42 protein-coding genes (2 of these 42 only partly in view) are annotated in these 57,671 nt (G+C 73.1%); 27 read left to right on the top strand and 15 right to left on the bottom strand.

Annotation, left to right across the window (positions count from 1 at the left end; all coding sequences use genetic code 11):
- On the top strand, window positions 1-1,768 hold the 3' portion of the coding sequence (locus ACW62_RS19360; RefSeq protein WP_083459936.1) for a PQQ-dependent sugar dehydrogenase. It extends 1,562 nt beyond the left edge of the window; only the last 1,768 of its 3,330 coding nucleotides appear in the window; its start codon lies off the left edge, out of view; its stop codon occupies window positions 1,766-1,768.
- A 193-nt stretch (window positions 1,769-1,961) separates the two neighbouring features.
- Window positions 1,962-4,073 carry a PQQ-dependent sugar dehydrogenase gene (locus tag ACW62_RS19355; protein ID WP_053205739.1) on the top strand — a complete coding sequence of 704 codons (2,112 nt, stop codon included), beginning with the start codon at window positions 1,962-1,964 and terminating at the stop codon, window positions 4,071-4,073.
- A 73-nt stretch (window positions 4,074-4,146) separates the two neighbouring features.
- On the opposite strand, the gene ACW62_RS19350 is transcribed toward ACW62_RS19355, so the two are convergent.
- Complete coding sequence (locus ACW62_RS19350; protein WP_053205738.1) at window positions 4,147-4,530, bottom strand: VOC family protein; 384 nt, start codon at window positions 4,528-4,530, stop codon at window positions 4,147-4,149.
- Between the two features lie 301 nt (window positions 4,531-4,831).
- Between ACW62_RS19350 and ACW62_RS19345 the strand changes: the two genes are divergently transcribed.
- The 18 genes from ACW62_RS19345 (at window position 4,832) to ACW62_RS19260 (ending at window position 30,452) form a co-directional block, all read left to right on the top strand.
- Window positions 4,832-6,106 carry an MFS transporter gene (locus ACW62_RS19345; protein ID WP_053205737.1) on the top strand — a complete coding sequence of 425 codons (1,275 nt, stop codon included), beginning with the start codon at window positions 4,832-4,834 and terminating at the stop codon, window positions 6,104-6,106.
- Window positions 6,107-6,462: 356 nt separating this feature from the next.
- A complete protein-coding gene (locus ACW62_RS19340) occupies window positions 6,463-7,728 on the top strand; it encodes an ROK family transcriptional regulator (protein ID WP_169792095.1) in 1,266 nt (421 codons plus the stop codon).
- Window positions 7,729-7,745: 17 nt separating this feature from the next.
- Window positions 7,746-9,230 carry a sugar ABC transporter ATP-binding protein gene (locus ACW62_RS19335; RefSeq protein ID WP_053205915.1) on the top strand — a complete coding sequence of 495 codons (1,485 nt, stop codon included), beginning with the start codon at window positions 7,746-7,748 and terminating at the stop codon, window positions 9,228-9,230.
- Window positions 9,227-10,297 carry an ABC transporter permease gene (locus ACW62_RS19330; protein WP_053205736.1) on the top strand — a complete coding sequence of 357 codons (1,071 nt, stop codon included), beginning with the start codon at window positions 9,227-9,229 and terminating at the stop codon, window positions 10,295-10,297. The genes ACW62_RS19335 and ACW62_RS19330 overlap by 4 nt, the downstream gene beginning before the upstream one ends.
- Window positions 10,298-10,393: 96 nt before the next feature.
- Window positions 10,394-11,461 carry a substrate-binding domain-containing protein gene (locus tag ACW62_RS19325; RefSeq protein ID WP_053205735.1) on the top strand — a complete coding sequence of 356 codons (1,068 nt, stop codon included), beginning with the start codon at window positions 10,394-10,396 and terminating at the stop codon, window positions 11,459-11,461.
- Between the two features lie 83 nt (window positions 11,462-11,544).
- On the top strand, window positions 11,545-12,750 hold the full coding sequence (locus ACW62_RS19320) for a Gfo/Idh/MocA family protein (RefSeq protein WP_053205734.1): 1,206 nt from the start codon (window positions 11,545-11,547) through the stop codon (window positions 12,748-12,750).
- A 148-nt stretch (window positions 12,751-12,898) separates the two neighbouring features.
- Complete coding sequence (locus ACW62_RS19315) at window positions 12,899-19,216, top strand: ThuA domain-containing protein (protein WP_205629469.1); 6,318 nt, start codon at window positions 12,899-12,901, stop codon at window positions 19,214-19,216.
- Window positions 19,217-19,462: 246 nt separating this feature from the next.
- Window positions 19,463-20,620 carry an inositol-3-phosphate synthase gene (locus ACW62_RS19310; protein ID WP_053205732.1) on the top strand — a complete coding sequence of 386 codons (1,158 nt, stop codon included), beginning with the start codon at window positions 19,463-19,465 and terminating at the stop codon, window positions 20,618-20,620.
- Entirely contained in the window at window positions 20,617-21,648 is a 1,032-nt protein-coding gene (locus ACW62_RS19305) for an SCO3242 family prenyltransferase (RefSeq protein WP_053205914.1), read from the top strand. The genes ACW62_RS19310 and ACW62_RS19305 overlap by 4 nt, the downstream gene beginning before the upstream one ends.
- Window positions 21,645-22,562 carry a sugar phosphate isomerase/epimerase family protein gene (locus ACW62_RS19300; RefSeq protein WP_083459935.1) on the top strand — a complete coding sequence of 306 codons (918 nt, stop codon included), beginning with the start codon at window positions 21,645-21,647 and terminating at the stop codon, window positions 22,560-22,562. Before ACW62_RS19305 ends, ACW62_RS19300 begins: the two co-directional genes overlap by 4 nt.
- Window positions 22,559-23,224, top strand: coding sequence for an EboA domain-containing protein (locus tag ACW62_RS19295; RefSeq protein ID WP_053205731.1), 666 nt, complete (start codon window positions 22,559-22,561; stop codon window positions 23,222-23,224). The genes ACW62_RS19300 and ACW62_RS19295 overlap by 4 nt, the downstream gene beginning before the upstream one ends.
- Before the next feature lie 3 nt (window positions 23,225-23,227).
- A complete protein-coding gene (locus ACW62_RS19290; RefSeq protein ID WP_053205730.1) occupies window positions 23,228-24,166 on the top strand; it encodes a TatD family hydrolase in 939 nt (312 codons plus the stop codon).
- Window positions 24,166-25,341, top strand: a complete 1,176-nt coding sequence (gene eboE, locus ACW62_RS19285; RefSeq protein ID WP_053205729.1) for a metabolite traffic protein EboE — start codon at window positions 24,166-24,168, stop codon at window positions 25,339-25,341. The genes ACW62_RS19290 and eboE overlap by 1 nt, the downstream gene beginning before the upstream one ends.
- A complete protein-coding gene (locus tag ACW62_RS19280) occupies window positions 25,338-26,723 on the top strand; it encodes an alkaline phosphatase family protein (protein WP_053205728.1) in 1,386 nt (461 codons plus the stop codon). Before eboE ends, ACW62_RS19280 begins: the two co-directional genes overlap by 4 nt.
- 21 nt (window positions 26,724-26,744) lie before the next feature.
- Complete coding sequence (locus ACW62_RS19275) at window positions 26,745-27,752, top strand: sugar phosphate isomerase/epimerase family protein (RefSeq protein WP_053205727.1); 1,008 nt, start codon at window positions 26,745-26,747, stop codon at window positions 27,750-27,752.
- A gap of 35 nt (window positions 27,753-27,787) precedes the next feature.
- Window positions 27,788-28,744: a sugar phosphate isomerase/epimerase family protein gene (locus ACW62_RS19270; RefSeq protein WP_053205726.1), complete on the top strand. Its 957-nt coding sequence runs from the start codon at window positions 27,788-27,790 to the stop codon at window positions 28,742-28,744.
- Window positions 28,745-28,889: 145 nt separating this feature from the next.
- Window positions 28,890-29,960, top strand: coding sequence for a sigma-70 family RNA polymerase sigma factor (locus ACW62_RS19265; RefSeq protein WP_083459970.1), 1,071 nt, complete (start codon window positions 28,890-28,892; stop codon window positions 29,958-29,960).
- A 15-nt stretch (window positions 29,961-29,975) separates the two neighbouring features.
- Window positions 29,976-30,452: a hypothetical protein gene (locus ACW62_RS19260; RefSeq protein WP_157574850.1), complete on the top strand. Its 477-nt coding sequence runs from the start codon at window positions 29,976-29,978 to the stop codon at window positions 30,450-30,452.
- 1 nt (window position 30,453) lies between these two features.
- On the opposite strand, the gene ACW62_RS19255 is transcribed toward ACW62_RS19260, so the two are convergent.
- The 6 genes from ACW62_RS19255 to ACW62_RS19235 all read right to left on the bottom strand — a co-directional run bounded on the left by ACW62_RS19255 (window position 30,454) and on the right by ACW62_RS19235 (window position 39,991).
- Window positions 30,454-30,642, bottom strand: a complete 189-nt coding sequence (locus tag ACW62_RS19255) for a VapC50 family PIN domain-containing toxin (protein WP_053205723.1) — start codon at window positions 30,640-30,642, stop codon at window positions 30,454-30,456.
- Window positions 30,643-31,007: 365 nt separating this feature from the next.
- On the bottom strand, window positions 31,008-31,340 hold the full coding sequence (locus tag ACW62_RS19250; RefSeq protein WP_083459934.1) for a helix-turn-helix domain-containing protein: 333 nt from the start codon (window positions 31,338-31,340) through the stop codon (window positions 31,008-31,010).
- A 98-nt stretch (window positions 31,341-31,438) separates the two neighbouring features.
- Window positions 31,439-36,280, bottom strand: coding sequence for a S8 family serine peptidase (locus ACW62_RS19245; protein ID WP_053205721.1), 4,842 nt, complete (start codon window positions 36,278-36,280; stop codon window positions 31,439-31,441).
- A 36-nt stretch (window positions 36,281-36,316) separates the two neighbouring features.
- The gene (locus ACW62_RS36245) at window positions 36,317-36,445 is read right to left on the bottom strand and encodes a hypothetical protein (protein WP_276202959.1); all 129 of its coding nucleotides are present in this window, start codon (window positions 36,443-36,445) and stop codon (window positions 36,317-36,319) included.
- Between the two features lie 81 nt (window positions 36,446-36,526).
- Window positions 36,527-39,460 carry a helix-turn-helix transcriptional regulator gene (locus ACW62_RS19240; protein WP_053205720.1) on the bottom strand — a complete coding sequence of 978 codons (2,934 nt, stop codon included), beginning with the start codon at window positions 39,458-39,460 and terminating at the stop codon, window positions 36,527-36,529.
- Window positions 39,461-39,553: 93 nt separating this feature from the next.
- The gene (locus ACW62_RS19235) at window positions 39,554-39,991 is read right to left on the bottom strand and encodes an SRPBCC family protein (protein WP_053205719.1); all 438 of its coding nucleotides are present in this window, start codon (window positions 39,989-39,991) and stop codon (window positions 39,554-39,556) included.
- A gap of 30 nt (window positions 39,992-40,021) precedes the next feature.
- On the opposite strand from ACW62_RS19235, the gene ACW62_RS19230 reads away from it, so the two are divergent.
- Window positions 40,022-40,591: a TetR/AcrR family transcriptional regulator gene (locus tag ACW62_RS19230; RefSeq protein ID WP_053205718.1), complete on the top strand. Its 570-nt coding sequence runs from the start codon at window positions 40,022-40,024 to the stop codon at window positions 40,589-40,591.
- A gap of 164 nt (window positions 40,592-40,755) precedes the next feature.
- Here ACW62_RS19230 and ACW62_RS19225 read toward each other — a convergent pair whose 3' ends face one another.
- From ACW62_RS19225 to ACW62_RS19210, 4 genes are all read right to left on the bottom strand, one after another.
- Complete coding sequence (locus tag ACW62_RS19225; RefSeq protein ID WP_169792094.1) at window positions 40,756-41,397, bottom strand: class F sortase; 642 nt, start codon at window positions 41,395-41,397, stop codon at window positions 40,756-40,758.
- Between the two features lie 8 nt (window positions 41,398-41,405).
- The gene (locus tag ACW62_RS19220; protein ID WP_053205717.1) at window positions 41,406-41,807 is read right to left on the bottom strand and encodes a hypothetical protein; all 402 of its coding nucleotides are present in this window, start codon (window positions 41,805-41,807) and stop codon (window positions 41,406-41,408) included.
- A 436-nt stretch (window positions 41,808-42,243) separates the two neighbouring features.
- On the bottom strand, window positions 42,244-46,983 hold the full coding sequence (locus ACW62_RS19215) for an outer membrane protein assembly factor BamB family protein (RefSeq protein WP_053205716.1): 4,740 nt from the start codon (window positions 46,981-46,983) through the stop codon (window positions 42,244-42,246).
- 22 nt (window positions 46,984-47,005) lie between these two features.
- Window positions 47,006-48,136: a HupE/UreJ family protein gene (locus tag ACW62_RS19210; protein ID WP_157574849.1), complete on the bottom strand. Its 1,131-nt coding sequence runs from the start codon at window positions 48,134-48,136 to the stop codon at window positions 47,006-47,008.
- A 200-nt stretch (window positions 48,137-48,336) separates the two neighbouring features.
- Here ACW62_RS19210 and ACW62_RS19205 point away from each other — a divergent pair, with 200 nt between their 5' ends.
- The 6 genes from ACW62_RS19205 (at window position 48,337) to ACW62_RS36585 (ending at window position 53,386) form a co-directional block, all read left to right on the top strand.
- The gene (locus tag ACW62_RS19205) at window positions 48,337-49,014 is read left to right on the top strand and encodes a response regulator transcription factor (RefSeq protein WP_053205714.1); all 678 of its coding nucleotides are present in this window, start codon (window positions 48,337-48,339) and stop codon (window positions 49,012-49,014) included.
- Window positions 49,004-50,302: a sensor histidine kinase gene (locus ACW62_RS19200; RefSeq protein ID WP_053205713.1), complete on the top strand. Its 1,299-nt coding sequence runs from the start codon at window positions 49,004-49,006 to the stop codon at window positions 50,300-50,302. Before ACW62_RS19205 ends, ACW62_RS19200 begins: the two co-directional genes overlap by 11 nt.
- Window positions 50,303-50,372: 70 nt before the next feature.
- Window positions 50,373-50,699 (top strand): PepSY domain-containing protein, encoded by a 327-nt coding sequence (locus tag ACW62_RS19195; protein ID WP_053205712.1) that lies wholly within the window; start codon window positions 50,373-50,375, stop codon window positions 50,697-50,699.
- Window position 50,700: 1 nt separating this feature from the next.
- Window positions 50,701-51,843 (top strand): hypothetical protein, encoded by a 1,143-nt coding sequence (locus ACW62_RS19190; protein WP_053205711.1) that lies wholly within the window; start codon window positions 50,701-50,703, stop codon window positions 51,841-51,843.
- Between the two features lie 47 nt (window positions 51,844-51,890).
- Window positions 51,891-53,111, top strand: coding sequence for a low temperature requirement protein A (locus ACW62_RS19185; RefSeq protein WP_053205710.1), 1,221 nt, complete (start codon window positions 51,891-51,893; stop codon window positions 53,109-53,111).
- A 122-nt stretch (window positions 53,112-53,233) separates the two neighbouring features.
- Window positions 53,234-53,386: a glycerophosphodiester phosphodiesterase family protein gene (locus ACW62_RS36585; protein ID WP_420843606.1), complete on the top strand. Its 153-nt coding sequence runs from the start codon at window positions 53,234-53,236 to the stop codon at window positions 53,384-53,386.
- A gap of 77 nt (window positions 53,387-53,463) precedes the next feature.
- Here ACW62_RS36585 and ACW62_RS19180 read toward each other — a convergent pair whose 3' ends face one another.
- The 4 genes in view from ACW62_RS19180 to ACW62_RS19165 are tightly spaced (at most 30 nt apart) and all read right to left on the bottom strand, a layout consistent with a single transcriptional unit that may run on beyond the window.
- Window positions 53,464-54,441, bottom strand: coding sequence for a carbohydrate ABC transporter permease (locus ACW62_RS19180; RefSeq protein WP_053205709.1), 978 nt, complete (start codon window positions 54,439-54,441; stop codon window positions 53,464-53,466).
- Window positions 54,438-55,325, bottom strand: coding sequence for a carbohydrate ABC transporter permease (locus tag ACW62_RS19175; RefSeq protein WP_205629468.1), 888 nt, complete (start codon window positions 55,323-55,325; stop codon window positions 54,438-54,440). The genes ACW62_RS19180 and ACW62_RS19175 overlap by 4 nt, the downstream gene beginning before the upstream one ends.
- A gap of 30 nt (window positions 55,326-55,355) precedes the next feature.
- Window positions 55,356-56,753 carry an ABC transporter substrate-binding protein gene (locus ACW62_RS19170; RefSeq protein WP_053205911.1) on the bottom strand — a complete coding sequence of 466 codons (1,398 nt, stop codon included), beginning with the start codon at window positions 56,751-56,753 and terminating at the stop codon, window positions 55,356-55,358.
- On the bottom strand, window positions 56,750-57,671 hold the 3' portion of the coding sequence (locus ACW62_RS19165; protein WP_053205708.1) for a glycoside hydrolase family 13 protein. Its footprint extends 728 nt past the window's final position; the window shows 922 of its 1,650 coding nt (coding positions 729-1,650); its start codon lies beyond the right edge, outside the window; the stop codon is at window positions 56,750-56,752. The genes ACW62_RS19170 and ACW62_RS19165 overlap by 4 nt, the downstream gene beginning before the upstream one ends.

Here is a 57,671-nt window from a genome sequence, read left to right as displayed (position 1 = left end):
CTACGCCGAGGGCAACAAGTCGCCACAGGCCCGCTACACCGCCGACCCGGTGTCCAGCAGCAACGCGCCGCTGACGGTGACGTTCGACGCTTCGGCGTCGGCCGACCCGGAGGGTGCCGCGCTCACCTACGAGTGGGACTTCGACGGCGACGGCACGTTCGACGCCACCGGGGTCAACGTCACGCACACCTACACCGAGCTGGGCCAGTACAACGCGGCGCTGCGGGTGACCGACCCGTCCGGCAAGTTCGGCGTGCGGTCGTCGCAGATCACGGTCGGCAACGTGGCCCCGACGGTCACGCTGGACACCCCGACCGGCGGCTTCTTCGACTGGGGCCAGGCGGTGCCGGTGACGGTGTCCGTCAGCGACCCCGAGGACGGCAACACGCCGGTATGCGCGCGGGCGACGTGGGCGTTCGGCCTCGGGCACGACGAGCACGCGCACCCGCTCAGCTCGGGCACCGGCTGCACGTTCGGCGTCCCGACCCCGGCCGACGCGCCGGAGCACGGCGAGACGGAGAACATCTACGGCGCGCTGGTGGTCGGCTACACCGACGCCGGCCACCTGGGCGTCCCGCCGGCCCGCGGCGAGGCGTCGCTGCTGCTGAACCCGAAGACGCAGCAGGCGGAGTGGTTCGACGCGAGCAACGGCGTCGAGGTCACCGACGACGCGGACGCGCGCGGCCTGCGCAAGGTGACGTCGTTCGACGCCGGCGACTGGATCGCCTTCGACCCGGTCAACCTGGCCAACATCGACAGCGTCGTCGCCCGGGCCTGGGGACGGGGCACGCTGCACCTGCGCTGGAACGACCCGAAGGCGCCGCCGTTCGCGCAGCTCTCCTTCCGCAACCGGACCGGCTGGTTCGAGGTGGAGCAGGCGCTGACGAACGCGCCGGCGGGCTCCGGCCGGCTCTACCTGACGTCGACCAGCGGGTTCGAGCTCGACGAGGTCCGCTTCGTCGGTGACGGCGTCGCCGACGTGACCCCGCCGACGGTGAGCCACACGCTCAATCCGGCGGCGCCGACCGGCCAGAACGGCTGGTACACCGGCGACGTCACGCTGACCGTCAACGCCACCGACAACGGCACCGTCGCCAGCCGGCAACGGTCCACCGACGGCGGCACCACCTGGGTCAACGCGAACAACCCGCTGACAATCACGGCCGAGGGCAGCACGACGGTGCACTACCGGGCCACCGACAACGGCGGCAACGTGTCGTCCGCCGGCTCGGTCACGGTGAAGATCGACAAGTCCGCGCCGGTCGCGTCGATCGCCGGGGTCGACAACGGCGGCAGCTACGCGGCGAGCGGCACGCTCACGCCGTCGTTCGCCGGCACCGACGCGGTCTCCGGGATCGCCTCGGTGACGGGCACGCTGGACGGCGCGCCGCTGGAGTCCGGGTCGGTGGTGCAGCTGTGGACCCTGACCGTCGGCGAACACGCGCTGGCCGCGACGGCCACCGACAACGCCGGCCGGCAGGGCACCGCGTCGGCGGCGTTCACCGTCACGACGTCGCTGGCCGACCTCGCCGCCATCGTCGACCACTACGACGGTGTGGGCGTGCTGAGCGGCGCGGGTGAGAGCCGGCTGCGGCTGCATCTCGACACCGCGATCCGCAACTCCGCGGCCGGCCGGAACGACAGCGCCGTCCGCTCGCTCGCGCAGTTCGTCGCGACCGCCCGGAGCGCCACGTTCGTCACCGACGCCGCGGCCCGGACGGTGCTCGTCCACCACGGGGAGGTGCTGACCGCCCAGCTGAGCGCCTGACCGAATCCTCGGGTACGCCGGTGGGCCGGGCCGCAGACCGGCCCACCGGCGCCTCACCACGTCCGGACATCGAGCACTTTCGTCACTTCACCGCTCAGATTGCACGACCAGCGACGAAACCATTGCAAACGTCTTGACATAGTGGAAACAGGACGTTTATCTGAGGCCTTCCGAACCGTGATCGGAGGGCAGCATGCGCAAAGCCGTAGTGATGGCCGTGGGGGCGCTCGTCGCGTCCACGCTCGTCGCGGCACCGGGCCTCGCCGCATCCGGGGCACCGGACGCGGCACCGCCGGATTCGGCGTTCCAGAAGGTCACCCTCAATGACACACCCGGCGAACCGATGGACCTCGTGGTCCTGCCGGACGGCCGGGTGTTGCACACCACCCGCGCCGGCGAGGTGTGGCTGCACGACCCCGACACGCGGCTCAACACGCTGGCCGCGGAGCTGGACGTCTACGAGCACGACGAGGAGGGGCTGCAGAGCATCGCCGTCGACCCCGGCTTCGGCAAGACGAACAACTGGATCTACCTGTACTACTCGCCGCCGCTGGACACCCCGCTCGACGACCCCGACACCCCGACGGTGAACGAGGGCGACGCGCTGTTCGACGGCGTGCCCGCCGACTGGGAGCCGTTCAAGGGGCACATCACCCTGGCGCGGTTCCAGCTGACGGGCGACCAGATCGACCTGTCGACCGAGCAGCACATCATGGACGTCCCCGTCGACCGCGGCATCTGCTGCCATGTCGGCGGCGACATCGCCTTCGACGACGCCGGCAACCTGTACCTGGGCACCGGCGACGACACCAACCCGTTCGAGTCGGACGGGTTCGCGCCGATCGACGAGCGGGCCACCCGTAACCCGGCCTTCGACGCGCAGCGCACCTCGGCCAACACCAACGACCTGCGCGGCAAGATCCTGCGCATCACCGTGCAACGGGACGGCTCGTACACCATCCCGGACGGCAACCTGTTCGAGCCCGGCACCGAGGGCACCAAGCCCGAGATCTACGCCATGGGCCTGCGCAACCCGTTCCGCCTCGAGGTGCAGCCGGAGACCGGCGACGTCTACGTCGGCGACTACTCGCCCGACGCCGGCGCCGACGACCCCGCCCGCGGGCCGGCCGGCCAGGGCAAGTGGACGGTCGTGCGCGAGCCGGCGAACTACGGCTGGCCGTACTGCGCCACCGCCGACAAGCCCTACGTCGACTACGACTTCGGCACCGGGGCGTCCGGCGCGCCGTTCGACTGCGCGGCGCCGGTGAACGAGTCGCCGCACAACACCGGACTGACCGAGCTGCCGCCGGTGGCGCAGCCGGACATCTGGTACGGCTACGGCGCGTCGGCGGAGTTCCCGGAGCTCGGCACCGGCGGCATCGGCCCGATGGGCGGCCCGGCCTACGACTTCGACCCGAAGACGACCCGCGGACGGGCGCCGATCGCCTGGCCGGAGTACTACGACGGCATCCCGCTGGCGTACGAGTGGACCCGCGACTGGATCAAGGGCATCCACCTGGACGACGGCGAGGTCGAGGCGATCGAGGCCATCGTCCCGTCGATCGTCACCGACAACCCGATGGACATGGAGTTCGGCCCCGACGGCGCGCTCTACGTCCTCGAGTACGGCGACGGCTACTTCGCCGAGAACCCCGACGCCCAGTTGTCGCGCATCGACTACATCGGCGTGGGCGGCAACCACACCCCGACGCCCGTCGTCGCGGCGGACGTCACCGAAGGGCTCGCGCCGCTGGCGGTGCAGTTCTCCAGCGAGGGCACGGCCGACGCCGACGGCGACCGGCTGCGCTACGAGTGGGACTTCGACGGTGACGGCAAGGTCGACTCCCACGCGCGGAACCCGTCCTTCACGTACGAGGAGAACGGCCTGTACCACGCGACACTGAAGGTCACCGACCTCGGCGGCAAGCACCGCAACAAGTCGGCGTCGGCGGAGGTCGACGTCATCGTCGGCAACCTCACGCCGCAGGTCGAGTTCGTGACGCCGCAGTCGGGCGACACGTTCAGCTTCGGCGACCAGGTGGCGTACGAGGTGCAGGTCACCGACGACCAGCCGGTCGACTGCTCGCGGGTGCGCGTGACGTACATCCTCGGCCACGACACCCACGGTCACCCGCAGACGACGGCGCTCGGCTGCAGCGGCACGCTGCTGACGACGCTGCCGGGCGGGCACGACCCGGGCGACAACCTGACCGGCGTCTTCAACGTCACCTACACCGACGCCCCCGGCGAGGGCGTTCCGCCGCTGACCGACAGCGCGGAGGTGGTGCTGGTTCCGGCGGGCTGACGCCCTGATCGTCCGGACGCATACGCCGGCCGGGTTCTCGTCCACGGGGCGAGAACCCGGCCGGCCCTCGCCCCTAGTGCCAGACCCGGGCCGCGGCGGCGAACTCGGCCGGGTCGCTGTGCACCGGGATGACGCACAGCAGGTGTCCGCCGGGAGCCCGCAGCGTGTGGCAGCCCTGCCAGTCGCCCAGCTCGACCGCGCCGAGCCCGGTGAGCCGGGCCACCTCGGCCGCGACGTCGTCGGTCTCGATGTCGACGTGGTAGCGCGACGGCCCGCCCTCGAGGGCCTGGACGGCGGTCACGAGGCCGGGGACGGCGCCGGGCAGCCCGTGGAACTGCGGCTCGCCGGGCGGGCTCTGGCTGGTGGTGCCGAGCGCGGCGGTCCAGAACGCCACGCTCCGCCCGGCCTCGCCGGCCGGCGCGTCGATCAACAGGGTGGAGAGGCGGCTTCGGTGCATGGACCGTGATGCTAGGGGGACACACCTTAGGAGATCGCGCTCGCCTGGTACCGTTCGCGGCATGTCTGCTGCTTCGTGCGCGGCCTCTTGCGCCGCGGTCACCAGGACGTCCCGCTAGCGGCGGGACGTTCGACTCACACCCTCTTCCTGGACGTCCAGCCGCTTCGTGATCAGACCGGAGCGGCACGTTCGTGCTGCTCAGAACCCCTTCTGAGCAACGGAGCACCTGATGCTTCCAGGCATCCTCCCTTTCCGCGGGCACGGCCCATCCCCTGCACGCGCATGGCTGGTGTTGTGCGCGATGTCCATGCTGCAGTTCTTCATCGCGGTCGACGTGACCGTGGTCAACATCGCCCTGCCCTCGATCGGCGCCGACTTCGACGTCGACGGACACGCCCTGACCTGGGTCGTGGTCGGCACCGGCCTGTTCGGCGCCGCGTCCCTCCTGGCGGGCCTGGCCCCCACCTTCGAGTTGCTGGTGCTCGCGCGCCTGCTGCAGGGCGCCGGTGAGGCCATCGCGCTGCCCGCCGCGATGGCCACCATCGTCTTGACGTTCCCCGACGGCCCGCGTCGGTCGCGGGCGCTGAGCGTGTGGGCCGCGGTGGCCAGCTGCGGTCTCGTCCTCGGATTCGTCCTGTCCGGAATCATCACCGCCCACCTGGGGTGGCGGTGGATCTTCCTGGTCTCGGTCCCCTTCATCCTGATCGTGCTGCTGGCGGCCGCCTTCCTGGTCGACGGGGACCGGCCCGCGGCCGAGGGCGCCGCGCCGCTGGATGTTCCGGGCGCACTGCTGCTGACCGCCTGCCCGCTGCTGTTCACCTTCGCCGTGGTCGAGGCCGCCGAACCCGGAACGCCGCTCTGGGTGGTGCTGGGGGCGCTGGCCGGGGCGGTGGCGGCCGGAGTCGGGTTCGTGCGGGTCGAGGCGCGCTCGCGCAACCCGCTGCTGCCGCTGGGCTTCTTCGTCCATCGCACGCGGGTGGCGGCCAACCTGGTCACGATGCTGCTGAGCGGCGCGTTGTCGACCTCGTTTCTGCTGTTCACCTTCTATCTGCAGGACCGGCTGGGCGTCAGCCCGCTCGGCGCGGGCCTGACGATGCTGCCGCTGGCGGTCTCGCTGATCGTGTGCTCCGTGCTGGTGCCCCGGCTGCTGGACCGCTGGGGAGCACACGTGTGCGTGCTGGCCGGCATCGGCTGCACCGCCGCCGCGATGGCCGTGATCGCGCTCGTGTCGGCCCTGCAGACGGGCGCCGTGACGATGATCCCGGCGATGCTCCTGATCGCGGCCGGAATGGGGTTCGGTCTGGTGGGGCTCCAGTACCTCGCGGTCACCGGTGTCACCGACGACGACGCCGGGGTCGCCTCGGGCGTCCAGCGCGCGGCTGACCAGTTGGGGGGTGCGATCGGGGTGGCCGTCTGCGTCGGGATCGGATTCGCCCCGTCCCTGCACTCCCTCGATCCGTTCCTGGTCGCCACCCTGCTGGCCGCCGTGGGTCTCGTGACCGGTGCGGTCGTGGCCTGGCGCCGGCCGCGCTCACCGAGTGGCGACGTTGAATCGGTTCGCGACTTTGTCCAATGAAAGTGAGAAGTTCGTCGTTCGCGTGCGTGAAACCTGGCTTTGGTGCTGACGTTCTGTCGTTGCGGCGCCGGATGTTGCCGAACCGTGACCTCGTCCGCCGGTCCGTGCCGCGACCCGTCCCGCGCGCCGCCCCGGGGCGGCCAACGCGCAGCTCAGAGCGCATATTGCCTGGTATAGACCGGATCGTCCAGCGGATCCGGCGACCATGGCCGACTCGGCGGTTGTTCGAGCGTCATCGGCTGGTCACCGGAAGAAACTCGTTCGTAACCCTTGACCGCGAGTGGCCGCCCTTCCTAGTTTGTTGTCCCAACCGACGAACACTCGTGATGCAGGTCACGCCGGGGAGAGGGGGGACCATGACCGACGCGTCCGCGCCCGCCGACCAGGTGTTCCTGCGCCGGCACAATCTGGCGATGGTCCTGCGCGACCTGCGCGACCACGGGCCGCGGTCGCGGGCCCGCATCGCCGCCGACACCGGCCTCAACAAGGCCACCGTCTCCAGCCTGGTCGCCGAGCTGGGCGAGTTGGGCCTGGTCCGCGACGGCGATGTCGAGCGCGGCGGCGGGGTGGGCCGGCCCGGGCAGACGGTGGAGATCGACGGGCGCAGCTGCGGGCTGGGCGCCGAGGTGAACGTCGACTACGTCGCGGTGCTCGTGCTCGACCTGCGCGGCGAGCAGGTCAGCTACGTCCGCACCCCGCTCGACGTGCCGCGGCTGGGCGTGGAGAAGACGATGGACGAGCTGGCCGCGGCCATCGCGTCCGCCGTCGACGACGCCGCGGCCAAGGGGCACGACGTCGGCGGCATCACCGTCGGCATCCCGGGCATGGTCGAGACCGCGCCCGGCGTGCTGCGGCACGCCCCGAACATCGGCTGGCGCGAGGTGCGCATCGCCGACGAGCTGGCCACCCGGCTGTCCGGCCCGGCCGCGACCATCCGGGTCGACAACGACGCCAACCTCAGCGCGCTGGCCGAGTACGCCATGGGCTCCTCGGCCGGCACCGGCGACCTCGTCTACGTCACCGGCGAGACCGGCGTCGGCGGCGGCGTCATCTCCGACGGCGTGCTGCTGCGCGGCACCGAGGGCTACGGCGGCGAGATCGGGCACATGCCGATCGGCGACCCCGCGCACCGGTGCGGCTGCGGCAAGGCCGGCTGCTGGGAGACGTCGGTCGGGCTGGCGGCGCTGCTGCGCGAGGTGGCCGACAAGGACGACCCGGTCACCGACCCGTCGGTCGACCTCGAGGTCCGGCTGGCCGAGATCCGCCGCCGCGCGTCGCTCGGCGACGGGCGCACGCTGCGCGGCATCGAGGCGGTCGGCACCGGCCTCGGGCTCGGCGCGGCCATCCTGGTCAACCTGTTCAACCCGCGGGTGATCGTCCTCGGCGGCTACTTCGCGGAGCTGGGCGAGTTCTTCCTGCCGGTCATGGAGGCCGAGCTGGACAAGCGCGTCGTCGCCCCGGCGCGCGGCGGCTGCCGCATCGAGCTGTCCGCGCTGGGGTTCACCGCCGCCTGCCGCGGTGGCGCGCACGTCGCGCTGGAGGCCGTCTTCACCGACCCCGCATCCGTGGGAACGGCGGCCGCGTCCTCGATTCCGACCCCACTCCCCGGAGGTGTGGCGTGAGCGACCCGTTGCTGCAGATGACCGGCATCGTCAAGGTCTTCCCGGGCGTGCGGGCCCTCGACGGCGTCGACCTCGAGGTCCGCGCCGGCGAGGTGCACTGCCTGCTCGGCCAGAACGGCGCCGGCAAGTCGACGCTGATCAAGGTGCTGGCCGGCGCGCACCAGCCGGACGAGGGCGAGATCCGCTGGCAGGGCGAGCAGATCCGGCTCGGCACGCCGATGGCGGCGATGAAGAACGGCATCGCGACCATCTACCAGGAACTCGACCTCGTCGACGGCCTGTCCGTGGCGGAGAACATCTACCTCGGCCACGAACTGACCGCGGCCGGCTTCTCCCGCCGCGGCGACACCCAGAAGGAGGCCGCCGCACTGCTGGCCCGGCTCGGCCACCCGGAGATCTCGCCGCGCCGCGAGGTCGGCATGCTGTCGGCGGCCGGCAAGCAGATCGTCAGCATGGCGCGGGCGCTGTCCCACGACGTCAAGCTGATCGTCATGGACGAGCCGTCGGCGGTCCTCGACCAGGAGGAGGTCGCCCGGCTGTTCAAGGTCATCCGCGACCTGCAGGCCGAGGGCGTCGCCGTCGTGTACATCTCGCACCGGCTGGAGGAGATCCGCGAGATCGGCGACCGCGTCACCGTCCTCAAGGACGGCCGCACCGTCGCCACCGGCCTGGCCGCCCGCGACACCCCGACCCGCGAGCTGACCCGCCGCATGACCGGCCGCGACATCGAGTACGTGTTCCCGCCGCGCCGGACGCACGAGGGCAACGGCGCGGTCGTGCTGGCGGTCCGCGACCTGTCCTCCGGCCGGGCGTTCAGCGGGGTCGACTTCGAGGTGCGGGCCGGCGAGATCGTCGGGCTGGCCGGGCTGGTCGGGTCCGGGCGCTCGGAGATCCTCGAGACCGTCTACGGCGCGCGCAAGGCGTCGTCCGGGTCGGTCAGCGTCGACGGCAAGACCCTGCGCAACGGGCATGTCCGGGCCGCCGTCCGCGCCGGCGTCGGGCTCTGCCCCGAGGAACGCAAGAGCCAGGGCCTGCTGCTCGACGAGGCCATCTACCGCAACGTCAGCCTCGCCACCATGGGCCGGTTCGCCCGTGGCGGCTTCATCAACCGCGGTGACGAGAAGCGCGCCGCCACCGAGCATGTGAAGTCGCTCGACGTCCGCCCGCCGGACGTCGACCGCGCCGTCCGCACCCTGTCGGGCGGCAACCAGCAGAAGATCGTCCTCGCCAGGTGGCTGCTCCGGGAGTGCCGGGTGCTGCTGCTGGACGAGCCGACGCGAGGGGTCGACGTGGGCGCGCGCAGCGAGATCTACGCGCTCGTCCGCCGGCTCGCCGACGACGGTGTCGCCGTCGTCATGGTCAGCAGTGAGGTCCCCGAGGTGCTCGGCCTGGCCGACCGGGTGCTGGTCCTGCGGGACGGGGTCGTCGTGCACACCGGGCCGGCCGACGACATCGACGAGCACCGGGTCCTCGACCTGGTCATGGAAGGGAGCGCAGCGTGAGCGACCAGACTCCGTCCGCACCGCCGACCACCCCGCCGGCCGACGAGCATCGTCGCATCGAGGCGGCCGCGGCGGCCGGGGGCGAGACCCAGTCCGGCTTCGTCCGGTTCATGAGCAGCCCGTTCGGCCGGAACCTCGGCCTGGTCATCGCGCTGCTCGTGCTCTGCGCCGTGGGCGTGGCCACCGCCGGCGACCGGTTCGCCAGCACCGACAACATGGTGACGATCCTGCGGTTCGCCTCCGTCATCGGCGTGGTCAGCATCGGCATGACCTTCGTGATCATCGGCGGCGGCATCGACCTCTCGGTCGGCGCCATCGTCGCGCTCTCGTCGGTCTGGGCCACCACCCTGGCCACCCAGACCATGGCCGAGGACACCCACTGGCTGATCATGGTGTTCGTGGCCTGCGCTGTCGGAGTCGGCTGCGGGTTGGTCAACGGCGTGCTCGTGGCGTACGGGCGCATGGCGCCGTTCATCGCCACGCTGGCGATGTTCGCCGCCGCCCGCGGCCTGGCCGAGATCATCTCCGAGAAGCGCACGCAGATCGTCGACGTCCGCGGGCTGGTCGACACCATCAACGGCGAGTTCCTCGGCATCTCGGTGCTGATCTGGATCTTCGCCGTGGTCAGCGCCGTCGGCTGGGTGCTGCTCAACCGCACCACGTTCGGGCGGCGCACCATCGCCGTCGGCGGCAACGCGACGGCGGCGCGCCTCGCCGGCATCGCGGTCAAGCGCCACACCGTCCTGCTGTACGTGGTGCTGGGCCTGGCCTGCGGCATCGCCGGGATCATGCTGGCCGCCCGCACCGGCACCGGCAGCGGGACGCACGGCCAGCTGTACGAGCTGGACGCGATCGCCGCCGTCGTCATCGGCGGGACGCTGCTCACCGGTGGCCGCGGCACCATCGTCGGCACCGTCTTCGGCGTGCTGATCTTCCAGACGCTGACGAACGTGTTCACCCTCAACAACCTCGACAGCTCCACCCAGGCCGTCGCCAAGGGCGCGATCATCGTCGTCGCCGTACTCCTCCAGCAGCGGGTCGCGGTCCGCAGCAGCGACTCGACCTAGCCGCCCCACTTCCCCGCCGACACACCGACTCACCCCCAAGAAGAGCGCACCACCGGACGGGCAGTCCGGGACCGTACCAACGACGAGGAGAGACCCATGTCCGTACGTACGAACCGGCCGCGCCGCCGGTTACTGACGGCCACCGCCGCCGTGTTCGCGGCCGGAGCCCTCGTGGCCAGCTGCACCAGCAACGACCCGGAGGAGGAGAACGAGCCGGCCGCGCAGACCGGCGGTGACGCCGCGCCCTCCGGCAGCAACGACGAGGTCGGCGAGACCGTGACCATCGGCTTCTCCGGCCCCGAGGCCGACCACGGCTGGCTGGCCGCCGTCAACGACTCGGCCGTCGCCGAGGCGGGGAAGTACGAGGACGTCGAGCTGCGCACCGCGGAGGGCACGAACGACGCCAACCTGCAGATCAGCCAGATCGAGACGTTCATCAACGAGGGCGTCGACGCGATCGTGCTGCTGCCCACGGACGGCGCCCAGCTCACCGAGGTGGCCACCCGGGCGATGGAGGCCGGTATCCCGGTCGTCAACGTCGACCGCGAGTTCTCCACCTCGTTCGCCGCCCGCACCACCATCCTCGGTGACAACTACGGCATGGGTGTCTCGGCCGGCACCTACGCCTGCGGGCTGATCGAGGAGAACGGCATCGCCGACCCGGTGATCGCCGAGATCGCCGGCATCGACTCGCTGCCGCTGACCCAGGACCGCTCGCAGGGCTTCGAGGACGCGCTCGCCGCCTGCGACCAGACCGTCGACAACCGCGTCGCCGCCGAGTTCACCGTCGAGTCCGGCGAGGAGCAGGCCGCGAACCTGCTGCAGGCGGCGCCGCAGATCGACATCATCTGGAACCACGACGACGACCAGGGCGTCGGCGTCAAGCAGGCGTTCGACAACGCCGGCCGCGACGAGTTCTTCTTCATCGGCGGGGCGGGCTCGGCGAACGCGATGCGGTGGATCCAGGACGGCGAGATGGAGGCCACCATCCTCTACCCGCCGACGCAGGCTGCGGACGGCATCCGGCTGGCCCGGCTGCTGGCACAGAACAAGGGGATGTCGGACCTGGTCCAGGTCGAGGTACCGCGCCGGATCGTGCTGAACGCTCCGGTCGTCAACGCCGACAACGTCGAGCAGTACCTCCCCCTGGGGTTCGAATCCTGATCAGGACGCGGTGAGTGGCGGGGCCGGCGCCGGCCCCGCCAGCACTCGTCACGCACGGGGGCACATAACGGAAGGCACAGCACATGACGGTTGACGACACGCCGACCCAGGTCACGTCACTGGGCATTGGGATGGTGGGTTACGCGTTCATGGGGGCGGCACACTCCCAGGCCTGGCGCAACGCGCCGAGCTTCTTCGACGTTCCGGTGGTCCCGCGCCTGGTGGCGCTGGGCGGCCGGAACGCCGAGGCGGCCGGCGACGTGGCCAGACGCTTCGGGTGGGAGAGCGTCGAGACTGACTGGCGGCAGCTGATCGCCCGCGACGACGTGGGACTGGTCGACGTCTGCACGCCCGGCGACACCCACGCGGAGATCGCGATCGCGGCCCTCGAGGCCGGCAAGCACGTGCTCTGCGAGAAGCCGCTGGCCAACAACGTGGCCGAGGCCGAGGCCATGGTCGAGGCGGCGGAGAAGGCGGCGGAGTCGGGGGTCCGCAGCCTGGTCGGCTTCACCTACCGCCGGGTGCCGGCCATCGCGCTGGCCCGGCAGCTGGTGGCCGAGGGCCGGCTGGGGCAACTGCACCACGTCCGTGCCCAGTACCTGCAGGACTGGATCGCCGATCCTGCTGCGCCGTTGTCGTGGCGGCTGCAGAAGGATCGGGCCGGTTCCGGCGCGCTCGGCGACATCGGCGCGCACATCGTCGACCTGACGCAGTTCATCACCGGCGAGCGCATCACCGGTGTCAGCGCGATCCTGGAGACGTTCGTCAAGGAACGCCCGATCCCCGACTCCTTCACCGGGCTGGCCGGCTCCGCGGGGGCGGGCGCGGCCATGGGACCGGTCACGGTCGACGACACCGCGCTGTTCCTGGCCCGGTTCGCCGGGGGAGCGGTGGCCTCGTTCGAGGCGACCCGGTTCGCCAGCGGGCGCAAGAACGCGATCCGCATCGAGATCAACGGGTCGAAGGGCAGCCTCGCGTTCGACTTCGAGGACATGAACGTCCTCAACGTCTACGACCACACCGAGGACGCCCGGCTGGCCGGCTTCAAGCGGGTGCTGGTGACCGAGCCCAGCCACCCGTATGTCAGCGCCTGGTGGCCCGCGGGGCACGGGCTCGGCTACGAGCACGCCTTCACCCACCAGGCCGTCGACCTGCTGACGGCGATCGGCGAGGGCCGCGACCCGGAGCCGTCGTTCGCCGACGGCCTGGCCGTGCAGCGCGTCCTCGCGGCCGTCGAGGACAGCGCGGCCGCCGGCAGCGCATGGACGGAGGTCCCCGCACCCGCCTGAGACCACGCAGGGCCGAGTACCACCGGGGGCGACCCCGGGCACGGAGCGCACCATCCGTTCCCGACAGTCGAAGGAGACTGTGGTGAGTCATCCCACGCAACGCGCCCGCCGATGGGCGCGGCGATTATTGGCGGCAGGTGCCGCCGTCGTGACGACGGTGCCGCTGGCGGTCGCCGCGATGGCGCCGCCGGCGGCCGCCCACCCGGGCCACGGTGGCTACTCGATCCTGGTGTTCTCGAAGACGGCGGGGTTCCGCCACGACTCGATCCCCGCGGGCATCGCGGCGATCCAGCAGCTCGGCACCCAGCACGAGTTCGACGTCACCGCGACGGAGGACGCCGCGGCGTTCACCGACGAGAACCTCGCCCAGTACGACGCCGTCGTCTGGTTGTCGACCACCGGTGACGTGCTCAACACCGACCAGCAGGCGGCGTTCGAGCGGTACATCCAGGCCGGCGGCGGGTACGCGGGCGTCCACTCCGCGTCCGACACCGAGTACAGCTGGCCGTGGTACGGCGAGCTGGTCGGCGCGTACTTCGCCAGCCACCCGCAGAACCAGACCGCGACGGTGAAGGTGGAGGACCCGGCGCACCCGTCGACCCAGCACCTCGACCCGCTCTGGTCCCGGTTCGACGAGTGGTACAACTACCAGACCAACCCGCGCGGCAACGTGCACGTGCTGACGTCGCTGGACGAGAAGTCGTACTCGCCGGGTGGTGGCGCGATGGGCGCGGACCACCCGATCACCTGGTGTCAGGACTACGACGGCGGCCGGTCCTGGTACACCGGCCTCGGCCACACCCAGGAGTCGTACGCCGACCCGGACTTCCTGCAGCTGCTGCTCGGCGGCATCGAGACCGCGGCGGGCGTCACGCCGGCCGACTGCTCGGCCAGCATCCCGGACAGCTTCGAGAAGGTCACGCTCGACGACAGCACCAGCAACCCGATGGAGCTGGCGGTCGCCGACGACGGCCGCGTGCTCTACATCGACCGCAACGGCGCGGTCCGGTTGATCCGGCCGGACGGCTCGGCCACCACCACCGGCACCTTGAGCGTGTACACCGGCCAGGAGTTCGGCCTGATGGGCATCGCGCTCGACCCTGACTTCGTCACCAACGGCTGGGTCTACCTGACGTACGCGCCGGCCGGCGGCGAGGCGATCGACCGGGTGTCGAGGTTCACGCTGACCGGTGAGACGCTCGACCTCGCCAGCGAGACCGTCATCATCGAGTACCCGACCAACCGGGTCGAGTGCTGCCACGCCGGCGGCGCGCTGGAGTTCGACAACGACGGCAACCTGTACCTCACCACCGGCGACAACACGAACCCGTTCGCGTCCAGCGGCTACGCGCCGATCGACGAGCGGCCCGGCCGCGAGCTGTGGGACGCGCAGCGCACGTCGGCCAACAGCAACAGCCTCAGCGGCAAGGTGCTGCGCATCACCCCGTCCGACGGCGGCGGCTACACGATCCCCACGGGCAACCTGTTCCCGCCGGGCACCGCGCAGACCCGTCCGGAGATCTTCGCGATGGGATTCCGCAACCCGTTCCGCATCGGCCTGGACCCGGCGACGAACAAGCTCATGGTCGCCGACTACGGACCGGACGCCGGCAGCGCGAACCCCAGCCGCGGCCCGGACGGCCGGGTGGAGTGGAACATCGTCGACGAGCCCGGCTTCTACGGCTGGCCGTACTGCGTGGGCAACAACACGCCGTACATCGACTTCGACTTCGCCACCAACGCCTCCGGCGCGGCCTTCAACTGCGACGCGCCGGTGAACAACTCGCCGAACAACACCGGCATCACCCAGCTGCCGGCCGCCATCCAGGCCGAGGTCTGGTACGGCTACTCCACCAACCCGCTGTTCCCGGAGATCGGTGGCGGCGGCGCCCCGATGGCCGGCGGCGTCTACCGGTACGACCCGGACCTGGTGTCGGACCGCAAGTGGCCGGCGTACTGGGACGGCAAGGCGATCTTCGGCGAGTGGAACCAGGGCAACCTGTACTCGTTCCAGCTCGACGAGACCGGGTCGGCCGTCACGGACATCAACGCGGTCTTCCCGGACTGGCCGTTCGCCCGCCCGCACGCGCTGGAGTTCGGCCCGGACGGCGCGCTGTACCTGATCGAGTGGGGCGCCGGCTTCGGCGGCAACAACGCCGACTCCGGTGTGTACCGCATCGACTACGTGCAGGGCACCCGGGCGCCGGTGGCGCGCATCAGCGCCAGCGCGACGTCCGGCCCGGTGCCGCTGGAGGTGTCGTTCGACGGCTCCGCGTCGATCGACCCCGAGGGTGGGCCCATCACGTACGCGTGGGACTTCGACGGTGACGGCAGCACCGACTCCACCGAGGCGGAGGCGTCGTATACCTACACGACGGCCGGCGACTACACCGTCGCGCTCACCGTCACCGACGGCGACGGCCTGTCCGACATCGCCAACGTCGAGATCACGGCCGGCAACACCGCGCCGGACGTGAACGTGGCGTGGCCGCCGAACGGCGGGTTCTTCGAGTTCGGCGACACGATCCGGTACGAGGTGAGCGCCACCGACGCGGAGGACGGCCAGGCCGACTGCGCGCGCATCGTCACCCAGCCGGCGCTCGGGCACGACGAGCACTCGCACGGGTACGCCGAGAACCACGGCTGCTCGGGCGTGTTCCCGCTGCCCGGCGACGAGGGCCACATCGGCGCGAACATCTTCGGCACCGTCACGGTCACCTACACCGACGACGGCGCGCCGAACGTCAGCCCGCTGACCGGCCAGGAGGTCCTGGTCCTGCAGCCCAAGCGGCGCGAGGCCGAGCACTTCGGCACGACCGGCCGGCTGGCGGGCTCCACCTCGGGCGGCGACCCGGGCGTGCAGCGCGAGACCACCGGCGACGTCCTGGGCGGCGGCCAGAACATCGGGTTCATCGAGCCCGGCGACTGGTGGGCCTGGGACCCGATGAACCTCACCGGCATCGACAGCATCACGCTGCGGGCGGCCACGCCGACCGGCGCGTCGACGGTCGAGGTGCGCACCGGCTCGCCGGACGGCCCGACGGTGGCCACCATCACCGTGCAGCCGACCGGCGCCTGGCAGACCTACGACAACTTCACCGGCGAGGTCAGCGGCGACACGGCCGACGACAGCGGCCCGCTGTACTTCGTCAACGTCTCCGGCGGGCTGAACGTCAACTGGATCGACTTCGAGGGCCGCGGCGTCACCGACAACCAGCGGCCCGACGTCGAACTGACCGCGACGCCGACCAGCGGCACCGTCCCGCTGGACGTCGACTTCGAGGCCACCGCCACCGACCCCGAGGGCGACGACCCGCTCACCTACGCGTGGGTCTTCGGCGACGGCGGCACCGCCACCGGCCCGGCCGCGTCGCACACCTACACCGAGGCGGGCAGCTACGACGCCTCCGTGACGGTGACGGACGCGCGCGGCGCCGCGGCGACCGAGCACGTCACCATCGAGGTCGACCCCGTGATCACCGAACCGCCGGTCTGCCTGAACGGGCGGTCCGACGGGTTCGACGGCACGTCGCTGGACCGGGACCGCTGGACCACCGTGGTCCGGGAGAACCAGGACCTCGTGGTCGGGGACGGCGCGCTGGTGCTGCCGGCGACGAGCACCGACATCTACGGCACCAACAACACCGACACGCCGAACATCGTCCTGCAGGACCTGCCGGACGGGCCGTTCACCGCGACCGCGAAGCTGACCATGCAGGCCTACCGGGCCTACCAGCAGGCCGGTCTGATCATCTACGGCGACGACGACAACTACGCCAAGATGGTGCTCCAGGGCCGCGACACCGGCGTCAGCAACCCGGCCGCGCGCATCTTCCAGTTCATCCGCGAGGAGAACGGCGCGCCCAACGAGGTCGGCGACAGCAACACCGCCAACCTCGGCGCCGCCTACCCGGACACCGTCTGGGTGCGCTACATCAGCGACGGCTCGAACCTGCGGGCCGCGTACAGCTCCGACGGCGTGAACTTCACCGAGATGCCGCAGACGAAGAGCCTGGCCGGCATCGAGAACCCGAAGATCGGCCTGGTCGCGCTGGCCGGAACCGGCCAGCCGGTCACCGACGTGCGGTTCGACTCGTTCCACATCACGCCCGACGACACCGCCACGCCGCCGACGCCGGACGACGCGTTCGACGGCACGACGCTGGACGGCTGCCGCTGGACCGTGCTGCGGCCCGACGACGCGGGGTACCGGGTCGCCGGCGGCAAGCTGGAGATCGACACCCCGAACGGCGACATCTACACCGGCAACACCGACCCGCTGCCGGGGAACTTCATGCTCCAGCCGGCGCCCGAGGGCGACGAGTGGACCATCGAGACGCTGGTCGACGCGTCCACGCTGGTCGAGCAGTACCAGCAGGGCGGGCTGATCGTCCACGGCGACGACGACAACTACGTCAAGTTCGACATGGTGGTCGACAACCCGGCCGGTCAGCCGGTGGCCCGCCGGATCGAGCTGCGCAGCGAGGTCGGCGCCGTCATCCAGGACCCGCAGCCCCAGGCCACCGCGCTCACCCAGGGCGTGTGGCACCTGCGGCTGAGCCGCTCCGGCGACACCTACAGCGGCGCCTACAGCGCCGACGGCCAGACCTGGACCGAGCTGGGCGAGGCGGTCACCAACACCGCGCTGTCGTCCGGTGACGTGCGGGTGGGCCTGTTCGCCATCGGCACCTCGCAGTCGGCGCCGCAGACGGTGACGTACGACCACTTCCGCGTCACCGGCGGGCCGCAGGCGTGCGAGCCGACGGCGCCGGGGGAGGGCTACACCAGCCTCTTCGACGGCACCGAGGCGAGCCTGTCCGGCTGGCAGATGGCCGGCCCGGGCGGGTTCACGCTCACCGAGGACTGCACGCTGCTGTCCGAGGGCGGCATGGGCCTCTACTGGTACTCGGCGGACTCCTACGAGGACTACAGCCTCAAGCTGGACTGGATGATGCCGGGCGACGACAACTCCGGCATCTTCGTCGGGTTCCCGGACCCGGGCGACGACCCGTGGGTCGCCGTCAACCAGGGCCACGAGATCCAGATCGACGCCACCGACGCGCCCGACCGCACCACCGGTGCGATCTACGCGTTCCAGGGCGCCGACCAGGCCGCTCGCGACGCCGCCCTCAACCCGCCGGGTGAGTGGAACGAGTACGAGATCGTGGTGCAGGGCGACCGCATCCGGGTGCTGTTGAACGGTGTGTTGATCAACGACTACACCGACACGGACCCGAACCGGATGAACCAGCCCAGCTTCATCGGCATCCAGAACCACGGCGCGGCGGACCAGAACTACTTCCGCAACGTCCGCATCCAGGAGCTCGTCGACGAGACGCCCCCGACGGTCGCGGTCGCGCTCGACCCGGCCGCGCCGACCGGCCAGAACGGCTGGTGGACCGGCCCGGTGTCCGCTACCGCGGTGGGCACCGACGACCAGGGCGGCGAGGTCGCGCTGGAGTACCGCCTCGGCGGCGGCGACTGGACGCCGTACACCGGTGCGGTGGTCGTCGACGCCGACGGCGAGCACGCGCTGGAGTTCCGCGGCACCGACACCGCCGGCAACGTGTCCGAGCCGGTCGCGGCGGCCGTCCGCAAGGACGCCACCCCGCCGGTCACGACCGCCACGGTGGAAGGCAGCGCGCCGGTGGCGGTGACGCTGGCGGCCACCGACGCCACGTCCGGCGTCGCGGCCACCGAGTGGTCGCTCGACGGCGGCGACTGGACGGCGTACGACGGTCCGGTCGCGGTCAGCGGCGACGGCGAGCACGAGCTGCGATACCGCTCGGCGGACGCGGCCGGGAACGTCGAGGACGCCAAGGCGGTCACCGTGACCGTCGACGGCTCCGCGCCGGTCCTGGTGGTCAGCGGCGTCGCGCACGGCCAGCTCTACGGCGACAGCCAGAGCCTGACCGTCACCTGGACGGCCACCGACAACGGCCCGGTCACCGTGACCGGGACGCTGGACGGCACGGCCATCCAGTCCGGCGCCGTGGTCGCGCTGCACGCGATCCCGCTCGGCCTGCACGAGCTGGTCGTCACGGCGGAGGACGCGGCCGGCAACGAGACCGTCCAGGAGCTGGTGTTCTTCTCCACCACGTCGTTCGCCGACATGGAGAGCCTGATCACTCAGTTCCAGACGGCCGGCACGATCACGCCGCAGGTGGCCAAGGACCTGCAGAAGTCGCTGTCCACCGCCCGCCGGCAGGAGGGCATGGGCCGCGAGGACCGGGCCGTGATCGCACTGGAGTCGTTCAAGACCATGGTCAACGCGAAGGTCACCAACCCGGGGGCGAAGAGCACCCTGGTCCGGGACGCCGACGCGATGATCCTGCGGCTCGGCGGCACGCCTCGGCAGGCGTCCGCCGGTGTCCGCGCCAACGGTGGCGAAGCACTCACCGGAACGGGCCGTCTCGCCGGCGATCCGGACCGTACTGAGGGCAGGGAGTTGCCCGCCATCGAGTAACCGTCACGACCACCCCCACCCCCAAGGAGACGTCACCATGAGAGTTCTGCTGCCGCCCGGCGCACCGCGCCGGAACGGAACCCGCGACCAGGGCACCTCGGCCCTGCCCCGGATCGCCGGGCCGGGCTCTCATGGGCGACGGGGAGCCGGCGTCAGCCGGTTCCCGGCCCCGGTGCCGGAGCGACGCGCTCCGCGCCGGCACCGGGGCGCCACCTTCGCGGCGGGATCGTCCGAGGGAGGCCGGGCATGAGCGGGGTCGGCATCTGGTTCGTCGGCGCCCGCGGCTCCGTGGCGACGACGACGACCGTCGGGCTGCTGGCGATCCGGTCCCGGCTGGCCGGACACACGGGCATGGTGTCGGAGCTGCCGGAGGTCGCGGCGGCCGGACTGCCGGCGCTGGACGGCATCGTCGTCGGCGGCCACGAGGTCGCCGAGGGCACGCTGGGCAAGCGGGCCGAGGAGCTGAGCGCGGGCGGAGTGTTCCCGCCCGCGCTGGCCACCGTCCTGGCCGGTGACCTCGCCGCGGCCGACGAGCGGATCCGGCCCGGCGTCGTCGCCGGGCAGGGCACGCAGCGCGCGGCGGCGGAGCGGGTCGAGGCCGAGCTGCGCGCGTTCCGTGACGAGCACGGCCTGGACCGCGTGGTCGTCGTCGACGTCTCCAGCACCGAGCCGCCGGTCGACGGCGACGTCCCCGCGCTGGCGACGGCCGCCGCGCTGGAGGCGGCGCTGGACGCGGGCGAGGCGCCGCTGCCGGGCAGCTCGCTGTACGCGTACGCGGCGTTCCGGGCCGGCTGCGCGTACGTCGCGTTCACCCCGAGCCCGGGGCCGCGGGTCCCGGCGCTGGAGGAGCTGGCCCTGGACCGCGGCGTCCCGTGGGCCGGCTCGGACGCCAAGACCGGCGAGACACTGGTCAAGACAGTGCTCGGGCCGATGTTCGCGATGCGCGCGCTGAGGGTGCGGTCGTGGTCGTCGGTCAACCTGCTGGGCGGCGGCGACGGCCAGACGCTGGCCGATCCGACCAACGCGGCCAGCAAGATCGCCACCAAGGCCAACGGCCTGGAGTCGATCCTCGGCCACCCGGTCGACGGGCCGCTGCACATCGACTACGTGCCCGACCTCGGCGACTGGAAGACCGCCTGGGACCTGGTGTCGTTCGAGGGCTTCCTCGGCACCCGGATGTCCATGCAGTTCACCTGGTCCGGCTGCGACTCGTCGCTCGCCGCGCCGCTGGTGCTGGACCTCGTCCGGCTGGTCGCGCGGGCGCACGAGCTGGGCGAGTCCGGGCCGATGCCGCAGCTCGGGTTCTTCTTCAAGGATCCGGCCGCCAGCGACGTGCACGCGCTGAGCACCCAGTGGGACGCGCTGGCGTCGTGGTGCGACCGGGCCGGCCGGGGCACGACATGAGGCTGCGCGACGTCGCCGAACTGGTGCGGGCGCCCGCGGCGCTGACCGTGCCGGGCGACTCGCTGGCCGGCGCGGCCGCGGCCGGGTTCCCGTACGGGGCCCGGACCGCGGTCACGCCGCTGGCCTCGGCCTGCCTGTACTGGGCCGGCATGGCCCTGAACGACTACGCCGACCGCGACCTCGACCGCGTCGAGCGGCCGGAGCGGCCGATCCCGTCCGGACGGGTGACGCCGGGTGAGGCGCTGGGCATCGCCACCGGGCTCACCGTCGCCGGCCTCGGGCTGGCGGCGGCGGCCGGCGGACGGCGGGCGCTGCGGGTCGCGGTCCCGCTGGCCGCGGCCGTGTGGACGTACGACCTGGTCGCCAAGGCGACGCCGGCCGGCCCGCTCGCGATGGGCGCGGCCCGCGGACTGGACGTGCTGCTGGGCGCGGGCGGACGGGAGCGGGCGGCGGCGCTGCCCGCTCTCGCCGTCGCCACGCACACCGTCGGCGTGACGGTGCTCAGCCGCGGCGAGGTGCACGGCGCCTCGCCATCCTCGGCCCGGGTCGCCCTCGGCGCGACGGTGGCCGCGTCGATGGCGGCCGCCGTGCCGCTGCCGCTCCGGTCTGTGGCCTCGCCGGGCGCGGCCGGTTCGCGGGGCGCCGCCGGAGACCGCTCTCGTCGCTGGAGGTCTGCCGTCGGATACGACGGCAGAGCCCCATCGCGCGATGGAGGTCTGCCGTCGTATCCGACCGCAGACCTCCAGCGCGGTGGACACCCTCTCCGGCCTGGGGCTTCGCCGGCCAACGGGCTGGCGGCGGCCGGGTTCGCGGGGCTGTATGCGGCGACCGTCGGGAAGGCGCAGCTGGATGCGGCCCGGACGCCGGACGCGGCGACCGTGCGGTCGGCGACCGGAGCCGGCGTGCGCGGCGTGATCCCGTTGCAGTCGGCGCTGCTGGCGAAGGCGGGCGCGGTGGCGCTGGCCGCGGCGGTCGTCGGCATCGGGCCGGCCGTGCGGGCGCTGTCGAAGGTGGTGTCGCCGACATGAGCCTCCGGTTCGGATACGGGACGAACGGGTTCGGCAGCCACCGGCTGGACGACGCGCTCGGCGTCATCGCCGGCCTCGGCTACGACGGCGTCGCCCTCACCGTCGACCACCCGCACCTGGATCCGTTCGGGCCGGACCTGTCCGCGCGCACCGTCGCGGTCGGGCGGCGGCTGGACGAGCTGGGCCTCGCCGTCGTCATCGAGACCGGCGCGCGGTACGTGCTGGACCCGTGGCGCAAGCACGAGCCGAACCTGGTCTCGGACAGCGGGCGGGAGCGGCGGGTCGACCTGCTGTGCCGGGCGGTCCGGATCGGCGCCGAACTGGGCGCCGAGGCGGTGTCGTTCTGGTCCGGCACGCTGCCCGACGGGGTGAGCACCGACGAGGGCTGGCGGCGGGTCACGTCCGGCGTCGCGGCGGTCCTGGAGGAGGCGGAGCGACGCGACCTGGAATGCGCGTTCGAGCCGGAGCCCGGGATGTTCATCGACACCGTCGGCGGCGTGCTCGAGCTGCGCAAACGGCTCGGCGACCCGGAGCGGCTGCGGGTCACGCTCGACATCGGGCACGTCGTCGCGAACGAGGCGGGCACCGTCGCCGACTGCGTCCGCCAGGCCGGCAGCCTGCTGGCGAACGTGCAGCTCGACGACATGGTCGAGGGCGTGCACGAGCACCTGGAGTTCGGCGAGGGCGAGGTCGACCTGCCGGCGGCGCTGGGCGCGCTGCTGGAGGTGGGCTACGGCGGGCTGGCCGCCGTCGAACTGCCGCGGCACGGGCACGCCGCGCCCGTCGTCGCGCGCCGTTCGCTGGAGGCGCTGCAAGCTGCCGAGGCGCAGGCCCTGGCCGCCATGGGACACGGGGGCGAGCGGGGGAGGGCCGGCGCATTGCGACAGCCCGACGAAGAGGAAGGACTGCCATGAGCGCGACGATCGATCGGACCACCCCGCACCTGGACGAGGCCGCTCGGGGGCGGCTGGCCGAGCTGCTGGCGGAGGTCGAGCTCGACCCCCGGCGGGTCGCGGTGCTGTTCCCGGCGGTCGGACGGCGGGTCGCCCGCGGCCCGTCCAACCCGTCCGACCCCGACGGCCTGCGCAGTCCGCGGCTGGAGGACGAGGCCCGCGCGGCGCTGCTGGTGGCCGCGGCCGCCCGGCTGGAGCGGGCCGCGCTGGTGGAGGAGGTCGGCCAGCTGTACCGGTACGGCGACGCCGAGGAGAAACGGGCGGTGCTGCGGGCGCTGGCGGTGCTGGACCTCGGCGACGCCGGGCTGCCGCTGGTGGCCGACGCGCTGCGCACCAACGACATGCGGCTGGTCGCGGCCGCGCTGGGGCCGTACGCCGCGGCCCACCTGGACGCCGCCGCCTGGCGTCAGGGCGTGCTCAAGTGCCTGTTCGTCGGCGTGCCGCTGGACGCCGTCGCCGACCTCGACGCGCGCACCGACGAAGAGCTGGCCCGCATGGTGGCCGACTACGGCAACGAGCGCGTCGCCGCCGGGCGGTCGGTGCCCAGCGACGCCTGGCGCATCCTCGGCCGCCACCCGGAGGCCGTCGCCGGCCGGTTCCCCGTCCCCGCCGAGGAGGCCTGATCGATGCGCATCTTCGACCCCCACATCCACATGACCTCGCGCACCACCGACGACTACCAGCGCATGTACGCCGCCGGGGTCCGTGCCATCACCGAGCCGGCGTTCTGGCTCGGCCAGCCGCGCACGAACGTCGGCTCGTTCGTCGACTACTTCGACGCGCTGGTCGGCTGGGAGCGGTTCCGGGCCGCGCAGTTCGGCATCCGGCACCACTGCACGATCGCGCTGAACCCGAAGGAGGCCAACGATCCGCGCTGCCACGGCGTCCTGGAGGTGCTGCCGCGCTACCTCGCCAAGGACGGCGTCGTCGCGGTCGGCGAGCTGGGTTTCGACTCGATGACCGACGACGAGGAGAAGGTGTTCGTCCGGCAGCTCGAGCTGGCCGGCGAGCACGACCTGCCGGTGCTGGTGCACACGCCGCACCGGGACAAGGCGGCCGGCACCCGGCGGACGCTGGAACTGGTCGCGGCCAGCGGGCTGGCGCCGGAACGCGTCCTCGTCGACCACCTCAACGAGACCACCGTCGGCATGGTCGCCGACTCGGGCTGCTGGATGGGGTTCTCGATCTACCCGGACACCAAGATGGACGAGCACCGCATGGTGCGCATCCTCGCCGACCGCGGGCTGGATCGGATGATCGTCAACTCCGCCGCCGACTGGGGCCACAGCGACCCGCTGAAGACGGTGAAGACGGGCCGGGCGATGCTCGCCGAGGAGTTCGGCGCCGATGACGTCGACAAGGTCCTCTGGCAGAACCCGGTCGAGTTCTACGGGCAGAGCGGCCGGCTGCTGCTGGACGAGGTCGACCTCGCCGGGACGGGCGGGCGGACGGCGACGTTCGAGGGCAATTCCATCGTGCGCGGCCAGCGACCCGACCCCGCGGAGTCGAGTGCAGATTCCGCGGTGGCCCGGCCCGACCTGACGGCCGACCAACCGGAGGCGTGATGCGGTTCCGGCACCGCGACGGCACCGTCGTCCACCTCGCGTACTGCACGAACGTCCACCCGACCGAGGACGTCGAGGCGCTGCTGGACCAGGTGACGCGCTACGGCGCCGGCGCGCGGGCCCGGCTCGGGGTGTCCCGGCTGGGCCTCGGCCTGTGGCTGCCGGCCCCGGTCGTGGCCCGGCTGGCCTCCGACGCCGGCCGGCGCGACCTGGACCGGCTGCGCGCGACGCTGGCCGCGGGCGGGCTGGAGGTGGTGACGCTCAACGCCTTCCCGTACCAGGGCTTCCACGACCCGCGGGTCAAGCTGGGCGTCTACCACCCGGACTGGCTGACGTCGCAGCGGCTGGCGTACACGCTGGACTGCGCCCGGGTGCTGGCCGCGTTGCTGCCCGACGACGCCGTCCGCGGCAGCGTGTCCAGCCTGCCGCTGGCCTGGCGCACCCCCTGGGACGACGCCCGGCGTGGGCTGGCCGCCGAGCGGCTGGGCCAGCTCGCCGACGGCCTGGCGAAGGTCGAGGCGGACACCGGGCGGACGGTCCGGGTCGGGCTGGAGCCGGAGCCCGGCTGCGTCGTCGAGACCGTCGACGAAGCGGCCGCCCAGCTCGGCGGCGTCGACACCGACCGCATCGGGATCTGCCTGGACGCCTGCCACCTGGCGACCCAGTTCGAGGAGCCGTCCGACGCCCTGGCCACGCTCGCGGCCGCCGGGCTGCCCGTCGTCAAGACGCAGGCGTCGGCCGCGCTGGAAGTGGCCGACCCGGGCGACCCGGCCTCCCGCAAGGCGCTCGCGGCCTACGCCGAGGACCGGTTCCTGCACCAGACGCGGGTGCGCACCCGCGGCCAGGTGGTCGGCGCCGACGACCTGCCCGTCGCGCTGTCGTCGGCGGCGTTCCCCGGCGACGGCCCGTGGCGGGTGCACTTCCACGTGCCCGTGCACGAACAGCCCGAGCCGCCGCTGGCCGCCACCCAGGAGCACCTGGCGGCGACGCTGCGCGGGCTGTTCGGCGGGTCGCGGGCGGTGACCGACCACGTGGAGGTCGAGACGTACACCTGGTCGGTGCTGCCCGAGGGGCGCCGGCCGGACGGCCCGGACGGGCTGGTGGCGGGGCTCGCGGCGGAACTGCGCTGGGTCGCGGACCGGATGGTGGAGATCGGTATGGAGGAGATTTCGTGACCAACAAGCTATTGGTACTCGACGTCGTGGGCCTGACGCCGCGGCTGCTGGAGCACACCCCGAACCTGCGGGCGATCGCCGGCGACGGCTGGCAGGCGGCGCTGGGCACGGTGCTGCCCGCGGTGACCTGCTCGGTCCAGTCGACGTTCCTCACCGGCGCGATGCCGCGCGACCACGGCGTCGTCGGGAACGGCTGGTACTTCCGCGACCTCGGCGAGATCTTCCTGTGGCGCCAGCACAACCGGCTCGTGCAGGGCGAGAAGGTGTGGGACCTCGCCCGGCAGGCACGCCCCGGGTACACCGTCGCGAACGTGTGCTGGTGGTACGCGATGGGCGCCGACACCGACTGGACGGTGACGCCGCGGCCGATCTACCACGCCGACGGCCGCAAGTCGCCGGACTGCTACACCCGGCCGCCGGCGCTGCACGACGAGCTGACCCGGTCGCTGGGGGAGTTCCCGCTGTTCAACTACTGGGGCCCGACGGCGTCGATCAAGTCCAGCGAGTGGATCGTGCAGGCCACCCGGCGGTTGATGCCACAGGCCGACCTCACCCTCGCCTATGTCCCGCACCTCGACTACGACCTGCAGCGGTTCGGGCCGCACAGCCCGCAGGCCGTCGCCGCCGCCCGCGACGTCGACCGCGTCCTGGCGCCGCTGCTCACCGAAGCCCGCGACCAGGGCGTCACCGTCGTCGCCCTGAGCGAGTACGGCATCGGCCCGGCCAGCCGCCCGGTGCACGTCAACCGGGCGCTGCGGCAGGCCGGGCTGCTCGACGTCTACACGCAGGCCGGCATGGAGTACCTGGACCCGTGGGCGTCGCGGGCGTTCGCCGTCGCCGACCACCAGGTGGCGCACGTCTACGTGAAGGACCCCGGCGACCTCGAGGCCGTCCGCGAGCTCTACCAGGGCCTGCCGGGCGTCGACCTCGTCCTGGACAAGGCGGCGCAGCGTGAGTTCGGCCTGGACCACGAGCGCTCCGGCGAGTTGGTGCTGGTCGCCGATCTCGGCGCCTGGTTCACCTACTACTACTGGCTGCACGACGACCGTGCGCCCGACTTCGCCCGCGGCGTCGAGATCCACCGCAAGCCCGGCTACGACCCGGCCGAGTTGTTCCTCGACCCCGCCGACCCGCGGGTCAAGCTGCGGGCGGGCGCGAACCTGGCGAAGAAGAAGCTGGGGCTGCGCTACGCGATGAACGTCGTGCCGCTGGACGGGCAGTGGGTCCGCGGCACGCACGGCCGGCTGCCCGACGACCCCGCCGACGGGCCCGTGCTGCTGTGCAGCGACCCGTCGACGGCCCGCGACCAGCTGGCCGCCACCGACGTCCGCGACCTGATGCTCGAGCTCGCCGGGATCAGCACGCCGGCACGGAACCTCTGACAGAGCGCGAAGGAGACGCACATGGCACGACCGATCACCCTCTTCACCGGGCAGTGGGCCGACCTGCCGTTCGAGGAGGTCGCCCGGCTGGCCGGCGAATGGGGCTACGACGGCCTCGAGATCGCCTGCTGGGGCGACCACCTGGACGTGTGGCGCGCCGCCGAGGACGACGCCTACGTGAAGTCGCGGCACGACATCCTGGAGAAGAACGGCCTGAAGGTGTGGGCGATCTCCAACCACCTCAAGGGCCAGGCCGTCTGCGACGACCCGATCGACCAGCGGCACCGGGCGATCCTGCCGGACCGCATCTGGGGCGACGGCGAGCCCGAGGGCGTGCGCCAGCGGGCCGCCGAGGAGATGAAGGTGACGGCGCGCGCGGCCGCCCGGCTCGGCGTGAACACCGTCATCGGCTTCACCGGCTCGGCGATCTGGAAGTACGTCGCGATGTTCCCGCCGGCCTCGGACGACATGATCGCGGCCGGCTACCGCGACTTCGCCGATCGCTGGAACCCGATCCTCGACGTGTACGACGAGGTCGGCGTGCGGTTCGCGCACGAGGTGCACCCGTCCGAGATCGCCTACGACTACTGGACGACGGTGCAGACGCTGGAGGCGATCGGGCACCGCGAGGCGTTCGGCCTCAACTGGGACCCCAGCCACATGGTCTGGCAGGACCTCGACCCCGTCGCGTTCCTGTGGGACTTCCGCGACCGCATCTACCACGTCGACTGCAAGGACACGAAGAAGCAGCTCGGCAACGGCCGCAACGGCCGGCTCAGCTCGCACCTGCCGTGGGCCGACCCGCGGCGCGGCTGGGACTTCGTCTCCACCGGCCACGGCGACGTGCCGTGGGAGCAGTCGTTCCGCATGCTCAACGCGATCGGCTACGACGGCCCCATCTCGGTGGAGTGGGAGGACGCCGGCATGGACCGGCTGCGCGGCGCCCCCGAGGCCCTGGAGTTCGTCCGGTCGAACCTGTTCGACGCGCCCACCGCGGCCTTCGACGCCGCGTTCAGCTCTACCGACTAGACCTCCGCAGCACCACCCCCCGAAAGGAGCACACGATGTGTTACGGATACGACGGCGACCGTGCCCTGGACGCGTCGCTGGCCCGCCGCGGGCTGGGCCGGCGCTCGTTCCTGCTGGGCGCGGCCGCGGCTGCCGGCGGCGTGCTGGCCGGCGCCGGCGCCGCCCTGCCCGCGTCGGCCGGCGCGAAACCGACCGGCCGCAAGATCGTCCCGCGCGGCGCCATCAGCATCCAGCTGTGGACGGTGCGCGACGCGCTGGCACCCGGCGCGCTCTACGACGCGACGCTGCGCTCGATCGCCGACTACGGCTACACGAAGGTCGAACAGGCGCTCGGGTACTTCGGCCGCACCGCCGCCCAGCTGCGTGACTTCTACGACGAGATCGGCATCTCCTGCTCGTCCAGCCACGACGGCATCAGCGGCGACCGCGCGTCGCTGGAGGCGAAGCTGGAGAACGCCGCCACGCTGGGCCAGCGCTTCATCGTCGTGCCCTACCTGGCCTCGGAGAGCCTGTCCGACTGGCAGCTGTGGGCCGAGCAGATGAACGAGGAGGCGGCGCTGGCCCGCCGGTACGGGCTGCGCTACGGCTACCACAACCATGCGCACGAGTTCACCACCGACCTCGGCGGCGGCGTCACCCCGTGGGAGGTGCTGACGTCGGAGCTGGACCCGAAGCTCGTCCACCTCGAGGTCGATCTCTACTGGGCGGTGACCGGCGGCATCAACACAGGCGTCCCGGTGTCGCGGGCGGAGCAGTTCGCCATCGACGTCATCGACGCCGCACCGCAGCGGACGCTGCAGTACCACGTCAAGGACCGGCATCTCGACGGCGGCGACATGGCTGACCTGGGCACCGGGCACATCGACTTCGCGACGATCTTCCGCGCGCACCGCGTGCTGGAGTACATCGTCGAGAACGACACCCCGGACGTCACCCCGCTGCAGACGGCGCAGGTCGGCTACCAGTACCTCACCGAGCTGCGGATGCGCTGATACCCGTACGTTCCGGACAGGGCGGCGGTCCGCTTCGGCGGGCCGCCGCCCTGGTCCGTCCGGATGTCGATGATCTTCGATTCGGCCAGAAGGGTAGCTGCGGGGCACCTCGGCGGGGCACACTTGGGGGACCGAGGTGGTGCCGGTGATCCGATCTAGGGCGGAGGGTCGCGCGCTGCCGTCCCAGCGTGGGCGGCCGGACGGTGATCTTTCCGAGGTCAGCAGCAGGGGCGACGCTGCGCCCACGAGTGTCGTCGACGACGACGAGCCGGCGGCCGCGCCGGCGCCGCGGTTGTCCGATCCCGGGCCCGGCACCGGTACCGACCTCACCCGCCGCTACCTGCGCGAGATCGGCCGCATCCCGCTGCTCAAGGGGCCCGAGGAGGTGCGGCTGGCCCGCGCCATCGAGGCCGGGCTGCTGGCCGGCGAGCGGCTGGCCGCCGCCGACGCGGGCCCCGACGAGGACGCGCTGGCCGAGGTGGTCCGGCTCGGCCAGCGGGCCAAGGCCAGCCTCATCGAGGCCAACCTGCGCCTCGTCGTCTCCATCGCGCGCCGCTACACCCGGCGCGGGCTGCCGATGCTCGACCTCATCCAGGAGGGCAACGTCGGCCTCATCCGCGCCGTCGAGCGGTTCGACCACGCGCGCGGGTTCAAGTTCTCCACCTACGCCACGTGGTGGATCCGGCAGGCCATAAGCCGGGCGCTGGCCGAGCAGGGCCGCACCATCAGGCTGCCGGTGCACGTGGTCGACGAGCTCAACCGCGTGCTGCGGGTGCTGCGCACGCTGGCGCAGCGGGAGGCCCGCGACCCCACCGTCGAGGAGCTGGCCGACGCCACCTCGCTGCCCGCCGACCGCGTCGTCGAGCTGCTCTCCTACTCCGAAGAGCCGGTCAGCCTGCAACTGCCGGTCGGCGAGTCGTCGGAGAACACGTTCGGCGATTTCGTCGAGGACACCGAGGCGCTGTCGCCCGAGGAACTGGTCGCGCAGATACTCCTACGTGACCAGGTCGAGCAGGTGCTCGACGGCCTCAGCGAGCGCGAGCGGGCGGTCGTCCGGCTCCGCTACGGCCTGCACGACGGCCGCACCCGCACACTGGAGGAGGTCGGCCGCGAGTTCGGCGTCACCCGTGAGCGGGTCCGGCAGATCGAGCACCGCACGCTGACGAAGCTGCGGCGCAACGAGTGGGCCAGTGAGCTGCGCGACTACCTCGGCTGACTAGTGTTGGGTGGCATGAGGCTGCGCCGCTCGGCTCCCGCTGTCGTCGACGGGCTCGCGCCGGGGGAGCGGGTGCTCGCGTCCGGCACCGGCCCCGACGGCGACGTCGCCGCCACCACCCACCGGCTGCGGCTGCGCGACACCTCGGTCGCCTGGTCGGCCGTCGAAACCGCCTCCTGGGACGGCGACGCCGAGCTGCTGGTCGTCACCGAGGTGCCCGACGCCCGCGGCCGCCGGCTCCGGCACCGGGTGGCGCTCGAGTCGCCGCGCCCCCTCGTCGACGTCGTCCGCGAGCAGGTCACCCAGAGCGTCGTCATCAGCCGCCACATCGCCGTCGACGGACGCCGCGGTGTGCGCGTCACCGGCCGGCGCACCCCGGCCGACGACCTCGTCTGGACCGCGGCGCTCGACTCGGGCATCGACCTGCGCGACCCCGAGACGAAGGCCCGGGTCGACGCCGCCGTCGCGCTGGTCCGCAACGAGGTCGAGTAGCTCAGCCGCTCGGCGCGCCGTCCGGGCTGCGCAGCTGAGCGACGGACCGGATCAGGCCCGCACGCTCCAACTGCTTCATGATGTCGTCGATGGTGTCCGGGGGATTCGATCGAGAATCGGCGATCTGCTGCAGACAGGCCCATACCTCGCGGTCGTCGATCCCGATCTGGTCCAGCATGAACTCGAACATCCAGACACATGGCTGGCGGTTTGCTGGGCCCAGGGCGCCAGTATTCCGCCGACCATCGATGGCAGCGCACGGCGAGGACGGAGATCCTCCCCGCTCCACCACGAAGTCCGATAACCACGCGGGCTCGGCCGCCAACCCCACTGAACATCACGGTCCGCTGACCACCTCCGGCCGCTCGCAGCGCTCAGCCACCGACCCCGCTGCAAGTCATTGTCTGCTGGCCGCCACCCGGTCCCGCTTCCCGATTACCGTCGCCGCGTCGCACCGTGGTAGGTAGACCCCTCCCGGCCCGGGTGGGGCCCACCCTACGGGCGGGCACCGACAACCACGCCGCGCCGCGAACCCCGCCCGATGCCGGTCCATGATCATCGGCGATCGCTGGCGGTGGGACACCAGCGATCGCCGATGATCATGGAACGTGTCGGGGGGCCGGCGACGTGGCCCAGGTCGCCGCAGCGTGGACAGCTCGTCGCGGCATTCCGCTGCCGGGCGACCGAGGCGCGCTGGTAGTCGAGGAGGTCATCCAGCCGGACGCGCCGGTGGCGGCCGACCTTCTCGAACGCGATGTCACCGCGCTCCAGCAGCCCCACGAGGTAGGGGCGCGAGACGTTCAGCAGGTCGGCGGCCTGCTGAGTGGTGAGCATGGTGTGCATCGGCATAACCGATACGCCCTTGCCCTCAGCCATGTAGGTGAGCATGCTCGCGAACAGTGCGGACCACCGCCGCGGTCGCGCTGGTCCGCAACGAGGTGGAGTGAACCGGCCGGGCCGCCTGCGGTGCGGCCCGGCCGGCCCGGTCAGCGCGGCCCGGCGGCGTCGGCCCGGTCGGTGAGGCGGTAGGCGTTGCGGATGGTCTGCTCCACCCGGTTGCCCGCCTCGTCCCACGCCTCCACCCGCAGGCTGACCACGTCCGACGCGCGGCGGTTGCGCGGGCGGTGCAGGGCCGTCGCCTCGAACTCGCCGTCGCCGCGGGGACGGACGCGGGCCTCGGTCCACTCAGCGCCCTCGTCATAGCTGACCCACAGGCGCAGGCCCTCCACCTCCGGGTGCGGCCGCTGCGACGGCTGGCGGTCCGTCGTCACCGTGATCCGCTGCGGCCCCGGTGCGTCCACCCGGTTCGTCAGGTCCAGCCCGAGGTCGTAGCGGAGGAAGATCAGCGGCTCCGGCCGGCACGGCGTGCCCAGCGGCGGCCGCTTCAGCAGCCGGGTCATCCACTCGGAGTCGCAGACGTACGGGTCGGCCAGCAGGTCCTCGTCGGCCGTGCCGGAGCGGAACTCCCACGCGGTCTCCGTCGGGCCGAACCGGTGGGTCAGCCGGTAGTCGGCCGGCTCCGGCGGCAGCTGGTACGCGAGCAGCGTCCGGCCGACCGGGTCCGGCCCGCCCGCGACCTCCACGCCGTCGCGGTAGAGGTGCGTGTTGCGGTCGTTGCCCAGCGGCCCGAACTGGCCGATGCTGTCCCAGCCGATCTGGTCCGTGTCAGCCGACGTGGTGTAGCGCAGGTGCGGGTAGAACACGTCGCCCTCCCGGCAGCCGGTGCACGGCGCCAGCTCGGGCGGCGCGTGGCCGTGCGTCTGGTAGCCGATCGGCGCGGTCCCGGCCAGCGGCGGTACCGGCGCCGGCACCGGCGGTGAGTCGTTCCATTCCATCGTGGTGCGGGTGGGCTGGTCGAGGACGTCGTAGCGCACCTGCCGCCCGGCCGGCGAACTGAAGTCCTGCACCTCGTGACGGACGACGGTGTCGGGGTCCAGCGGCCAGGAGAACTCGGTCACCTCCAAGGGCGCGGTCGTGGCGAACGGCGGCAGCGCCTTGGTGCCGGTGGTGCGCGGCCCGGCCGCCGAGTCGGTGGCCCGCCACGACGCCATCGTCACCCCGATGCTCGTCGTGGCACCGGCGTGGATCCGGTGGTCGATCGTGACCAGCTCGTCCTCGGCGACGGTGAAGTGCAGCGAGTCCGGGATCGAGCCGTCAAGCGCCGGGCGCAGCTGGTAGTAGTACGGCGTGACGGGCGTGCCGTCGACGGTGATGCGCAGGTCGTCGCCGGCCAGCTCGCGCAGGGCGGCGCCCTGGTCGAACGGCACGTAGACGAGCGGCACGCGGGTGATCGCGTCGTCGAACTGGGTCACCTCGGTCGAGCTCTGCAGCGGCGCCACCTCGCACCACACGCTGCCATGCAGGTCCGAGGTCGGGCTGTCGAAGAACACGTGCTCCTCGTTCGGCGACAGCACGATGCCGGCGGCACCGGCCGCCACCACGGTGTCCATGGCGTCGACGGTGGGCCAGCAGTGCTTCGGCTGGCCGTCGAACTCCTCCGGGTCGGACCGCAGCAGCACCAGCGCGCCGCGCAGGTCCAGCCCGGCCAGCTCGTCCGGCGTGCCGAAACCGGCGTCCACGACCTTCAGATCCTGGCGGCCGGAGAACATCGCCGGCTTGGTCCGGCCGACGTAGTAGGCGACGGCGCCGGCGCCCGCAGCGCCTTCGGCGTCGCGGCCGACGGCGGTGACGGCGACCGCGGACCGCCCGTCGGTCACCGGGGCCGTCGCCGAGCAGGTCGTCTCCTCGCCCGGCGCCAGCTGCTGCCGCAGGCAGGTCAGCGGGCCCAGGTCGCTGTCCGTGACCACCTCGGTCAGCGTCGTGGTCCCGGTGTTGCGGACGGTCGCCGCGATGCTCACGTCGGTCCCGGTCTCCAGTTCCGGGCCCGGCGACCTCACCGCGGCCTGCCCGGACGCGGTGGTCGCGACGATCGAGACGGCCGTCCCGGACGGCGGCGGGGTGCTCGGGTCCGCCGCGCCGGTGTAGTGGGCCACGGCGACGCCGGCCAGCGGCACCGGCCTGCCGACCGCATCGGCAGTGGCCCCGGTGACGATGACGGGCACCGCCTGCGGCCCGGCCACGGCCGTCGTGCGCAGGCCGCAGGTGGTCGACTGGCCGGAGCCGAGCGTGTCCGTCGCGCAGACGCCGGCGCCCAGCGGCGTGCGTGCTCCCAGCCCGGTCCAGGTGGACGCGCCGGCCGGGTTCGTCACCCGCACCGACAGCTCGATCGGTGCACCGGTCGCCACGACGGGCCCGGGTGCGGCCGCGGCCGGGACGCCGTCGACCGCCGGCTCGCTGACGGTGAAGCCGGGCGGCCCGACGGTCGCGAACGGCGAGCCCCACTCCGGATACTCCGGTCGCAGCACGAGGTCGCCGTGCCCCTCGGCCCGCATGGACAGGTCCGGCGCGACCAGCGTGTTCTCGATGACCATCCGGAACTCGCCGGTCTCCACCTCGTCGGTCGGCGTCAGCCAGTAGTCGACCCGGCCGTTCGTCGTTGTCGGGTTCTCCGCGTACGTCACGAACCCGCCGCCGGTCGCCACGTGCTCGGGCACCCAGCGCTGCATCACCACCCGGCGCTGGTAGCCCTCGGCCGGCAGCGGGGTGTCGAACGTGACCTTCTCCGCGTCGGCGGCGTCCAGCACGATCTCGGCGTCGCCGGTGATCTCCACCTCGGCGTCGACGAGGTTGGCCCGGTTCGTGCCGCCGGTCTCGGCGTCGTACCACTGCACGGGGTTGGTGAACGCGATGTAGGTGCCGGTCGGCACCTCGAACTCCACACCGGCCGCCCACTGGTCCGGGGTCCGGACGTCGACACCGCTGCCGCGCGTGACCCAGCCGGCCCGGGTCGACGCGGCGGCCTCGCCGGCGATCGGCGCGAACGTGACGTTGCTGGGGTGCCACCCGTCCGGATCGCCGGAGTGCAGCTGGCGGACGGTGATCGTGTGCAGCTGCGCTCCGATGGTGGCCCCGAGCGGAGTGGTGAGCTGGACGCCGTCCGCGGTGGCGACGACGCCGCCGGTGTACGCGCCGGCCTCGACGGCGTTCTGGTCGAATGTGACGACGACCTGGGCCGATCCGCCGGCGGGCAGCTCGACGGTGTCGCGGTCCAGCCGTACCGTGCCGTCCGGCACGTCGGCACCGCCGCCCTCCCGCGCGGTCACCGTCAGGTCCAGCGTCACCGGCTGGTCGGTGGGGTTGGTGTAGGTCAGCGTCCGGGTTCGAGGTTCGCCCTCCGTCGGCAGCCGCAGGAAGCCGAAGTCGGCGGTCGCGGGGCTCACCTGGACCTGCTGGCCGATCGCCCGCGCGACGTCCAGGCGGCCGGCGCCCTGCTCGTACGCGGTGTAGCCGCCGTCCTCGGCGCCGGCCACCAGCGCCGACTTCAGCTGCGGGCCGGTCCAGTCCGGGTGCTGCTGCGCCAGGATCGCCGCGGCGCCGGCGGTGTGCGGCGTCGCCATCGAGGTGCCGCTGACCCGGGTGTAGCGGTCGTCGATGTGTACCGCGCCGGGCATGCTCGTGCCGGTCGCGCGGGCCGCGCCGATCGACACCCCGGGCGCGGTGATCTCCGGCTTGATCGCATAGTCGCCGCGACGGGGGCCGCGGCTGGAGAACGAGGCGAGCGCGTCCTGCTTGTCGACGGCGCCGACGGTCAGCGCGGTGTTCGCGGTGCCGGGCGTGCTGACGGAGAAGTCGCGGCCGGCGTTGCCCGCGGCGATGACGAACAGCGCGCCGGTCTGCTCCGACAGCGCGTCGACCGCCTGGCTGAGCGGGTCGGTCCCGTCGGACGGGCCGCCGCCGAGGCTCATGCTGACGATGTCGGCGTCCTGCTCGACGGCGGCCCATTCCATGCCGGCGATGACCGACGAGCCGACGCTGCTGCCGGCGTCGGACAGCACCTTGCCGATGACCAGCCCGGCGCCCGGCGCGACGCCGGTGAAGCGGCCACCGGAGGCGGCGCCCGTTCCGGCGACGGTCGAGGCGACGTGGGTGCCGTGCCCGTGGCCGTCGGCGACCTCTTCGCCGGGGATGAAGCTGCGGCCGGCCACGACCTGCCCGGCGACGTCCGGATGCGTCGCGTCGATCCCGGTGTCCAGGACCGCGACGGTGACGCCGGCGCCGTCCAGGCCCGCAGCCCGCGCCTCGTCGGCGCCGATCTGCGGGACGCTCTCATCCAGGCTGACGGAGACCGCGGGGTCCAGCCAGACCCGCTCGATGCCGGCCGCCAGCCGGTTCCGTCCGCCGGTCAGCGACGCCCAGAAGTCGGCGGCAGCGGCACGGTCCACCGTTACCGCGGCGGCGTCGATGCTGTCCAGCGGCGCGCTGGCGTCCGTCGCCGCGAGCGCGGCGGTGCGGCCGGCCAGGCTGCGGGCGTCCTGGGCGCCGGCGTACTCGACGATCAGCGGCAGGTCGGCGCGGTCGGCGTAGCCGTTCTCGGCCAGGTAGGCGACGTCGAACAGCTGCTCGTCGAGCAGGCCGGACTCGAGCAGCCCGAGGACGTCGTCCGGGATGGCGTACAGAGCGTCGCTCTCGCCCTGGTTGGTCACCTGGATGTCGGGGACGGAGCCGTCCGGGCGCGCGGCCGCCTGCGCCTGGACGTCGTAGCCGCCGGGCGCCGTCCGCTCGACCGTCACGCGGTCGCCGGTGACGAGGGTGAGCTCGTAGGTCTGCTGATCCAGGCCGGCGAGCGCGGACGGTGGTCCGGCGGTGCCGGGCGGCGCCGGATCGGCCGCCTCGACGCCCGCCGTCGGCGCTCCGGACAGGACCAGGGCGGTGCAGGTCAGGCCGATGACCGAAGCCAGGGCCGCGGTCGCGCGTCGCAGTCTTCCCATCGTCACTCCTCGTGTCGGTGGTGCGCCGGACCGCGCTCAGAGCGGCTCGTAGCCGTCCGGGCGGCGGGCCGGTTCGGGGGTGGGCGAGGTCGGGTCAGGCTCGGACTCCGGGGCGTCCTGCGGGGCGTGGTCCGGCACCCGGTCCTGCGGGTCGGGGGTGGTCATCCGGGCGTTCTCCTGTATCTCGACCTGGAGTCGTCAGGAGAGTCTCGACCGGTGCGCCCGATTTGTACCCGGGCGATCGACCTAATCTTTATCGGCGGGCAGCAGCCCGGCCTCGAGCGCCTTGACGGCGAGCGCGGTGCGCGACGTGACGCCCAGCTTGCGCATGGCGGAGTTGAGCTGCCAGGACACCGTCTTCGGCGAGCGGGACAGCGCGCCGGCGATCTCGCGGTTGGTCCGGCCGGTGACGACCAGCCGCACGACCTCCAGCTCACGCGGCGACAGCTGGTCGCCGTAGCCGCGCCGGCCGCGCTGCCAGGTCCGCCGCACCTGCACGCCGAGGCCGCGCAGCTCGGTGCCGATGCGGGCGGCGTCGGTGCGGGCGCCGAGGCCGGCGAGGGCGTGGAAGACGTCGGACAGCAGCGCGGCGCCGTCATCGGGACGGCCCGCGCGGAGCAGGCAGTGGGCCTGCCGTTCCAGCGTCAGCGCGGCGTCGTACGGGCGGGGCAGGGCGGCCCACGCCGCCGCGGCCGCCGCGTAGCCGCCGGCCGCTCCCGTCACATCGCCGCCGGCGGCCAGCAGCCCGGCCCGGCAGGTCAGCAGCGCCGCCCGTGACGCCGGCGCGTCGACGTCGCCCAGGCCCTGCTCGAACGCCGCCACCAGTTCGGCCGCCTCCGCCGCGCGCCCGGCCGCCAGCAGCACGTCCAGCCGGATCCGGGCGAGGTCGCTGGCCCACACCCACATCTGCTTGGCGCCGATCGTGCGCATCGGCTCGTCCGTGGCCGCCGCGGCGCCGTCGACGTCCCCGGCGGCCAGCAGCAGCGCGGCCAGCGCCGCGGCCGGCGACACCGGGAGGACGGCGATGCTGTCGGCCGGCGCGTCGGCGAGCAGGCCGCGGAAGCGCTGCTCGGCCCGGCGCGGCGACCCGCCGGCCGCGTGCAGCAGGCCGTCGACGAGGAACGGCTCGAGGCCGCCCATGGCCGCAAGGCCGCCGTCGGCGATCAGTGCCGCCACCCGCCCGGAGAGCCCGTCCCACCGTCCGGTGTACCAGTCCAGCTGCGCCTGCATCGCCTGCACGCTGGCGTTCAGCCGGAAGTAGCCGGTGCGGCCGGCCAGTTCCGTCGCGGTGTCCAGCCGGGCCTGGGCGAAGTCGTAGCGGCCCCAGCCGGTGGCGACGTAGGCGAGGTTGGCCAGGCCGCGAGCCAGCTGCCGGGCGCCCTCGATCTCCGTGGCGTCGTCCGGCAGCTCGGCCGCCACCGCCCACCCCTGCTGCTGGCCCAGCGTCAGCAGTGCCGCGGCGCGGTCGGCGGTCAGCGCCAGCCGGTCGGCGGGCGTGCCGATTCCGGCCGCCACCTCCGCCGCCCGCTCCAGCCAGCCCAGGTGGACGGCGGCCGGCCACGGTCCCTGCAGCGGGTAGCCCAGGTACGTCATCGCGCGGGCCGCCTCGACCGGGTCGTGGCTGAGGTCGGGGACGGCGCGGGCCAGCTCGGCGTGCGCCTGCTCGAACTCGCCCGCCTGCAGCAGCAGCCGGCCGAGCGGATTGCGGATCTCCGCCTGCGCGCGTGGTGCGAGGTCGTCGCGGGCCAGCAGGTCGCGCAGCGTCCGGATCACCTCGTGGTGCAGGTCGTCGACCGGCTCGCGGCGGTCGCTGGCCGCCGTCGCCAGCCGGATCGCCAGCGGTACCGCGGCCGGCGTGCGCACCGGCGCCGTCGTCAGCAGCCGGACCAGCAGCGTCACGGCGGTCGTGTGGTCGCCGGAGACGGCGGCGTGAGCGGCCGCCTGCTCGGCGTACGCGCACCACTTCTCGACGTCGTGGGCGGCCTGGAAGTGCCGGGTCAGCTGCACGACCGGCCGCGGCCGCTGGCGTTCCAGCGCGGCGCCGGCCCGCTGGTGCAGCCGGCGCTGCTCGACACCGGTCATCGCGTCGTACACGGCGCGGCCGACCAGCACGTGCCGGAACGCCAGCCGGCCGCGGTCGTCGTCGGCCAGCAGGCCGCTGCGCACCGCCTCGGCCAGCGCATCCCGTACCTCTGTCGCCGTCAGCCCGGCGACCTCGGCGATCAGCCGCTCCTCGGCCGGCTCGGCCAGCACGGCGGCCGCCTCGGCCGTGCGCCGGGCCGCCGGGGCGAGCCGCTGGGCGCGTTCCAGCACCGAGTCGCGCACGGTCGGCGGGACGGCCAGCTCGTCCAGGCTGCGCCGGATCCACTCGCCGTCGTGCCGGACGACGTCGTCGCGCTGGCGCAGCAGCCGCACCGACTCCTCCAGCGCGAGCGGGACGCCGTCGGTGCGGTCGTGCAGGAACGCGGCGAACGCATCGGAGACCCGCTCACCGCCGAGCATCGACGACACCAGCCCGGCCGTCGCGGCCACGTCCAGCGGCGGCAGCGTGAGCCGCAGCTGGGTCCACCCGGCCGGCAGCCGCGACGACAGCCGCAGCAGCAGCGAGCCGGGCGCGACGTCCTCGGGCCGGTAGCTCAGTAGCAGGCTCAGCGGCGGCCGCCGCGACACCAGGAACAGCAGGAACTCCAGCGTCGCGCGGTCGGCCCAGTGCACGTCCTCGACCACCAGCACGCGCACCCGCAGCCGGCCGATCAGCTCGGCCAGCGCGCTGAAGATGCGGTGCCGGGCGGCCTGCGGGTCGTCCAGCGGCTCCGGCGCCGGCGGCAGGTCGGCGCCCCACTCCGGGAACAGCGGCCGCAGCGCGCCGACCAGCGAGCTGACCTGCAGCCCCGGCAGCCCGACGCCCGCGCGGCTCTGCCGGACGGCGTCGACGACCGGCCCGAGCGTGAGCGACTCCTGGTACGGCGGGCAGGTCGCGATGAGCGTGCCGGGCGGGCCGGCGGCGACGTGCTCGTGGACGAGGCGGCTCTTGCCGATGCCGGCCTCGCCCTCCAGCAGCACCATGGCCGGCGGCTGCGCCAGCGCGCCGGCGAGGACGGCGGTCTCGCGCTCACGGCCCACGAACGCGGGCGCCGCGACCTCGTCGGGCCGGTCGCCGGTGCGGGGCGGGTTTGGCACGGCCGGGCACCCTTCGTGTGCGCCACCACGGGACGAGCCGTCGCCGGACCCGCCTGCCCGGTTCGCACCATAACGGATGCTCCGGAGAGCGGACTACCCCCTGACGAGGGCGTGCGCCGCGAGGCCGTCGACGCACCGCTGGAGGAACTTCGTCAGTGTGCGCCGGTAGAGCCCGCCGAAGCCCGGCACCTTGGCCCGGAACGACGAGCGCCAGTGGATGGTGGTGCCGTCCGGCCCTTCGGTGAGGTCGATGTCGGAACGGTAGCCCTTGATCGCCATGCCCGACAGCAGCGCGTAGCTGAGCCGCCGGTCCGGCACGAGCTCGACCAGGCGTTCGCGGTTGGTGATGCGGCCGGTGCGGAAGATGCGGACCGCGCCGAGGCTCTCGCCGCCGTCCGGGCCGGGCGACTCCAGCTCGAACGAGCCGAGTGGCGACCAGACCGGCCAGCTCGCGCCGTCGATCAGCAGTGCGTAGACGGCAGCGGCTGGTGCCGTCGTGGTGGCGGTGACGTCGATGTGTTGGACACCCATGTACCAAATGGTACAGGTACGATCTGAGGCATGGCAGAGGCGGGTGGCGGGAAGGAGCGGTTGCTGCGGGCCGCGATCGAGTACGTCGCGGCGAACGGGGTGGGCGAGCGCAGCCTGCGGCAGATCGCGACGGCGCTGGGCACCAGCCACCGCATGCTGATCTACCACTTCGGTTCCAAGGAGGGCCTGCTCGTCGAGGTCGCCCGGACCGTGGAGGAACGGCAGCGGGAGCTGCTGGCCGAACTGGCCGCCGCCGACGACCCGGTCGAGGCCGGCCGGCGGTTCTGGGCTCGGGTGTCCGACCCGGCGCTGTGGCCGAACGAGCGGCTGTTCTTCGAGCTCTACGGCCGCGCCCTGCAGGGCGACCCGGCGGCGCTGCCGCTGCTCGACGGCGTCGTCGACACCTGGGTGGCGGCGCTGGCCGCGCCCATGGAGCGGGCCGGTGTCGCGCCCGACGTCGCCCGGTCGCAGGCCCGGCTCGGGGTCGCGGTCGGCCGCGGGCTGCTGCTGGACCTGCTCGCGACCGGCGACCGCGCCGGCGTCGACGCTGCGATGGACCGCTTCGTCGCCATGTACGCGGCGACCCTGCCGCCCCGCTGACCCGCCCCGCCCCGTCCGCCCGCCGTCCGCTGCCCGCGTCCGCCCCGTCCGCCGGGCCCCGCAAAGTTGATCTTGGAGTTCTGGCGGTATTCATCGGACAAAACGGACCGCAATTCCCCTGTTGCTCCAAGATCAACTTCGCGGGGAGGGTGAGTGGTCCGGTCTCACGCCGGCTCGGCGAACACCACCACGTTGTCGCGGTAGCGGCCCAGGTCGCGGTCGTACTCGCCGCCGCAGGTGATCAGCCGCAGCAGCGGCCGGTCATCCGGGCCGCCGTAGACGGCGTCGGTCGGGAACGCGTCCTGCGGATACTGCCCGACCTCGACGACGCGGAAGGCGGACGTGCCGCCGTCGGCGCGGGTGACGACGATCTCGTCGCCCGCCGCGACGTCACCGAGCCGATGGAACACGTCCGGCCCGTCGCGGTTGTCGAGGTGGCCCGCGATCACCGCGGCGCCGTTCTCGCCCGGCTCCGGCCCGGCCTGCCACCAGCCGGCGTCGCCGTACGGGGGCGGGACGAGGACGTTATCGCCGTCGACGGCGAGCGGGACGAGGTTCGTGTCGATGCCGGCCGCCGGTACCGCCACCGCGACCGGGTCGGCCAGCTGCTCCGCCACCGGGGTGGGCGGCGTGGCGCTGGGTGCCTCGCTCGCCGCCGCGACCGGGTCCGCCGGTGGGACGGGCGGGGTGGTGGCGCCCGCGCCGGACGGGTTGCCGTCGCCGCCGCAGGCCGCCGCCAGCAGCACGGCCAGGGCCGCGACGGCCGCCACCCGCCCGGAGCGGCGGCCGTCGCGGGTCCGGTGCACGGCGCCGGTCAGCTCTCGGTCCGGAACCGGCGCCAGAGCAGGCCGGCGCCGCCGACGCCGGCCAGCCCGACCAGCGAGCCCGGCGCCAGCCAGCCGAGGTCGCCGTCCGCGGTGCCGCCGGCTCCCGTGTCGACGCCGCCGCTGGGCGCCTGCCCGCCGTCGTCGCCGGAGCCGTCGCCGTCGCCCGCGGTGACTCCGGTGTTCACGCCGCCGCTCGGGGCCCGGCCGTCGTCACCGTCATCGTCACCGGAGCCGTCGTCGTCACCTCCGTCGTCGTCGCCCGCGTCGTCGTCGGCGGTGATGGCCACGGCGTCGACGGCGGTCGCGGGGGCGGCGAGCGCGATGCCGGCGCCGGTCAGTCCGGCGGTCGCGGCAACTGCCGCGGCGAGGCTGATCCTGCTGGAACGCATGGCTGGGCTCCTTCGTGTCGGTTGGTCTTCCTGACCTCAATCTGTCCTGGTCAGCGCCGGGATTCCAGCGCGAACGGCGTTGTTGAGAGCGTTCTCATCGCCACCTCATCGCTGGGCCGCGATCTCTCATCAAACGCGGCGTCCCCGCCGCCCGGCGTGGTGCCGGACGACGGGGACGAGAGGACGCTCAGAGTCAGGGGGTGTCGCCCGGGTCCGTGGCCTACCGCGCGACGCCAGGCGGCGCCGCTGCTGCCGATGATCAGGTGACGTATCGCCCAGATTCGCCGCGTCTTCGTCACCTGATCGTTTTGTGTCCGCATCGTGGAGATGATCAGGTGACATAAACGCGCGGACGCCGGGCGGTTCCGTCACCTGATCGTTCTCGTCAGTCGTCCTTCCTCGCACCTTGCGGGGCATCCACCCTGGACGGCACTTGCTACGGCCGAGACCCGGGAGACACCCCCTGATCGAGCAACCCGAACGGGTTCGCCGCACCGCCGTTGGCGGCCGCGACGATCCGCCGGTCCAGCGTGTACGACCCGCCCGCCGGCAGCGACACCGGGAACCGGCTCATGATCCAGTTCCCGTTGCCGTACGCGGTGAACTCGTCGTCGCCCGCGTAGACGAGGCCGTACGTCTGCGGGTCGGTGCCGGCGCCGCCGATCCACCGCCCGGCCGGGACGTACTCGGCGGGGGACTCGTACGGGGTCGTGATGACCGGGTGCCCGGCCACGCCGTGCCGCTGCCCGGCGCCGTCCCAGTCCATCGCGTCACCGACCCACACCGAGAGGTCGGACGAGCCGGTGTTGCGGAACACCGTCGACGCCCGCACCCACTCCTCGCCGGGCCGGATCGTGTACGTCGTCTCGACGGTCACGCCGGGGTGCTCCGACGATGTCCCGGTGCTGCGGACAATCGCCGCGTCGCCCGTGGCCTGCACGATCTCGACCGCCGAGTTCCGGACCGTCGTCTGCTGCCAGGCCTCCGTGCCGGTCGGCTGCTCGTCGGCGATGTACGGCAGGTTCAGCCAGTCCAGCTGGTCGGCCCGGCCGCGGACGGCGAGGTCGACCGGCTTGCCGACGGTGGAGCCCGGCAGCTGGCCGTCGTCGAACACCTGGGCGATGGTCATGGCGAGCAGGTCGTTCTCGATGACGACGTCCTGCGGGCCGCCCTCGACGATGCCGCCGGAGAGCTGCCGCCCCACGCTGGCCAGCACGGTCACCGGCGCGAGCGTCACATCCGCGGTCGCCGTCGCACCGGCTACCACCGACGCCGGCACGGTCGCCGTCGCGTACCCGAGCGCCGCCACCCGCAGCGTGTACTCTCCCGGGTCCAGCGCTATCAGGTAGCGCCCATCGGAACCCGTCCGGGCCGAGCCCACAACGGTCCCGGCCGCGTCCACCGCCTCCACCAGCACGCCGGCCGCCGGCCCGCCGGTGTCGGCCTGCGTCACGCTGCCGCCGACGCGGGACCGGTCGGCCACCTCGTCGTCGAGCAGGTCGAGCCGGCCGGCCCAGGCGGCGACGTTCGACGAGACGTGCCCGGCGCCCGGGTAGTCGGTGATGTGGTACCAGCTGATCGTGCGGGTGTCCCCGGCGCCGACGGCGGCGTCGAACCAGGCGCCCGTGACGTAGCCGAACCCGCTGATCGCGTGCGGCTCGTCCGCCAGCCAGGCCAGGCCGTGCGCCGGCAGCTGCCGCGCCGTCGTCGAGCCGACGTACACGAAGTTGTCCGTCCAGCCGGACGTGACGTAGCCGGGGTCGTTGCGGCCGATGCCCGGCACGTACGCCACGTCCTGCGCGCTGTCGGGGTCGAGCAGGTACTGGAAGTACCCGTCGAAGTCCGAGGTGCCGGTGTTCTCGATCTCCAGGCTGATCTTGACGACGGGCGCGTCGGCCAGCGCCCGGTAGCGCAGCGTCGTCTTCAGGTTCGGGTCGACCCGCGCCGATCCGGACGCCACGACGGCGGAGCCCTCGGTCCCGATGTCGGTGAGGTCCAGCCAGTCGTCCGGACGGTTCCAGTCCGGCGTGCCGGGCCCGCCGGCCGTCCGCGACAGCATCAGCTCGCTCCAGTCCAGCGTCTCCTGCGCGGTGCCGTCGAGCAGGAACAGGTCGCCGAGGCTGCCCGCGGCCAGCGTGCCGGGCTGGTTGTTCGCGGCGGCCCGCGACGAGATCGTCGCCTGGACCCGCTCGTTCATGGTGAAGTGGTACGTCTCGCCGGCCACCGCGTCGGTGCGCGGGCTGCCCGAGCCGTAGTCGGGCAGCACGGCCGCCGCGCCGGCCGTCGGCTCGGTGACCTCGGCCAGCGCCAGGTCCGCGGTCACCGTCCCGGTCGCGCCGACCGTCACCGCCGCCGTCGAGCCGCCCACCGGCAGGAACGCCCGCTTCGCCGTCGACACCGTGTAGTCGCCGGGCGCCAGGCCGAGCACGTAGCGGCCCTGCGAGTCGGTGGTCGTCGACAGCGACTGGCCGCCGCTGGTGGCGACCACCCGGGCGTCGGCGATCGGCGCGCCGGTCGCCTCGTCCGTCACGGCGCCGGTGACGCGCGCCCAGCGGGCCGCGGCCTCACCGCCCGGCGTGAACGCGTAGAGGTTGCCGTCCCACGCGCCGGCGACGACGGTGTTGCCGCTGACCGCCGGGCCGGAGCCGACCCAGGTGCCGATCTCGTACTGCCACAGCGGCTGCCCGGTCACGCTGTCCAGCGCGTAGAAGAAGCCGTTGTTGGCGCCGACGAACAGCGTCTCGCCGCTGAGCACGGGCGAGGACAGCACGCCGCCGGTGTAGGTGCCGCCGGGCAGCAGCCGGTCCCACAGCACCGCGCCGGTGCGGGCGTCGAGCGCGGTCACCGCGCCGCTCGGGAAGCCCATGTAGACGATCTCGCCGTCGATGGCCGGGGCGGACGGGGTGGCGCCGCTGGACACCCGGGAGGCGTGCGGGCTGCGGTAGGTCCACAGGTCGCGGCCGGTCGCGGCGTCGCGGGCGATGATGCCGTTGTTCGAGCCGATGAACACCCGGCCGTCGGCGGCCGCCGGGATGCCGTCCTGCCAGCCGCCGAGCACCGCCGACGACGTCCACTGCTGGGCGCCGGTCGCGGCGTCGTAGGCGAGCACGCGGTCGGCGGTCTGGCTGCCCACGAAGACCTGGCCGTCGGCGATGGCCGGCGTGCCGTCGCTCATCGTCGCGCCGGCCATGGGCGAGGCCCAGAGCTGGCTGCCGTCGGCCGGGTCGAGCGCGACCAGCAGGCCCTGGCTGGCCGGGCCGTAGCGGGTCTGGTAGGCCCAGTACACCTTGCCGTCGGCGACGGCGGGGGAGTAATAGCCGTAGGCGCGCTGGTTGAACTCGCCTTGGCCGGACTCGGTGTCGCGCTGCCACACCAGTTCGCCGGTACGGCGGTCGACGGCGAAGAGTTGCGCGCGCAGCGTCCCCACGAACACCGTGTCGCCGAGGACCGCGGGCGTGCCGACGATCGACGACGGCACCGGGTACTCCCACAGCTGCTCGCCGGTCGCGAGGTCGACGGCGTGCAGCGCGGCGTTGCCGTCGCCGTTCTCGTCCCGGGTGCCGGCGTACACGACGCCGTCGACGATGGTGGGCGAGCCGGTGAGGAACGTGCCCGGCGTGCGGTAGCTCCACGCCAGCTCCAGTCCGGCGTCGACGACATCGGCGGCCACGCCCGAGTGGGCGGCGTCGCCGTGGTGCTGGGTCCAGTCCGCGCCGGCCACCGGCGCGACCAGCGGCTCGGTCGTCATGGTGAAGTCCGCCGACTCGGTCCAGCGCTCGCCGCCCTCGTCGACCGCCTCCACCTCGATGGTGTGCGGGCCGGGCGCCGGCGCCCGGCCGGCGAACTCCGAGTGCCAGGTCAGCTCGCCGGACGGCGTCAGAGGACGCCACGAGCCGTTATCGATGCGGTACCGGACCCGGACCACCTCGTCGGCGGTGTCGTACGCGTTGACCTGGATGTCCGGGAAGCCGGTGCGGTGACCGTCGGCGCCGACCTCGCTGCCCGGCGCCGGGCTGGTGATCGTCAGCGCCTGGTCCACGCCGTACATGCGGAACGGGTTCTCGAACTGGTCGCCGCGCAGGTGGATGAAGCGGAAGCCGCGAGGCGCGTTGTCGATGGTGTACGAGCTGGACACCGTCTGGATGTGCTTCGCCGACGGCGCGAACTCGCTGTTCGGCTCGACGTCGTTGGAGTGCTCGTGGCCGACCAGCATCAGCTCGGCGCCGTACTGGTCGAACAGGTCGCCGTACTGGTCGTACTGCGACGGCGAGCCGAACGGCACGTTCATCGGCTGGTGCGCCAGGACGATCAGTTCCTTGTCGCCGACGTTCGCTTCGAGGTCGCGGCGGATCCAGCTGAGCTGCTCGTCGAACGGCGCCTGGCCGTTGTTCTCCAGCACCAGGAAGTGCCGGTCGCCGTAGTCGAACGAGTACCACTCGGGGCCGACGTGACGGCGGTAGTTGTCGATGCGCGCGGCGTAGCCGGTGCCGCCGCCGGAGAAGTACTCGTGGTTGCCCACCGCGGGCCACACCGGGACCTCGGAGCCGGCCGTCGCGTCCTTGTACCTGGTGAACTCGGCGTCGGTCGCGTTGTTCGTGAGGTCGCCGCTGACGGCGATGAACGGGATGTCGTTCGAGGTGGAGTTGATCTCGTGGATCTGCTCCGGCAGCTGCGGGTTGACGTGCGGGTCGGCGATGTTCGCGAACGAGAACGTCGAGCCCTGGCTGCCCGGGTCGCGGGTCAGCGCGAAGTCCGCCGACCGCGTCTGACCGGCCGGAACCTGCCCGAGGCTCTGGTAGAACCGCGGCGTCATGAACTCGTCGGTCCCGACGACGTAGCCGGCCGGCTGGGTGATGAACACCAGGTCGGTGAGCCGCCGCTCGGTGTCCAGTTCCAGCCGGTAGCGGCCCTGCTCGTCGGTCTCGACCAGGGCGACGCCGTCGGACACGCTGACGCCCGCGACGCCGGGCTCGCCGGCGTCCTGCGTGCCGTTGGCGTTGGCGTCCTCGTACACGACGCCGCTGACCTGCGCGGCCGTCGCGGCGACGGTCTCCGCGACCACGGTCGCGACCGGGCCGATGAGGGCGACGCCGACCAGCAGGGCCAGCGCCGCGTAGACGGCACGGCGGTAGCGGCCGAGCGCCTCCGGGGCGAGGCGTGCGCTGAGCGATCTCACTTCGTCTCCATTCACTGAGGGGTCACAGCAGCCGGTGGACGAACCACGCCAGCCCGGTCACGACGGTCGCGGCGGCCGCGACCAGGTGGGCCAGCGAGAACCACGCGTAGCGCCGGGCGGCGGTGGCCAGCGCGAACAGCCCGGCGGCCAGGGCGGCCTGCCCGAGCACGATGCCGAGGTCGAAGCCGGCGAACGACGTCACCAGGTCCCAGCCGAGGTCGTCGCCGAAGCGCAGCTCGCCGGCGAACGCGAACCCGTGCAGCAGCCCGGCGGTCGCGACGGCCGGCAGCCGCCAGCGCGACTCCGGCCCGACCAGGTTCGTCGCGGCGACGTAGACGACCGACAGCGCGACCAGCGCGCCGGTCACCTGCTCGGGCGGGCTCACCCAGCCGGCGACGGCGGCCAGCAGGCCGATGCTGCTGGTGACGGCGAACGCGGCGACGCCGCGGACGAGCTGCGCGACCCCGGTCGCGCCGATCGCCAGCGCGGCCACGAACAGCGCGTGGTCCAGGCCGGTGAGCACCCGCTCCGCGCCCAGCCCGATGGAGCGCGGCGCGGAGTCGCCGAACGACTGCTCGCCGGCGCTGAACCGCGGGTGCGCGCCGTCCAGCACGACCCGGCCGCGCTCGCCGCCGAGGTGGTAGTCGACGGTGGTGGCGTGGTCGTCGACGACGGCGTCCGAGCCGGCCCCGGAGAACACCGAGTAGTCGATGACGTAGCGGCCCGATGTCGCGCCGTGGCAGTCGTAGTCGAGGTCGAGGACGGCGTACGCGACGTCCTCGGCGGTGGCGTCGGTGGCCGGCCGCTGCTCGACGTCCGACGCCGCCAGCGTCATCGCGCACTCGACCTCGTCGACGAAGATCCGGACGCGGTCGGCCAGGTAGGTCTCGATCAGGTCGTGCTGCCCGGCCAGCTCGGCCCGGCGGCCGCCGTCGTCGGGCGCCTCGATCGCGTCGGCGCCCATGCCGATGGCGCGGGCGAGGATCTCGTACTCCAGGCCGAGCCGGTAGCCGACGTGGTCGCCGTCGGCGCGGACCTCCGACCAGCCGTCGCTGGTGCGGACGTGCGCGACGGCGGGCGCGGCGGCCGGCAACAGCACGAGGACCGCGACGATGCCGGCCACGCCCGCACGCACCACACCACTCGCCGACATGCACACCTTCCGGTCCACGCGATCCGGCACTCCGCCGGGATCACCCTGGTTTGCCGGAGTTCCCGGCGGCAATGGTCGTCGTCCGTTGTTCGCCCAGGGTTCGCACCGGCGACGGATGGCCGTCGGAGGACGAGACTGGGGCCAGGTCGTTCAGCGGGGGTTCAGGTGCGCCGCCGCACGGTCGGACCGGAGGTGAGGCCATGCGCGTCCTGGTAGTGGAGGACGAGCGGCGGCTGGCCGACGGGATCCGGGCCGGCCTCGAGGCCGAGGGGTTCGCCGTCGACGTCGCCCACTCCGGCATCGACGGGCTGTGGTCGGCCACCGAGCACCCGTACGACGCGATCGTGCTCGACCTGCTGCTGCCCGGCCTCAACGGCTACCAGGTCTGCGCGCGGCTGCGCGAGCGCGACGTCTGGACGCCGATCCTGGTGCTCACCGCCAAGGACGGCGAGTGGGACGAGGTCGAAGCACTCGACACCGGCGCCGACGACTACCTCACCAAGCCGTTCTCGCACCACGTGCTGGTCGCTCGATTGCGCGCGCTGCTCCGCCGCGACCTGCGGGAACGGCCGGTCGTGCTGGCGGCGGGCGACCTGCGGGCCGACCCCGGCTCGCGGCGGGCGTGGCGCGGCGACCAGGAGGTGGAGCTGACCGCGCGGGAGTTCTCCGTGCTGGAGTTCCTGCTGCGCCGGCGCGGCGAGGTGCTGCCGAAGGCGGAGATCCTGCGGCACGTGTGGGACGAGGCGTTCGACGGCGACCCCAACATCGTCGAGGTCTACATCGGGCACCTGCGCACCAAGCTGGACCGCCCGTTCGGGCGCCAGAGCATCGAGACGGTGCGCGGAGCGGGCTACCGGATGGCCGTCGATGGCGGCTGAGCGCGGGCGCTGGGGCTCAGTCCGGCTGCGGACGACGGCCGGGGCGGTGGTGGTCGCCGGGCTGGCGCTGCTGCTCGGCGGCGTGGCGCTGGTCGTCGTCATGCGGTCGGCGCTGCTCGAGCAGGTGGCCGACGCGGCCCGGTCCAGGGCGATGGCGGTCGACGCCGCCGACCCGCACCTGGTCGCCGACGACGACGGGTTCGTGCAGGTGGTCGCGGACGGTGAGGTGGTCGCGGCCACCCCGAACGTGGCCGGCATGGCGGCCGTCGAGGTGCGTCCCGGCGACACCACCCGGGTGGACGTCGGCGGCGAGGAGCTGCTGGCCGTCGCGGTGCGCTCCGGCGACCGGACCGTCGTGGCGGGCCAGTCCACCGACGACGTCGCCGACGCGACCGGGGTGGTGACCCGGCTGCTCGGCATCGGCCTGCCGGTCCTGCTCGCCGTCGTCGGGGTCACGACCTGGTGGACGACGGGCCGGGCGCTGGCGCCGGTCGAGGCGGTCCGGGCCGAGGTCGACGCGATCTCCGCCGCCGAGCTGCACCGCCGCGTGCCCGCCGGCCGCGGCGACGACGAGATCGCCCGGCTGGCCCGCACCATGAACCGCATGCTGGACCGCCTCGAGGACGCGCAGACCCGGCAGCGCCAGTTCGTCTCCGACGCGTCGCACGAGCTGCGCTCGCCGGTGGCGTCGATCCGGCAGCACGCCGAGGTCGCGCTGGCGCACCCCGGCCGCACCACCGTCCCCGCCCTCGCCGGCACCGTCCTGGCCGAGGACCTGCGCGTGCAGCGACTGGTCGAGGACCTGCTGGTGCTGGCCCGCGCCGACGAGCAGCTGCTGCGGCTCGCCGCGCACCCCGTCGACCTCGACGACCTCGTGCTGGAGGAGGCCGCACGGCTGCGGGCGACCGGCGCCGCCGCGGTCGGCACCACCGGGGTCGCCGCGGCCCGGGTGACCGGCGACGCGGCCGCGCTGCGGCGGGTGCTGCGCAACCTCGGCGACAACGCCGCGCGGCATGCCGCCGGGGCTGTCGCGCTGTCGGTGGCGTCGCGGGACGGCACCGTCACCCTGGCCGTCGAGGACGACGGTCCCGGCATCCCGCCCGCCGACCGTGAGCGCGTCCTGCGCCGCTTCGTCCGCCTCGACGAGGCCCGGGACCGCGACGCCGGTGGCGCCGGCCTGGGCCTGGCCATCGTCGACGAGCTGGTCCGGGCCCACGACGGGACGGTCGAGGTGGGGGAGCGCACCGGCGGCGGCGCCCGGATCGTCGTCCGCCTGCCCGCCGGCTGACGCCGTTCAGGTCCGGTTCAGCGGCCAGGGTGCACGCTCGCAGCATCGACCTACACAGGAGGCGAGCACCATGAAGCATCCGAAGGCATGGATCGGCGCCGGGGCCGCGGCCGTGGCGGCGGCCGGGGCCGTCGCCACCATGGGCGCCGCGTCGGCGGGCCACGACAGCGAGCAGCCGATCACCGGCGACGCCCTGGCGCAGGCCAGCGCGGCCGCCCTCGACCACACCGGCGGCGGCACCGTCACCGGCACCGAGGTCGGCGACGAGGAGGGCTACTACGAGGTCGAGGTCACCCTCGACGACGGCACCCAGGTCGACGTCCACCTGGACAAGGACTTCGCCGTGCTGAGCGACGAGTCCGACGGCGCCGGCGACACCGAGGAGAGCGGCGGCTGACATGGACCCGCGCCCAGCCGTCGCAGCCCTGGCCGTGGGCCTCGTGCTGGCCGGCTGCGGCGCGAGCCAGGACACCGGCGCCCCCACCCGGCGGGTCGACACCGCGACCCCGTCGTTCTCGGCGCCGACCGACATCACGAACCCGCTGTTCCCGCTGGTGGCGGGCGACCGGACGATCCAGCTGGGCCAGGAGGAGGGCGAGCCGCTGCGGGTCGAGATCACCACGCTGCCGCGGACGCGGACGATCAGCTGGGACGGCCGCCAGATCGAGGCCGTCGTGTCGCAGTACGTCGCGTACCGGTCCGGGCGCATCCTCGAGGTCGCCTACGACTACTACGCGCAGGACGACGACGGCGGCGTCTGGTACCTGGGCGAGGACGTCGACAACTACGAGGACGGGGTGGTCGCCGACCACGAGGGCAGCTGGCTGGCCGGCCGCGACGGGCCGGGCGGGCTGATCATGCCCGCCGACCCGGCGGAAGGCGACGCCTTCCGGCCGGAGAACATCCCGGACCTCGTGTTCGAGGAGGTCACGATCCAGGACGCCGCGGTCACGGTCGACGGCCCGCGCGGGCCCGTCGACGGCGCCGTCGCCACCGAGGAACGGCAGCAGGACAATTCCATCGAGCACAAGGTCTTCGCCCCCGGCTACGGCGAGTTCCGGGCCGAGGCGAGCGACGAGCTCGGCCAGGTCGCCGTCGCCGTGCCCACTGACGCCACGCCCGGTGCGGTCCCGGCCGTGCTGACGGAGCTCGCCGACGGCGCCGCGCGGGTCTTCGACGACGCGGGCGCCGGTGCCGCCGTCGGCGCCGAGGTGGACGCGATGACGGCGGCCTGGCGGGACCGGCCCGACGACACCGCGCCGCCCGCGCTGGCCGCCGAGCTGGACGACGCGCTCGGCCGGCTGTCGGACGCGGCCGATGCCGGCGACCCCGCCGCGGTGCGGCAGGCGGCCGTCGACACCGCGACCGCCGTCCTCGACCTCACCCTGCCCTACCGCCCGCCGGCCGAGGTCGACGGCGCGCGGCTCGGCGTCGTCGCCCGGCAGCTGGCCATCGACACCGCAGCCGGTGACGTGGCCGGTCAGCGCTCCGACGCGGCGACCGCCGCGGTGATCCGGGACCGCGGCGCGGCCACGCGCTGAGCGAACGCGCGTCGCGGCCGGGCAGCGGCAGGACTACGCTCCCGCTCATGTCCGATGCGACACGTGAGGGCGGCGGCTCGGTCATCCCGCAGATCCGGATCATGCGACGGTCCGGGCTCGAGCAGCGGGCGACGTTCTTCGAGCTGTTCTTCGACCTCGTCTACGTCTTCGCCGTCACCCAGCTCTCGCACCACCTGCTGGCCACCCACCTGACCTGGACCGGCGCCGCCGAGACGGCGTTCATGCTGCTGGCGGTCTACTGGGCGTGGAACTACACGACCTGGATGGCGAACTGGTTCGACCCCGAGACCGCCCCCGTGCGGCTGGTGCTGATGTTCGTCATGCTGGCCAGCCTGCTGATGGCGGTCGCGATCCCGGAGGGCTTCGGCGACCTCGCGCTGCTGTTCGCGTGCAGCTACGCCGCCCTGCAGATCGGCCGCAACCTGTTCGTCGTCATCGTCACGCCACGGGGCACGTTCAACCGGAACTTCCGCCACATCCTCGCCTGGTCGGTCGCGTCCGCGCCGTTCTGGGTCGCCGGCGGGCTGATCGACGACGCCCGCTGGCCGCTCTGGCTGGCCGCGCTGGCGCTCGACCTCGCCGGACCACTGGCGCAGTACTGGCTGCCCGGCGACGGCAGCGCGCCGATGAGCCAGTGGGCGATCGACGGGCACCACTTCGCCGAACGGTTCCAGTTGTTCGTGATCATCGCGCTGGGCGAGAGCATCGTGCTCACCGGCGTCACCGCGTCCGGCACCGAGCTGAGCCTGGAGATCGGCGTGGCGCTGTCGGTGTCGTTCCTCGGCTCGGTGGCGCTGTGGTGGCTGTACTTCTCCGGCGCGTCGCCGGTCATCGCGCACCGGCTCGGGCACAGCAGCAGCGAGGACGTCGGCGCGCTCGGCCGCGACATCTACACCTACCTGCACGTCCCGATCGTCGCCGGCATCGTCCTGACGGCGGTCGGCGACGAGCTGGTGGTCGCGCACCCGGACCACGACCTGGAGATCACCGGCGCGCTGGCCGTGCTCGGCGGGCCGGCGCTGTTCCTGCTCGGCCTGCTGGCCTGCAGCCTGCGGGTCCGGCACCGGACCGGCTGGCCGACGGTCGCCGCGGTGGTCGTCCTGCTGGCCGGGGTGCCGGTGATGGCGGGGCGGAGCGGGCTGGCGACGTCGACGTTCGCGCTGGTCGTGCTCGGAACGCTGGCGGTGGTGGAGTTCCGCCGCACGGCGTCCGTGAACAGCCGCGACGTCCCGTCGACCGGCGGATGACGGCCGCTACCGTCCACCTTTTCGGTCGGTATAGCAGCTCAAAAGGTTGATGATCATGACGGACCTCACTGTGGTGACGGGTTCGCTGGCCTGCGAACGTCGCGCCGGACCGGTTCGTCGCGCTGCACGACTCCACCGTCGACCGCACCACCGACGGCACCGGGAACATCGCCGACCTCACCTTCGACGAGGTGCGGGCGCTCAACGCCGCCGACTACGCGCCGTGCGGGAGCGGACCGCCGCGTGAGCACTCCCGCTCCCGGCCAGCTGCGTGACGCCGATCCGGGCCTGGTCCTCGGCCTGGGCACCGGGGTGGCGGCGGCGCACGAGCTGGACGGCGGGGCGGCCGGCGTCAGCCCTTGACGGCGCCACCCAGCCCGGCGCCGCGGAGGAACAGCCGCTGGAACACCAGGAAGATCACGATCGGCAGCGCCATCGAGATCAGCAGCGCGGCCAGGAACACGTCCAGCTCGACGGTGTCGCGGATCAGCGGCAGCCGCACCGACAGCGGCTGCAGCGTCGGCTCCGGCAGCACGATCTGCGGCCAGAGGAAGTCCTTCCACGCGTTGAGGAAGGCGAAGATCGAGACGACGCCGAGGATCGGCCGGGACATCGGCAGCACCACCGACCACAGCATGCGCAGCGGGCCGGCGCCGTCCATCCGGGCCGCCTCGTAGACGTCGCGCGGCAGGCCGTCCATGAACCGCTTGACCAGCAGCACGTTGAACGCGTTGGCGCCGGCCGGCAGCCACACCGCCCAGTAGGTGTTCAGCAGCGACGCGTTCACCACCGGCAGGTCCAGCACGGTCAGGAACAGCGGCACCAGCACCACCACGCCGGGGATGAACAATGTCGCCAGCACGGCCGCCGTCACCACCGGGGCGTACCGCGGCCGCAGCACTGCGAGCACGTAGCCGCCGGTCGTCGCGACCAGCAACTGCACGAACCAGGAGCCCAGCGCCACCCACATGGTGTTGGCGAAGTAGTGGCTGATCTGCGCCTCGTTCCAGGCCGTCGACAGGTTCGCCCAGTCGATGCCGCTGGGCCAGAACGCCATCGGCGTGCGCAGCGTGTCCTGCGTGGTGCTCACCGACGCCCGGGCCAGCCACAGGATCGGGCCCAGGCTGGCGACCACCAGCAGCACCAGCACCAGCCCCTGGGCGGCGCGCAGGCCCCAGCGGGTGCCGGTGCGGCCCCGGTCGTAGCCGGACAGGAGACCGCGCTCGCCGTCGCCGTCGAGGCGCCGCCGCGGCCGGCGGGCGGTCTCCGCCGCCGGAGCGGCCGGGGCGGGCGCCGCGACCCGGACGTCGTCCTTCACGGTGTCGCTCATGTCGTGCTCCAGGACCGGGTGAGCCGGAAGTAGACGGCGGACATGACCGCCAGGAACAGCGCCAGCAGCACCGACAGCGCCGTCGCGGCGCCGTAGTCGCCGAATCGGAACGCGTAGTTGTAGATCTGCAGCAGCACGGTGACGGTGGCGTTCTGCGGGCCGCCGTTCGTCATCAGGTACGGCTCGGTGAACACCTGGAACGTGGCGATGACCTGCAGGATCAACGTGATCAGCAGGACGCCGCGCAGCTGCGGCAGCGTGACGTGCCCGATCTTGCGCCACAGCCCCGCGCCGTCGACCTCGGCCGCGTCGTACAGGTCGCCGCGCACCGCCGTCAGCGCGGCCAGGTAGATGAGCACCGTCGCGCCGGCGTTGGCCCACGTGGCCTGCAGCACCAGTGACGGCATCGCCGACGACGCGTCCTGGATCCAGGCGAACGGGCCGAGCCCGACCCAGCCGAAGATGGTGTTGAAGACGCCGGTCTGGCTGGCGTCGTAGAAGAACCGCCAGAGCAGCACCGCCACCACCGGCGGCACCACGACCGGCAGGTAGGCCAGCCCGCTGTACAGGCCCTTGCCGCGGCGCAGCTCGCTCATCACCACCGCCAGCACCAGCGGCACCGGGTAGCCGAACAGCAGCGCCAGCCCGGTGAAGAAGAACGTGTTGCGCACCGACGTCCAGAACAGCGGGTCGTCGAGGACCTGCCGGAAGTTGTCCAGGCCGACCCACGCCGGGTCGGCGACCAGGTTGGTCTCCTGGAAGCTCATCACCACGGCGCGGCCGATGGGGAACCAGGCGAAGTAGCCGAACACCAGCAGCAACGGCAGCAGGAGCAGCAGCGTGCTCAGCCCACCGCCGCGGACCCAGCGGATGGTCGCGCTCACCTCGGTTCTCCCATCGACGGCGCCGTGGCCTCAGCCGGCCTCGACCAGCGAACTGACGTTGCCGTTCGCGGTCTCGAGCAGGGCCTCGATGTCGGCGTTCTCGTCGGTCAGCACGGCCTGCACGACGGCGTCCAGCTCGGCGTACAGGTCCTGGGCCCGCACCGGCGGCTCCGGCACCAGCGGCTGGTCCAGGATGCTCTCCTTGAACGGCATCATCTGCTCCAGCGGCACGTTCACGAGGTCGGCCACCCAGGCGTCGGACTCCGCCAGCTGCTCGGCCCCGAAGATCGGCAGCGCCGGCGTGCCCAGCGGCGCGTCCGTCGCGACCAGCGCCTCGGCGTCGGCCAGCGCGGCGTCCTGCTGGGTCAGCTTGCTCATGTAGAAGAAGTCGATCCACTTCACCGCGGCGTCGCGCTCGGCCTCACTGGCGTCCGGCCGCACGCCGACGATCGTCCCGCCGCCCAGCACGCCGGCGTCGCCGCCCTCCAGCGGCAGCACCGTCAGCCCGTAGCTGTCCGGGTCGATGCCGTTCTCCGTCACCAGGCTGTTGTAGACGTCCGAGCCGCCGATGTACATGCCCACCTGGCCGGCGGCGAACGCCTGGTTGATGGTGCCCCAGTCGAACAGGAAGTTGTCGCCCATGGCGTCGTCCTCCCAGCGCAGCTGCCGCAGCAGCTCCAGGGCGGCCTTCGTGCCGTCGTTGTCCAGCGTGGCGGTGACGTCGTCGCCGGAGCCGTCCTCCATGCGGCCGCCCAGCGCGTACGTCAAGGTCGTCAGGATCCAGCCGCCGGTGTTGTTCTGGCTCATCTGCGCGAAGCCGGCCTGGCCGGTGGCCTCGGCGATCGCGTCGGCGTACTCGCGGACCTCGGCCCAGCTGGCCGGCGGCGTGTCCGGGTCGAGGCCGGCCTGCTCGAACATGGCCCGGTTGTAGTGCAGCCCCATGCCGTAGGCGGTGGTCGGGACGGCGAAGATGCTGCCGCTGTCGTCCTGCGCGACCTCCAGCACGCTGGGATTGAAGCTGTCGGCGTAGGGGAGGGCCTGCACCTCGGCGGTGATGTCGACCAACTGGCCGCGCTCGATCATCGCCTGGCCGTCGGTGAACGGGAACTCGAACGTCGTCGGGAGCGTGCCGCCCGCGAGCTGGGCCGCGAACGTCGTCACGTCCCACTCGTACTCGCTGGGCTCGACGGTGATGTTCGGGTTGGCCGCCTCGAACTCCTCGACGCGGGCGAGGAACGCCTCGCGGGTGGCCGACTCCGTCGCCGGCGGCAGGTTGCTCACGCTGATGGTGACCTGCTCGTCTCCGCCGTCGCCGCCCGGGCTGCCGCCGTCGGCCGCAGGCTCGTCGTCGGACCCGCAGGCCGCCACCAGGCTCACCGCCATCACGGCCGCGGCCACGGCGCCCAGGTGTCTGCGTGTGCTGCTCATCTCGTACTCCATCCCTTGTCAGTGGTCGGCAGTCGTAGCCAGACGGCGGCGTCGGGGCCGAGCCGGCCGTCGTCGAGGTCCGCGCTGGCGAGCAGGACCTCCTCGTGCGCGGGCAGGCCGACGGGCTCGGCCGACAGGTTGACGACGCACGCGATGTCGTCGCCGCGCCGGAACGCGAGCACGTCGGGCGGGGCGTCCAGCCAGGTCAGCGCACCCTCGCCGAGGGCGGGCCGGGCCTTGCGGATCCGCAGCGCCGCCCGGTACAGCCGCAGCGTCGAGGCCGGGTCGCGTTGCTGCGCCTCGACCGTCAGGCCCGCCCAGGTCGTGGGCTGCGGCAGCCAGGTGTCGCCGGTCGCGCCGTCCGGGCTGAACCCGTACGGCGGCGCGGCGCCGCTCCACGGGACCGGCACCCGGGAGCCGTCCCGGCCGGGGTCCACGCCGCCGGAGCGGAAGTGCATGGGGTCCTGGATGCGCTCCGGCGCGAGGTCCTCGACCTCCGGCAGGCCCAGCTCCTCGCCCTGGTAGATGTAGGCCGAGCCGGGCAGCGCGAGCATCAGCAGCGCCGCCGCCCTCGCCCGTCGCTCGCCGAGGACCAGGTCGGACGCGGTGCCCGCCCGCTTCGTCTCGAACGCGAACGACGTGTCGGCCCGGCCGTAGCGCGTCACCGGGCGGGTGACGTCGTGGTTGGACAGCACCCAGGTGGCGGGGGCGTCCACCCGCTCGTGGAAGTGCAGGCTCCGCTCGATGCTCTCGCGCAGCCGGGCCGGCTCCCACGGGCAGGCCAGGAAATCGAAGTTGAAGACGGTGTGCAGCTCGCCCGGGCGCAGGTAGCGGGCCAGCCGTTCGAGGTCGGGCAGCCAGATCTCGCCGATCAGCGCCCGGGGCTCCGGGTAGCCGTCGGCCAGCCGCCGCCAGCTG

It is taken from the genome of Jiangella muralis, from assembly GCF_001270745.1.
Taxonomy (GTDB): Bacteria; Actinomycetota; Actinomycetes; order Jiangellales; family Jiangellaceae; genus Jiangella; species Jiangella muralis.
Note: the sequence above shows the minus strand (reverse complement) of the source record. Positions and strands in the feature narration are given on the sequence as shown.

Bases quoted from the DNA above. Each gene is read 5' to 3' on its own strand.
- ACW62_RS19355 (WP_053205739.1), top strand. From the start codon at position 1,962: ATGCGCAAAGCCGTAGTGATGGCCGTGGGGGCGCTCGTCGCGTCCACG.
- ACW62_RS19350 (WP_053205738.1), bottom strand. From the start codon at position 4,530: ATGCACCGAAGCCGCCTCTCCACCCTGTTGATCGACGCGCCGGCCGGC.
- ACW62_RS19345 (WP_053205737.1), top strand. From the start codon at position 4,832: ATGTCCATGCTGCAGTTCTTCATCGCGGTCGACGTGACCGTGGTCAAC.
- ACW62_RS19340 (WP_169792095.1), top strand. From the start codon at position 6,463: ATGACCGACGCGTCCGCGCCCGCCGACCAGGTGTTCCTGCGCCGGCAC.
- ACW62_RS19335 (WP_053205915.1), top strand. From the start codon at position 7,746: ATGACCGGCATCGTCAAGGTCTTCCCGGGCGTGCGGGCCCTCGACGGC.
- ACW62_RS19325 (WP_053205735.1), top strand. From the start codon at position 10,394: ATGTCCGTACGTACGAACCGGCCGCGCCGCCGGTTACTGACGGCCACC.
- ACW62_RS19320 (WP_053205734.1), top strand. From the start codon at position 11,545: ATGACGGTTGACGACACGCCGACCCAGGTCACGTCACTGGGCATTGGG.
- ACW62_RS19310 (WP_053205732.1), top strand. From the start codon at position 19,463: ATGAGCGGGGTCGGCATCTGGTTCGTCGGCGCCCGCGGCTCCGTGGCG.
- ACW62_RS19305 (WP_053205914.1), top strand. From the start codon at position 20,617: ATGAGGCTGCGCGACGTCGCCGAACTGGTGCGGGCGCCCGCGGCGCTG.
- ACW62_RS19300 (WP_083459935.1), top strand. From the start codon at position 21,645: ATGAGCCTCCGGTTCGGATACGGGACGAACGGGTTCGGCAGCCACCGG.
- ACW62_RS19295 (WP_053205731.1), top strand. From the start codon at position 22,559: ATGAGCGCGACGATCGATCGGACCACCCCGCACCTGGACGAGGCCGCT.
- ACW62_RS19290 (WP_053205730.1), top strand. From the start codon at position 23,228: ATGCGCATCTTCGACCCCCACATCCACATGACCTCGCGCACCACCGAC.
- eboE (WP_053205729.1), top strand. From the start codon at position 24,166: ATGCGGTTCCGGCACCGCGACGGCACCGTCGTCCACCTCGCGTACTGC.
- ACW62_RS19275 (WP_053205727.1), top strand. From the start codon at position 26,745: ATGGCACGACCGATCACCCTCTTCACCGGGCAGTGGGCCGACCTGCCG.
- ACW62_RS19270 (WP_053205726.1), top strand. From the start codon at position 27,788: ATGTGTTACGGATACGACGGCGACCGTGCCCTGGACGCGTCGCTGGCC.
- ACW62_RS19260 (WP_157574850.1), top strand. From the start codon at position 29,976: ATGAGGCTGCGCCGCTCGGCTCCCGCTGTCGTCGACGGGCTCGCGCCG.
- ACW62_RS19255 (WP_053205723.1), bottom strand. From the start codon at position 30,642: ATGTTCGAGTTCATGCTGGACCAGATCGGGATCGACGACCGCGAGGTA.
- ACW62_RS19250 (WP_083459934.1), bottom strand. From the start codon at position 31,340: ATGCTCACCTACATGGCTGAGGGCAAGGGCGTATCGGTTATGCCGATG.
- ACW62_RS19245 (WP_053205721.1), bottom strand. From the start codon at position 36,280: ATGGGAAGACTGCGACGCGCGACCGCGGCCCTGGCTTCGGTCATCGGC.
- ACW62_RS36245 (WP_276202959.1), bottom strand. From the start codon at position 36,445: ATGACCACCCCCGACCCGCAGGACCGGGTGCCGGACCACGCCCCGCAG.
- ACW62_RS19235 (WP_053205719.1), bottom strand. From the start codon at position 39,991: ATGGGTGTCCAACACATCGACGTCACCGCCACCACGACGGCACCAGCC.
- ACW62_RS19230 (WP_053205718.1), top strand. From the start codon at position 40,022: ATGGCAGAGGCGGGTGGCGGGAAGGAGCGGTTGCTGCGGGCCGCGATC.
- ACW62_RS19220 (WP_053205717.1), bottom strand. From the start codon at position 41,807: ATGCGTTCCAGCAGGATCAGCCTCGCCGCGGCAGTTGCCGCGACCGCC.
- ACW62_RS19210 (WP_157574849.1), bottom strand. From the start codon at position 48,136: ATGTCGGCGAGTGGTGTGGTGCGTGCGGGCGTGGCCGGCATCGTCGCG.
- ACW62_RS19205 (WP_053205714.1), top strand. From the start codon at position 48,337: ATGCGCGTCCTGGTAGTGGAGGACGAGCGGCGGCTGGCCGACGGGATC.
- ACW62_RS19200 (WP_053205713.1), top strand. From the start codon at position 49,004: ATGGCGGCTGAGCGCGGGCGCTGGGGCTCAGTCCGGCTGCGGACGACG.
- ACW62_RS19195 (WP_053205712.1), top strand. From the start codon at position 50,373: ATGAAGCATCCGAAGGCATGGATCGGCGCCGGGGCCGCGGCCGTGGCG.
- ACW62_RS19190 (WP_053205711.1), top strand. From the start codon at position 50,701: ATGGACCCGCGCCCAGCCGTCGCAGCCCTGGCCGTGGGCCTCGTGCTG.
- ACW62_RS19185 (WP_053205710.1), top strand. From the start codon at position 51,891: ATGTCCGATGCGACACGTGAGGGCGGCGGCTCGGTCATCCCGCAGATC.
- ACW62_RS19180 (WP_053205709.1), bottom strand. From the start codon at position 54,441: ATGAGCGACACCGTGAAGGACGACGTCCGGGTCGCGGCGCCCGCCCCG.
- ACW62_RS19170 (WP_053205911.1), bottom strand. From the start codon at position 56,753: ATGAGCAGCACACGCAGACACCTGGGCGCCGTGGCCGCGGCCGTGATG.